This is a genomic window from Mesorhizobium sp. M0621 (assembly GCF_040320745.1).
Taxonomy (GTDB): domain Bacteria; phylum Pseudomonadota; class Alphaproteobacteria; order Rhizobiales; family Rhizobiaceae; genus Mesorhizobium.
Genome location: NZ_JAMYQF010000046.1, coordinates 1 through 56,093 on the forward strand (window position 1 = coordinate 1; position 56,093 = coordinate 56,093).

The following is a 56,093-nucleotide window of genomic DNA, read 5'->3' on the forward strand; positions in this document are numbered from 1 at the left end:
TTCTTTTTTTTGCGGTTGGTGCTTTTCTTTTTTTTTTTATATCCCCCCACCCCTCCCCCCCCCCTCCGGGGGGGGCGCTCGGGGGGGGGGGGGGGCCTGCCGCGCCCCCCCCCCCCCCCCCCCCCGGCGCTGACCGAGGAGCTTTTCGACGCGCTGCTGGAACTGCGACTGAAGCGCTTTCGCGAGCTTGGGCGTTTCGACCTCCTGACGCAGGCCCCGGTCGTCGACTTCTATCGCGACGCGGCACTGCAAGGCCTGTCCGATGGATCGGTGCGGCTGTTCGGGCTGCGCGTCGGTGAAGCCTGGCTCGCCTCCATCTACGTGCTGGCCAGAAAAGGCACACTTCACACCCTCCTGCTCGGCATCGACCAGAATGCGGTCGCCAATGTCTCACCCGGCCTGACGATGATGGGCAAGCTGATGATGTGGGCGCGCGGAAATGGTTTCGACTATTTCGACCTGTCGGTCGGCAGCCAGGGCTACAAGGAACATATCGGCGCCTCGAGTTCGGTTCTGGCTGAGATCTGCGAACCGATAACGGTGCGGGGCAGGGCTGCGAACGCAGCCATTTTGCTGCGCAGCCGGGCCGAAGGTATGGTGCGCTCCAATCCGCGGCTGCTAAAGGCCGTTCGGAACCTGGTGAGCCGCTTGCGGCGATTGAGGGACTGAAGGCATCCGACCTCGCCTGGCTTGACAAAGCCTTGGTCAGGGCCCCACGCGCGGCCAGCCATTTGGGCTTTGGGGATTTCAATGAAAAAGACTTACGAAAAGCCGACGCTCAACAAGCGCCAGCAGCTCTCGCGCGTCACAGCGGTGTTCGCCGGGTCGGCACCACCATCCTGACAGGCTAACAGTCGTTCGACTGTCGCGACCATCAAACCCGCCGCCGCAAGGTGGCGGATTTCTTGTCCTCCGATCCCGGTACAGAGCGTATGAAACCGCCTCGGGAACACCACATATCGATCCGTTCCAGCATCCACCGGCACGTTGCTCAATCGCCTGTGATCGTGGACGGCGACAAGCACAAGCTCCTGTTGGAGGCGTTCAAGCGCTTGTGGCCTTGCCCAGCAATCAACGCTTCACATCGCTTCCGACTCGAAAAGCAGCATCATGGCATCGTCGTCTTCAGGCGCGTATTTGCGCCGGTCGACGGCGCAGGCCTTGCCGATCTCACTGGCAAACGCCGCGCGAATGGCGTCCAGACTGTCGAAATAGAGGGTCGCGACGATGTAGGGTATCTCGCCCGGCGACAGGTTCACGATCGGCTGCTTGCTGACATCATAGCGACGCAGGCCGGGAAGCTGCTTTGCGAGCGGCAGATGGATGTCGAAATAGTGCCGGTCGAAGGCGGCCGGATCGGCCGGTGTTTTGTAGATGACAAGCATTTTGGCCATGGCGTGCTCCCTTTGTCTCGCATGATCGGCGCTGCGATGTTCGTTGGCGCCGCACCAGTGTCGTTCGCGAGGAGCGGATTTCGACAAAGGGGGCGGATTTTTCGCAAGACCGACAGCATGACGCCGTCCCCTCGTGATATTTCGCGCACCGTCATGCCTTTCGATAATCGGCAAGTTGATGCGCGCGCGGGCAACCGCGTCTGAGCGGCTGAGCAAGGACGTCTCGCAGAGCTATTTCAGCGCTGGCTTGACAAAGTCATGGCGCGGGCCCCACTTGCCACAGCCGTTTGGGACTTTGGGGATACCGATGAAAAAAACTTACGAAAAGCCGACCCAGCTCTCCCGCGTCACGGCGATATCGATCCCGTCAGTAACCTGACAGGCAAATCGCCGTTCGACGATCGCGACCATCAAACCCGCTGCCGCAAGGCGGCGTTTTTTTTGACCTCATCCTGCATGGCCCACTTGCAGCGGAAGGCACCGCGCCACAGCGCACGATATCAGCCGTTTGCACCGAAATTGACAGGACACCTCGTCTCCGTCATCCTTGAGGCCAGTCGCCAGGCTGCGGACAGCGGCCGCGTTGCATGTCAGGGCGACCGAGGGCAGCGTCATGTTCAGTCCCGTCATCGGCCAGAATTCCAAGCGCGCCGCGGTGCGCAAGGCGCTCGACCGCCACAAGGTCTACATCACCGCGCAGAGTTTTTCGGCCGGCACCTACCAGGCCCGCGTTCTGGTCGACGGCGAGGCCTATTGGGTCGATGAATTCCGGCTTGCGCAGTTGCAGCAGGGGCTGTCGCCGGCCGAGCTAGAATTGACGCCGGCCACCGACGATTGAGAGTGTGACTTCCATCCGTTCGTACCGCGCCGGGAAATCCGAAATGCTGGCGGGAAAGCCGTAGTTGCCGCCACCGACACCTGACCCATGCCGTCCCCCAAGCTCAAAACCTATCGCGCCAAGCGCGAATTCTCGAAGACGCCGGAACCGGCCGGCGGGCTCGTTGCCGGCGAAGGCAACCGCTTCGTCGTCCACAAGCATCACGCCACGTCAGATCACTATGATCTGCGGCTGCAGGTCGGCGACGTCTTGAAGAGCTGGGCGGTGCCGCGCGGGCCTTCGCTCAATCCGGCCGACAAGCGCCTGGCGGTCGAGACCGAGGATCATCCGCTCGAATATATCGACTTCGAGGGCGTCATCCCCGAGGGCGAGTATGGCGGCGGGCCGATGATCGTCTGGGACACCGGCACCTGGGCGCCGATGGACGATGTCGAAAAGAGTTTCAAGACCGGCGCCTTCAAGTTTCGCCTTGCCGGCGACAAGCTCAATGGCGGCTGGATGCTGACCCGGCTGAAACCAAAGCTTGGCGAGGACGAGACCAGGAAGAACTGGCTGCTGTTCAAGGAGCGCGACCTTGCCGCCGACACCGTGCTCGATATCTTGGAAGCGCGGCCCGAAAGCGTCAAATCCGGATTGCGCATAGAGGAACTCGTGGCGCCGGCGAAACCGGCCGCCAGATCCGCGCCGAAGCCAGGTTCGTTGAAGCCCGGCACGCTGCCGGGGGCGTTCAAGGCGCCGATGCTTGCCCGCATCGAGCCGCAGCTGGCCACGCAGGTGCCAAACCCGCCGTCTGGCGAGGACACCGGGGAGACATGGCTGCACGAGATCAAATTCGACGGCTACCGCACCATGGCGCAGCTCAGCGACGGTGTGGTCAAGCTCATCACCCGTGGCGGGATCGACTGGACGAGGCGCTATGGCGACCTGCCCGACGCCTTTGCGAAACTGCCGTGCCGCGACGCCATCATCGATGGCGAGATCGTCGTGCTCGACGCCAGGGGCATCAGCCGCTTCGCGCTGCTGCAGGACGCGCTGGCAGAAGGCGCCGGCAGCAAGCTGCACTTCTACGCCTTCGACCTTCTCTATCTTGATGGCTGGGACCTGACCAAGGCGCCGCTTGTCCGGCGCAAGGCATTGCTGGCGCAGATGCTGTCGGGCCTCGGCGCCAATTCCGCCATCCAGTTCTCCGACCATGTCGAGGGCTCGGGGCAGGGGCTCTACGATCAGGCTTCGGAACTCGGGCTGGAGGGCGTCGTCTCCAAGCGCGCCACCGCAACCTATCAGAGCGGCCGCACCAAGAGCTGGACCAAGACCAAGGCGTTGCAAAGCGGCAATTTCGTCATTGCCGGCTACACCACGTCGGATGCGGCCGAGGGCCTGGCAGCCCTCGGGCTTGCCGAATTCGAGGACGGTGAATTGCACTATCGCGGCAAGGTCGGCACCGGCTTCGATGCCGGGACCGCCGCTGAATTGCTCGCCAGGCTGGAGCCGCTCACAGCAGGGGCGACGGCGCCGGAGGGGGCGCCGCGCGAAATCATGCGCGAGATGAACTGGGTGAAGCCGTTGCTCTCGGCCCGCATCCACTACGCCAACCGCACATCGGACAATGCGCTGCGCCACGCGGTGTTCAGAGGCTTGCGCGATGTCGGCCTGTCGACGCCGGTGTCGGCGAAACGCAAGCGGCTGATCGCCGAGGCTGATCTCGCCACCATCTGGGTGACCAACCCAACGCGGCGGCTGTTCGGCAAGACTGGCCCGACCAAGCTCGACATTGCCGTCTACTACGCGCTGGTCGGCGACTTCATGCTGCCGCACATTCTTGGCCGCCCTGTGTCGCTGGTGCGCTGCCCGACCGGCCTGCCGAAGGACTGTTTCTTCCAGCGCCATGCCTTCACCGGCATGCCGCCCTCGGTGGTGACGTTCGAGGCGACCAATTCCGAAGGCGAGACCAAATCTTATCTCTCGGTGGAAGGCGCAAAAGGTTATCTGGCGCTGGCGCAGTTCGGCGTCGTCGAGTTCCACACCTGGGGCACCCACCGCACCAGCCTCGACAGGCCCGACCAGATCGTCTTCGACCTCGACCCGGGTGAGGGGATTTCCTGGCGCGAGGTGGTCGAAGCCGCGGTGCACATCAAGGGCGAGCTGGAAGGGCTGGGGCTGGTGCCGTTCGCCAAGACGTCCGGCGGCAGCGGCATCCACATCACCGTGCCGGTGACGGGCAAGCAGAACTGGAAGAAACTGCACCAGGCGACCAGCGCCATTGCCACGCATCTGACGGCCACCGCGCCCGATACCTTCACCACCACCATGGGCAAGGACAATCGCAAAAAGCGCATCTTCATCGACTACCACCGCAATGCGCGCGGCCACACCTCGGCGGCGCCCTATTCGCTGCGCGCCCGCACCAACTTGCCGGCCTCGACGCCGGTGAGCTGGTCGGATCTCGAATCCATCGATGCGCCGCAGGACCTGAACTATTCCTCGCTGCCGGGGCTGCTCGCGACGTCAGGGGATCCATGGGCGGATATCGACGAGTTCGCGCGGGATTTGCCTGCCTTGAAGAACTAGGGTTCCTCGCCCCCATGAAATGGGGGAGAAGTGTCCGCGAAGCGGACGGAGAGGGGGCCAGCGCCAGCGGTTGAAGATGGCTTCTCTGGTCCAGCTTGGGATAGGTTTGCGCCATTCCCCCTCTCCGTCTCGGCTTCGCCGAGCCACCTCTCCCCCGCTCCGCGGGGGCGAGGAACCCAGGTTCTGCGACGCAGATACCGGACTCCATCGACGCTTCCGACAATTTGAATTATTCTCCACTCACGACCTCAAGGACGTAACGGAAGATTTCGTCAGGAATTTCCCTGTATCGTGCGGGGTCGGTGTAGGATTTGCGCAGCCTCGTTCGTCCTTCGGACGAAAAGCGCTGCAGAGAGTATGATCCCGAAAAGTGGGAACCGGTTTTCGGATAAGATCATGCTCAAGCTAAAATGTCAGTGCATGGCCGCGTAGGAGTGTTTCATGGCGCCCAGGGCAAGTTGGAAAGGTTATCTCAAACTCAGTCTGGTCAGCTGTCCGGTGCGGCTATACCCCGCCACCAGCGCCAGCGAGCGTATCAGCTTCAACCAGCTGCACAAGAAGACCCACAACCGCATCAACATGAAGCCGGTCGACCCGGAACTCGGGCTGGTCGAGCGTTCGGATCTGGTCAAGGGTTACGAATACGAGGACAAGCAGTACATCATCATCGATGATGCCGACCTCGATGCGGTGCGCATCGAATCCAACCACACGATGAACATCGAGGCTTTCGTCGACGAGGACGAGGTCGACGTCATCTATCAGGACGCGCCGTACTATCTGGCGCCCGATGGCGCGATGGCGGAAGAAACTTTCGCCGTGCTGCGCGAAGCGATGCGTAAATCCGGCAAGCTGGCGATTGCCCGCCTTGTGCTGTCCAGCCGGGAACGCGTGGTGACGATCGGCGCGCGCGAGAACGGCATGTTCGTGTGCACGTTGAGGAACCCGAACGAAGTGCGCGGCACGGCTGAGTATTTCGGCAATATCCCTGCCGGCAAGCCCGATGCGGAAATGCTGCAGCTGGCCGAAGCGCTGATCAAGCAGAAGGAAACCACCTTCGATCCCAAGAACTATGAGGACCGCTACGAGGCGGCACTCATGACGATGATCCGCGAGAAGCTGAAGGGCCACAAGCCGATCATCGCGGCGGCACCCGAGCGCGGCAATGTCATCAATTTGATGGATGCGCTGAAGGCCAGCCTGTCGCAGTCGAAGCCGCCTGCCAAGTCGAAGAGCAAGGCCGACGAGGTCGCCAAGCCCGCCGCCAAGAAGGTGGCAGCGGGCGGCGCTGCTGAAAATCCGCTGAAGGCCAATCTGCTGAAGGCGGTCGGCAAGAGCAAGAAATGACGGCACAAGCCGTCCTGGGCGCCGTCTTCGGCACCATCGGCGCGCTGGCGGCGTTCCCGATCAGGCTGGCAGCACGCGAAGTCGAGCGCCAGCACGGCCAGTTGCGGCGCGGTGTTGTCAGGCGCACCACGCATGTCGTGTTCGGGCGGACACTGTTGGCCAAGGCCGGGCTCTCCAGGAACGGTGACGCCGAAATCGAGCGCCGCGTCTCCGCCGAGCGCGCGGCTGGACGCGTACTTCTCAGTGAAAACGGCTTCCTGCGACTGCTCGGGCTGATGAAAGCGCCGGAAGCATCTTCGCTGTCGCGGCAATCGCTGATCGAGCAATCGCGGCTATCGGGCGCCGACCTCGACCTGCTCAGCCTGTTCGATGCGTTCGAGCATGACGCAGAACCCTATTCCTTCCGCGACCTGATCCTGGCGCGCAAATATGCCGGGCTTATAGCCGGCGGTGCGACATGGGGCGCGATCGCGCGCTCCGTCCATCGTTCGGGCCCGGTCGCTTCGCTGACCGCCAAGTCGCTCAATGTCGGCTCACAGCATGGGCGCGCTGACGCGATCTATCTCGACGGTGGCCAGAGCGAACTCGATGGGCAATTGCTGTTCGATTTGGGCAACGCCGGTTCAACTGGCGACGACACGCTGGAAGAATTGTTTGCCGAGGCGGAAGCGGCGGAGGAGGGCGGTGACCATGATGGAGCTGCCGCGCTCTACCAGCGCTGTCTGGCCATCGACCCGAGCGACGCGATTGCGGCCTTCAACCGCGCCAACTGCCTGCGCGCCGGCGGCCACGCGACGGACGCCGCGCACGATTATGCCCGGGCGATAAAACTCGATCCGGCCTTCGTCGAGGCCTGGTTCAACCTTGCCGGGCTGATGAGCGAGCAAGGCCGCGAAGCCTCGGCGCGAAGGCACCTGCAGAAGGCGATCGCGCTCGACAAGACCTATGCCGATCCGGTGTTCAACCTCGCCCGACTGGAATTCGACGCCGGCAATCTGCTGGAGGCGCGGCGGCTGTGGGCGCGGTATCTCGAGCTCGACGCGGAGTCGGAATGGGCTGGGGTGGCGGCCAAGGGGGTGCAGTTCGTGGATATGCAGCTGGCGCGGACGGCGGGGGTGAGGATTGATGGTCGCGCTTGAACACCCCCCTCTGTCCTGCCGGACATCTCCCCCGCAAGGGGGGAGATCGGATGGCACCACTGCTTTCGCTAACCATCAACTGTGCTGTGCAAGCGGGGCGGTGAAGCTGCCAATCTCCCCCCTTGCGGGGGAGATGTCCGGCAGGACAGAGGGGGGTGCGAAGGAACGCGACCTTTCCGGGAAGGCCGCCCCATGACCACCTTCCTCTTCGACGGCCACGACACCGCCCCCGTCACCATTCTGCTCGCCCATGGCGCCGGTGCGTCGATGGATTCGCCCTCGATGACCGCCACCGCCAAGGCGCTGGCCGCGGCCGGCTTCCAGGTCGCGCGCTTCGAGTTCCACTATATGGCCGCGCGCCGCTACGGCCATCGCAAGCCACCGCCGCGGGCCGAGACGGTGAACCCGGAATATATCAAGGCGATAGCCGACCTCAGGGCTAAGGGCGTGACCGGCCCGCTCATCATCGGCGGCAAGTCGATGGGCGGGCGGGTCGCTTCGATGGTCGCCGACGAGATGTTTGCCAAGGGCGAGATTTCAGGGCTGGTCTGCCTCGGCTACCCCTTCCACCCGCCGGCCAAGCCCGAGCAATTGCGCACCAAACACCTTGCCGACCTCAAGACGCCAACGCTGATCTTCCAGGGCACACGCGACGAGTTCGGCACACAGGACGAGGTTGCGACTTACGACCTTTCCGACCGCATCGAGGTCCACTGGTTGGAGGATGGCGACCACGACCTGAAGCCGCGCAAGAGCGTCTCGGGTTTCTCCGCCGCCGATCATCTGAAGACGCTGGCCGAGGCGGTGAAGGCGTGGTCGGGCCGGATCGTTTCCTGAAGCGATGAAGGTTGCCTCGTTCAACATCAACAACATCAACAGCCGGCTGGACAATTTGCTGGCGTGGCTGGCGGCGGCAAAGCCCGATGTCGTCTGCCTGCAGGAGTTGAAGGCGCGCGACACGCAGTTTCCGCGCTCTGCTCTAGCCGCGGCCGGCTATGGCGCGGTGTGGAAGGGCGAGCCGACCTGGAACGGCGTCGCCATTCTCGCGCGGGGCTCGGAACCGGTGCTGACCCGCGATGGCTTGCCCGGCGATGATGCCGACAGCCAGAGCCGCTACATCGAGGCGGCGGTGAACGGCATTGTCATCGCTTGCCTCTATGCGCCGAACGGCAATCCGCGGCCCGGCCCGAAATTCGCCTACAAGCTGGCATGGCACGCGCGACTGGAGGCGCATGCCGAACAGTTGCTCGACACCGGCCTGCCAGTGGTGCTGGCCGGCGATTACAACATCGTGCCCGAGCCGCGTGACATCTATGCCACCCACTCCTATGACGACAACGCGCTGGTGCAGCCGGAAAGCCGGGCTTCCTTCGCTGCCTTGATCGAGCAGGGCTGGACGGACGGCCTGCGCAAGAAGCATCCGAAGGAAACGCTCTACACATTCTGGGATTATCGCCGCAACCGTTGGCCACGCGACGCCGGGCTTCGGCTTGACCACATCTTGCTGTCGAAGAAACTGGCACGGCGCCTGACCGCCGCCGGCATCGACCGCGACGTGCGCGGTGAGGACGGCGCCAGCGACCATGCGCCGGTGTGGGTGGAGCTGAAATAGGCGATTGGTCCAAGCCATTTGCGGCGGGCGCGTTGGAGGCGACGGATCAAAGATCCTCTCGGTGATGAGGAACGGACACGGGCGCCCACAGCAGGCTCTTGGCGACACGCGCTTGCCGCTGATAGTCTCGACCCTGATGACCGCATTGCACATGCCTTGATCGTCTCCCCTGCCGTGCTATGTAAAAACCATGTCAGCACCCAGCCTCGCGGCCAACGCGCCGCTCATTGTCATCGATCTCCAGACCGGCATGTTCGACGGTGTGCACGAGCCGCCGATCCATGATGCGCCAGGCATTGTCGAGCGTGCCCGAGCGGTGATCGACTGGGCGCGGCGCAACGGGCGCAAGGTTGCTTTTGTCAGGCACGATGGACCCGTGGGCGATCCGCTGGCGCCGGGTGAATCGGGATGGCCGGTGTGGCCGGCACTTGGTCAGGCCGAGAACGAGCCGACCTTTGCCAAATCCGTGGGCGATGCCTTCAGCAATCCCGCCTTCGGCGACTGGGTTGCCGGGCAGGGCGCTGGCGCGGTCATACTGGTGGGCGCGCAGACCGATTTTTGCGTAGCGGCGACGGTCAAGGGCGCGATGGCCAGAGGGCTTGGCGTGACCGTGATTTCCGATGCCCACAGCACGCTGGACAATGCTAGCGAGAGTGCCGAGCAGGTCATCGCCCGGCACAATGGCGAATTCGCCGAGGCCGGCGTCAATCTGGTGACGACAAAGGCGCTGGTCGGCGGCTGAATCTCTCACGAATTTGGCGGCGGGCTGTCTCTTCGCGCGGTGGATGACAGCGCCGGGCGCCTGCCGTGGTCGACGCGGACGGGGGGGCGCATGTTGGGATGGCTCGGGCGCCCGCGTCAACCAGGGCGGCTCGTACCGCCGCATTAGCAGCATTGCACATTGCACGCCGGCCGAAACTTCCGCGATAGCGGAATAGGCCCGGGCTAAAGTGCGGATTCGGTGCCCGAATCTCGGCGCGCCAAGAAACAGTTTCTCTTTCCCGCGGCATTGATCGCCGGCGGGCGAGCGGCGACGACTGGCGCTGCTGTATGTTCCCACCGGTGCATCCAGGCTCGATCAGTTTGCCGCTTTGCCATCCGCCGCCTGAATCGATCGGGCGGGCGGCGAAGACAGCGCGCGTTGATCCGATGGCGGCTCGCTGAAATAGAGAGAACTGCCCAGGACGAGGAACACGATGCCCACCGCCATCAACCCGACCATCAACACCGCAATCGCCGTACCCGGGCCGTGGCCTGTCTTGACGATGGTGGATCGATGGGGCATCGCGCTGTTCCTTTGAATTGGATGCCGGCTGTTGTCCTGCAAGGTCTTTGCGGACAAACGACAAGCGGCGCCCGATGTTCCCTTGTGCGGGCTTCAATCGGTCACGTCGGGCTTTTGCGTTTTCCTGTGGGACCAAGGTCTTGGCGGCCGGACGCAAAGGTCCAAGGGACCCTGTTCGGTTCCGGCAATGTCCATTGGACGTTCCATTATTTTAGTCAAAACTGATATAATGCTCGGGCTAAAAACTTAGCCGGCCAAGCGTCTTTCGCCAATAATTCGGGCATGGAAAATGTGGTTTTGGCAAGATGCCTCTCACTCCGAGGCATCGAGATCCGCTTCTGGAGCCCGACCAGTTCGCGTTCATCGGGGATAAGCGACGCCGCCCACCCAAGTGATCCGGCTTACGTCTCGTCGAACCGCCCCTCGCGGGTCGGATGGCGCTTGATCGCGGCTTCTTCCTCGTCGTCGGGCAGCGCTTCATCGCTGTTCTGGTAGGCGTTGTCGTCGTCTTCTTCGGGCTGTTCGCCATCCTTCTCGGTGTCATAGCGGACGTCGCCGTTTTCGGAGCCAGGCAGGATCTGGCCGCCCTTGACCGCGTCCCAATCCTGTTGCTCGATGGTCGGGCCATCGGCCCGCGTTGCATCATCTTCGATATCGGTGCGTGGTTTGCTGCGCGGTGCCATGCTTGCCTCCAATCCTTGAAAAGACTGGGGGCGAAACTCAGGGTGCCGGAGGTTTGTTCCCGCGCCCGACGTGCAAAGACTGGGCGTGGTTCCGGATTGCCGCCGGCTTGCACGTCAGCCTAGCCACCACCACCGGGATTGTCGACGGTGGCCGTATAGTTGGCGAACACGCGGTTCCAGTCGTGCTGGCTGCCCGGTGGACTGTTGGCCACCTTGCGCCAGAAATCGAGATGGCCCTTGTTGGCCTTGTTCATGATCACTTCCTGCATGTGGTAGGAAGGCAGGCCGAGCCTGTTCAGCGCGGCAAAGGTCGACCACGTACCGGTGCGGCCGAAACCGGCTCCGATCAGCTTGAGTGTCATTTCCCCATCCCAAAAGGACTGACATTCTCCGATATTCCAGTCCCTGAGGATTACGTTGCGCCTGGATGGGAAACAACGCAATAAAATTCTCATGACTGGTTGGTCGACCAGCGGATTGCGATGTGTCCGTCGTGGCCATCTTGTCTTGCTCGTGAGCAAGGTAAGTCCGGTGAACGGCGCCGCCGATCACGACAAACATCAAGGTGAAGAGCATTAATATCTGCCCCGGATAGGCAACTTACCCGTGAAGCCTGAGAGATATTCCGCGCCAATTTTCGAGCATCGTTACAACAACCATTGAATACCTGGCCAAGCTCGTGATGCCTTCAATTCTGGAATTTGGAATGGAACCCCGGACCGGCGGTGGAGTTTCCATGCAGGGCGGGGTTTCAGTTACCATAGGAGAATGGTCATGAAACTTTATCTTTCGAGCGCAGCGGCCGCGATCGTCCTGATGGGCGGTATCGGTGCGGCACTGGCGGAAAATGTCGTCGTCGTCCAGCCGGAGCAGGAGACGGTCGTTCGCGAATACATCAAGAGGGAGCCGCTTGCGTCGGTGAACCTTCTGGGCGTCGAACTCAAGCTCGGCTCGTCGGTGCCGGATACGGTCGAACTGCGTGAGGTACCTGACGTCAGATATCGCGTCGCCGTTATCAATCACAAGACGGTCCTGGTCGATCCAGACACCCGTCAGATCGTCGAGGTGCTGCGCTGAATGATGGCATCGACACAAAGGTTTCCCGCGTCGAACCTGCCTTGGGAAAAAGCCCGTCACGACCTGGCAGCCGTGGCGGGCTCTATTTTTGAGGCCAGCCATGGGTCGGGCGGGAGCATCGATCGCCTCGGCCTGCGCGATCGGCCGCATGCATTGGACTGGCAAAGTCGTCCGCCAGGGTGCAGGGTTGCAGTCGTGCGAAACGTTCGTAAGCTGGCATGTTGATGCCTCGCATGCGCGCCGGCCGGCCGAGATTTGAAAGCCCTTCGATGACCATCTCGCCCATCGAGACTATTGGCGATGACGCTCCGCGCATCCTGCTTCTGCTTGGCAGTGCGCCCGACGCGGTGCGTTGCGAGCCCTGGCCGAAGCAGGCGTTCAGCCGGATCGTCGCCATCAACAATGCCTGGCGGGTGCGCCCCGACTGGGATTTCCTCGTCCATGCCGGCGATTTCCCGTCGGAGCGGCTGCCCCACGACGCGACCTTGCGACAGGCTCAGATATTCAGCGCCACGCAATATGTTCCGGCGCAAAACACCTTCGGCGGCTTCGTCTATGCCGGCGCCACGATGGCGCTGACCGCTGCCTATTGGACCATTCACAGCCAGAAGCCCGATGTGCTGGCATTCCTGGGCTGCGACATGATCTACGACCGGCCGGACAAGACGCATTTCTATGGTATCGGCCGTCCCGATCCGTTGCGCGATGACGTCACTTTGCGCAACCTCGAGGCCAAGTCGGCACGCTTGCTCGTTCAGGCGCTGAAACACGGCTGCCTGTGCATCAATCTGTCCGACCTGCCGCGCAGCCGGCTGGTCTTTCCCAGGCTCGCCTTCGACGAACTTGGCGGCCTTTCGCACGCGCGGATTGCCGACATGAAGGCGGACATTCTTGGCAACATCCGGCTCGACAAGGCCGAAAGGGCCGAGGAGATCGAGAGGGACCTCGGCTATTTCTACGAAGACGGTATGTACTGGAACCATCTCGACGAGATCGACGAGACGTTTCTTGCCGACATCGACAGGCTGTGGATGTCGGCCGTCGAGTAGAGGCGGGCGGGTTGAAGCTGCCGACCTCCCAATGGGGAGGGAGATCGGCCCCGTTGTCCGCTAAGCTTACTCCGCCGCCAGCCTGTCCTGCGTCTTTGTCTCGAAATCGCTGGCGTCGTGGCGCTCGTGCAGTTGCATGGCAGGCTCGCCGAAGGCACGGTTGACCATGCGGCCGCGCTTGACCGCCGGGCGTGCGTCGATCGCCTGGGCCCAGCGCTGCACATTCTTGTACTCCTGCACGGACAGGAACTCGGCGGAATCATTGTACATGCGGCCGAGCGCCAGCCCGCCATACCAGGGCCACACCGCCATGTCGGCAATGCTGTAGTCCTTGCCGCCGAGATATTCCGTCTCGGCCAGCCGGCGGTCGAGCACGTCCATCTGGCGCTTCACCTCCATCGAGAAGCGGTCGATGGCATATTCGAACTTTTCCGGCGCATAGGCGTAGAAATGGCCGAAGCCGCCGCCCAGATACGGCGCCGAGCCCATCTGCCAGAACAGCCACGACAGCACTTCGGCGCGGGCCGGCTGTTCGCTGGGAAGGAATTCGCCGAATTTTTCGGCGAGATAGACCAGGATCGAGCCGGATTCGAAGACGCGCACCGGCGTCTTGCCGCTGCGGTCCATCAGAGCGGGAATCTTGGAGTTGGGATTGACCTCGACGAAGCCGCTGCCGAACTGGTCGCCATCGTTGATGCGGATCAGCCAGGCATCGTATTCGGCGCCCTTGTGGCCGCGTGCCAAAAGCTCCTCCAGCATGACGGTCACCTTGACGCCGTTCGGCGTCGCCAGCGAATAGAGCTGCAGTGGGTGCTTGCCGACGGGCAGTTCCTTGTCATGCGTCGGGCCGGCGATCGGCCGGTTGATGCTGGCAAAGGCGCCGCCACTGGGCTTGTTCCATGTCCATACTTTCGGCGGGGTGTAGTCGGTCATCTCGGGGCCTCGTGTTCGGGGGGCTTGTGGAAAGGATGGGCAGATCCATCTACAACTAGGGCTGCGGATCGGGAAGTTCAACTTGCGTTGAACTATTGGTTTATGCCGGCGCCGCGGCGAGCTTCTCCTCCGCAAGGGGGAGCAGGTCAGCACTACACCCCTTGCACCATCTCCCATGCGGCATAGGTATAAGAGACATCGCCTCGCCAGAGCATTGCACGCAGGACAAAAGCATGACCATCAATCCCAATCCGCGCTCCGTCGTTGCCGTGCGGGCCACCGTTCCCGAAGATGCCTTTACGGCCGGGGCGCTCGGCACGCTCAGGGAAGGCAGCGGCGTCGTCATTCGCAATGACGGTTTGGTGCTGACCATCGGCTATCTCATCACCGAGGCGGACGAAGTCTGGCTGACCAGCCATGACGGCCGCGTCGTTCCCGCGCATGCGCTGGCCTATGACCAGGAATCGGGCTTCGGCCTGGTGCAGGCGCTGGCGCCGCTCGGCCTGCCGGCCGTGGCGCTGGGCGATGCCGGCAAGGCCAGGATCGGCGACGCGGTCGTGCTGGCCGACGGCATCGGCCAGTCGGTGCAAGCCAAGATCGTCACCAAGCAGGAATTCGCCGGTTATTGGGAGTATCTGCTCGACGAGGCGATCTTCATTGCGCCGGCGCACCCGTCCTGGGGTGGTGCCGGGCTGTTCGGCGCTGACGGCTCGCTGCTCGGCATCGGGTCGCTGCGCCTGCAGATGAGCCGCAACGGCGAAGTCGCCGACATCAACATGGTGGTGCCGATCGATCTTTTGCCGCCCATTCTCGACGATCTGCTGACGCGCGGCCAGGTGGCCAAGCCGCCGCGCCCGTGGCTCGGCGCCTTGTCGGCCGAAAGCGACGGCAGAGTGGTGGTGATGAGCGTCACCGAAGGCGGCCCGGCAGCCAAGGCCGGCCTGCGCGAGGGCGACATCATCTCCGACATTCGCGATGGCGCGGTCGACGGGCTGGCCGATTTCTACCGCAAACTGTGGGAGAGCGGCTCGGCCGGTGCCGAGATCCCGATGCGGGTGCTGCGCGATGGCCGCGAAACCTGGCTGCGCGTCAAGTCGGCCGATCGCGGCAGTTTTCTGAAAAAGCCGCAGTTGCAGTAGGCGCGTCAGCCACGCGATGCATCCAAGACTGCTCAAGACCTTCCTGGCGGTGGCACGAAGCCGCAACATCACACGCGCAGCCGAGGCGATCCATCTCGCACAATCGAGCGTCAGCGACCAGATCCAGGCGCTCGAAACGGAGCTTGGCGCCGTCTTGTTCACGCGTGCGAAGTCAGGCCTCGAGCTGACGCCGGCAGGGCTGGCGCTGAAGCCTGTCGCCGAGGATTTGTTGCGGCTCGATGGCGAGGCGCGCGCGGCCGTGCAGGCGGCGGCCGGGCAGACAAGCGGGCAGGTGACCATCGGCGCGCTGGAAACGATCGCCTCGGTCCGGCTGGCGCCCTGGCTGGCTGGGTTCCAGGCCGTCCATCCCGACATCACAGTGCGGATGAAGGTGGCGGGCAGCGGCACGCTGCTGCGCCTTCTGGAAGACGGCGAGATCGATGTCGCATTCTGCTTCGATCGTCGTGATGGGAGCAAGAACGTCTCCGATGAACGCTTCGTCAGGCGCACGATGGCGGCCGAACCGCTGGTGCTAGTCGCGGCTCCGGGGCAGGACAGCGCGGAGCATGACCTGGCCGCGCTTGCCGCACTCTCCTTCGTGGCCACGGAGCCCGGATGCGTCTACCGGCATATGTTCGACACGGCCTTTGCCGAGGCGGGCGTTGCCGCCCCAAAACTCGCCGTTGAAGTCGGCAGCATCGGCGCAATCGCGCGGCTGGTGGCAGCGGGCGCGGGGCTTGGCCTCGTGCCACGCCTTGGCGTCACGGATGCGCTCGCGCGTGGCGACATCGTTGAAATGCCGTGGCCCGGCGGGCTGCAGACTGCGGCGCTGGCAATGATCTGGCGACGTCGGCGCGTCCAGCCGCCGGCACTCAGGCAATTGCTCACTGCTGCGCGCAACACGCTGGTGCCGGTCCTGCCGTCCGCCAAGGCTGGTTCAGGACTTGAATCGGCGAACCGCCCCAAGGCCTTGTTTGCAAATAACTCCTGACGGAAGCAGCGGCGGCTCAGACGAGCCGATGGCCGCCCTCGACATGCAGCGTCGTTCCCGTCGTAAAACCGTTGCCGATCAGGAAGGTGATGGCGTCGGCTATGTCATCGGGCTGGCCGATCCGCCCGACCGGCAACCGCTCGGCCATCGCGGCCAGCGTCTCGTCCTTGCGATCGCCGGCCACCTGCGCCCAGATCATTGTGTCGACCCAGCCGGGTGAGACGGCATTGACGCGAATTGGCGCGAGCTCCACCGCCAGCGCCCGCACCAGCCCTTCGAGCGCCGCATTGACTGCGGCAACGACGGAGCCGCGCGCGGCCGGCCGGTAGGCCGCGATGCCGGAGACGAAGGTCATCGAGCCGGTCGCTGCCAGCCGTGGCGCGCCGTGCTTGGCGAGCAGGAGGGGGCCGTAGAGCTTGCTCTCGACCACCCTTTGCGCCGCCTTCAGGTCAAGCTCCGGCAACAGCTGGTAGGCGCCTTGGATGTCGGCCGCGGTGCTGACGATGTGATCGAGCCCGCCGATCCGTGTGAACAGTGCCGCGACCTGGTCCTCCCGGGTGATATCGGCGACAGCTACCTGCAGGCCGGAGGGATTGCCCAGCGCCTCGCGCGCCTGTTGCAGCCGGTCCTCGCCGCGCCCGGCGATGATCACCTCGGCACCGGCCTCGGCGCAATGCCTTGCCAGCGCCAGACCCATGCCGGAGCCGCCGCCGACGATCAGGATTTTCTGATTTGAGATGCTCATTTCGCTTTGCCTTTGTTTGGATGGACAGGGGCACGCAATTGGCAGTTCGGCATGGGCCAAGGGAAACGGAAGAAGCCGATAGCATCATCGGCAATGCCGATGGCGCTATCGGCGCGAGCATCGTCTCGCTCAGCGCACCAGCGGACTTTCCCAGACGACGAACAGCAGCGCTTTCAACTGGGCAAAGCGGTCTGGCCCGAGTTCGGTGCGCCACTCCTCCTCGATGTCGCGCAGGATATCGACCATCTTCCAGAAGGCGGCGTGGCCACGTTCGGTGGACCGCACCACGCGCGCGCTGCCGTCGCCGGGAATGTCTGAGCGGATGAGATAGCCGTAACCTTCGAGACTGCTGAGCAGCTGGTTGACGGCCTGCTTGCTCATGCCGGCACGCTCGGCGATGGTGCCAGGCCGCGCGCCGTCCGGGCCGGGAAACTGCAGCACCGCCATGTGCGGCAAGCGCAATTCGTCGAAACCGGCGGCGTTGAGTTCCTTGATCAGCCGCCGCTGGATCGCTTGTGCCGGCACGCGCAGCAGGGCGCCGATCAGCAGGTTTTCGGTCTTGGTCTGCAGAACTTCCGTCGAGGTGGCCATTGACGATCCGGTAAATTGAGTTTACTGATAGCTAGTAAATGTAATTTACCGGAGGGGTTTGCGCAATGTCAGTCATGAATCTTCAGGTCAATCCAGCCAATGAGACCATCGGCGACAAAGGGCTGTCGATTCGTTTCCTGGTGACGGGCGACAGTTCGAACGGCAGCATCGCCGCCTTCGAGTTGAAGGTGGCTAGCGGAATGCGGCTGCTGGCGCCGGCGCACAGCCATGATCACTACGAAGAGACGATCTATGGCATTGACGGGGTGCTGACCTGGACCGTCGACGGCAAGGCGATCGAGGTCGGCCCGGGCGAGGCGCTGTGCATTCCACGCGGCGCCGTCCACCGGTTCGACAACATGGGCATCAAGGACGCGACGGCGCTTTGCGTCGTCACGCCGGCGGCGATCGGCCCCGACTATTTCCGCGAGATCTTCGCCATGTTCTACGCCGCCGCCGGCGGTCCGCCGGACAAGGCCAGGATGATGGACATCATGCGCCGCCACGGGCTGACGCCGGCAGCACCGCCGCCGGCATAAAGCGCGACCTCGCCCTCTTGCCGTCGGCGGAATTGCCAATCTCCCTTGTGGGGGAGATATCCGGCAGGACGGAGGGGGTGCGAAGGAACGCTGTACGCCCCCGACAGCTTGCTGACGGAAACTGACAGCAATTCATGCCACGATGCTGGCCGATGACGATAGGCGCGATGCTGGAGGCGGGACGATGAAAGCGATGGCGCGGACGGCACCGAACGGGACGGTCGGCTGATGGCCCCGGTCAAGGTCGATCCCGACAAGGTCCGGGAGTTTCCGGATCCGGAAAGCTTCTATGCCTGGCTCGGCAAGCACCACGCCACGGAAACAGAAGTGTGGATCAAGATCCACAAGGTGGGGTCGGGATTGAAGTCGATCACGCCCAAGGAAGCCATCGACGTCGTTTTGTGCTTCGGCTGGATCGACGCGGTGCGCAAGGGGCTGGATGAGAAGAGCTTCCTGCAGCGCTACACGCCGCGCGGCAGGAAGAGCATCTGGAGCAAGATCAACATCGACAATGTCGCGCGGCTGGTCGCGGAGGGCCGCATGACCGAACATGGGCTCAAACAGGTCGAGGCGGCCAAGGCCGACGGACGCTGGGCGCGTGCCTATGGCAGCGGCAAGGAGATGAAAATCCCCGACGACCTGCAAGCGGCGATCGACGCTGAGCCGGCAGCGAAGGCGATGCTTGAAAAACTCAGCGCGCAGAACCGTTTCTCGCTCGCCTTCCGCACCCACAACATGAAGACCGAGGCTGGCCGCAAGAAGAAGATCGCGACCTTCGTCGACATGCTGAAGCGCGGCGAGACGATCTATCCGCAGGGTAAGAAGTGAGCCCCTCAGGCGCCCGGTCAGAGATCGCATGGCGCGCCGCCAGCCGATACCCCGCGTTTATCGAGATATTCGTCAAATGCTGACGTATGACGCGAGAGGATTTAATCCACAGGGCAAGAAGTGAGGTTTGGGACGGGGTGGTTGGGATACGTTGGCGCTTGAACACCCCCTCTGTCCTGTTGGACATCTTTCTCCTGAAGTGATCGATATCCGGGAGCATCCGCATATGAATACGCGCTCCAACAAGGTCGTCCTCGTCACCAGTGACGAGCGCAAATTTTCACGGCAGGCCGGCTTTCATCGATGTCGGGCGTTGCGTGAACCGCTTCAGTATCTGAATCGTGAGATTGCTCTAACTGCTTGCTTTCGCGTGACCCGTTGGCCGGCGTGTCGCGCATCGGGCGAGAGAACGACATCGCCGGTGGACGAAGGATAGCACGGCGGCTACCTTTTCGAGAGCCGCGACGATCGAGCGGCAGGACTGGTCGCTGGGAGTCGTTGCCGTTGAGAACAGTTGCTTCGTGGACGACGGCGCTGGTTCTCATTGTCGTCGTCGCGTGTGTCGGGGCCGGCGCCGCGCTTGCCCAGACTTCTCCCGACCTGGCTTCACCTCCCAGCCCGTCATCGAAAGAGATATCGGTCGGGATAAAGGAGGCGCCGCCTTTCGCGTTCAAGCTGCAGGACGGCAGTTGGTCCGGATTGAGCATCGACCTCTGGCAGAAAATAGCCGCGCGGCTCAACCTTCGCTTCCGCTATATCGAGGTGCCTGCTGTACAGGACCAGATCGATGGCGTCGTCGGTGGTAAGTTCGATGCGGCGATGGCCGCGATCACGGTCACGGCCGACCGCGAAAGGGTCGTCGACTTCACGCAACCCTTTTTCTCGACCGGGCTCGGCATCGCGACACCGCTCAACAATCAACCGTCATGGCGGCCGGTGCTGCATGCGCTGACCTCGTTCGGCTTCCTGCAAGCGGTGCTGGCGCTGATCGTCATATCGGTCGTGGTCGGCGTTCTGATCTGGATGTTCGAACGCCGACACAATGATGATTTCGGCGGCGGCGTCGCCAAGGGCCTGTTTTCCAGCATGTGGTGGTCGACCATCGCCGCGACACAGGCCAGCACCGGCGACTTCGGTCCGCGAACCGTGCCGGGACGCGTGCTGGCCGCGCTCTGGATGATCGGATCGATCATTGCGATCGCAGTGTTCACCGCGGGCGTCACATCGGTGCTGACGGTAACGCAGATGGAAGGATTGGTGCAGGGCGAGAGCGACCTTGCCGCGGTCAGGGTCGGCGCGGTGCAGAGTTCGTCGACGGCGTCCTATCTGGATTCGACCCAGATACGCCATCAGGATTTTGCCTCTGTCAAGGAAGGCCTCGATGCGCTGCGTGCCGGCAAGATCGATGCGCTGGTCCACGACAAGCCGCTGCTTGGCTGGCTGGTGGGGCAGAACTACGCAACGAGCCTGCAGGTTCTCGACGCGACCTTCGACCAGCAGCAATATGCCATTGCGCTGCCGCTCGGCAGCCCGTTGCGCAAGTCTCTCGATGTCGCCTTGCTGCAGACTATCGAAAGCGACTGGTGGAAGCAGGCCGTTTTCCAGTATCTGGGCGAGAAATAGCCAGGCGGGAAGCTGGGAGAGGCGCACAAAAAAAGACCGCCCTCGCTTTCTGCGAGTGGCGGCCTTGGGAGGAAGTCCGAGCAATTCCAGGAAAAGTGTGAAGCGGTTTTCCGTCCGGAATTGCGTCAAAACAAAAGCTCGATCAAGCCGCCTTGGCGTGCTTGACGGCAGATATCACTGGTTCAGGTCGACCGGCGTCACTCCAAGCAGCTTCAGGGCGTTGGCGAAGGTCCGGATGCCCTGTGCCTGCTTGCGCTCGGCACAAAACCGGTTCGCCTTGTCCTGGAGCGCGGTTGCCTCGGCGATCTCCCTGGCATTGGCACCAGGATCGGCTTTCGTTTGAATGGCCCCGTCGAGTTGAAGACCGAGCCGGCTGCAATATTCGCTCCGGGTAACCGCGGCTTCCGCACCCGACTGTGCGACCGCAAGCACGGCGAGCGAAATGCCTGTCAGGGCACCCATCCATCCGGTCGAACGTCGTTGCATGTTTCGGGACCATCCTTGCGTTGTGCCGCAGCCAGCTTCGGCCGCCGCGGGGACGGTTATGACAGGCGATGTTTTCGCGAGTTTTTCCGCAGTGTTGAATCTTGTTTCTGGAGTGTGTCTGGGGGTGAAGCTGCCAATCTCCCCCCTCGTGGGGGAGATGCCCGGCAGGGCAGAGGGGGGCGCGAAGGATCACCAGGTTCGTTAGTATCGCGATAGGTATAAACTCTTCGGCGTAGATCGATGGATTGAGACGCCGGCGGGACAACGCCCCCCTCTGGCCTGCCGGCCATCTCCCCCACGAGGGGGGAGATCGGCTGTATGCGGCGCTTGCGCCTCTTCCTTTGCGGCCATCCTTCGCGTAAGGCGCCGGGCAAATCCTTTTGTCGCAGGCATTCTCCCGGAAACCGCATGATCAGACTTGAAAGCATCAGCAAGCAGAACGGCCGTCAGCTTGTCTTCGTCGAGGCGTCGGCGGCCCTGCAGAAGGGCGAGAAGGTCGGCCTTGTCGGACCCAATGGCGCCGGCAAGACGACGCTGTTTCGCATGATCACCGGCCAGGAGCAGCCCGACGAGGGTCAGGTGCAGGTCGATCGCGGCGTCACCATCGGCTATTTCAGCCAGGATGTCGGCGACATGGAAGGCCACAGCGCGGTGGCCGAAGTGATGAACGGGGCAGGGCCGGTGAGCGAAGTCGCTGCCGAAATGGCAGCGCTCGAGGCAGCCATGGCCGATCCCGACCAGGCCGACCAGATGGACGAGATCATCGAAAAATATGGCGAGGCGCAGCACCGCTTCGAGGAGCTCGACGGCTATGCACTGGACGGCCGCGCCCGCGAAGTGCTCGATGGTCTCGGCTTCTCCCAGGAGATGATGGACGGCGATGTCGGCAAGCTGTCGGGCGGCTGGAAGATGCGCGTGGCGCTGGCCCGCATTCTTCTGATGCGGCCCGATGCGATGCTGCTCGACGAGCCGAGCAACCATCTCGACCTGGAAAGCCTGATCTGGCTCGAATCCTTCCTGAAGAACTACGACGGCGGCCTCTTGATGACCTCGCACGATCGCGAATTCATGAACCGCATCGTCAACAAGGTGGTCGAGATTGATGGCGGTTCGCTGACGGCCTATTCGGGAAACTACGAATTCTACCAGCAGCAGCGGGCGATCGCCGACAAGCAGCAGCTGGCGCAGTTCGAGCGCCAGCAGGCGATGCTGGCCAAGGAGATCGCCTTCATCGAGCGCTTCAAGGCGCGCGCCTCGCATGCCGCGCAGGTACAGAGCCGGGTGAAGAAGCTGGACAAGATCGACCGCGTCGAGCCGCCCAAGCGCCGCCAGACCGTATCCTTCGATTTTCAGCCGGCGCCGCGCTGCGGCGAGGACGTGGTCACGTTGAAGAACGTCCACAAGGGCTATGGCAGCCGCTCCATCTATGAGGGGCTCGACTTCCAGGTCCGCCGCCGCGAGCGCTGGTGCATCATGGGCGTCAACGGCGCCGGCAAGTCGACGCTCTTGAAGCTGGTCGCCGGTGCTTCCGAGCCCGACAACGGGACGGTCGCGCGGGGGCCTAGTGTGAAAATGGGCTATTTTGCCCAGCACGCCATGGAAGTACTGGAAGGCGAGCGCACCGTGTTCCAGACGCTGGAGGACGCGTTCCCGCAAGCCGGCCAGGCGCCGCTCAGAGCGCTCGCCGGCTGCTTCGGCTTTTCCGGCGACGAGATCGAAAAGAAATGCCGCGTCCTGTCAGGCGGCGAGAAGGCGCGGCTGGTGATGGCGCTGATGCTGTTCGACCCGCCGAACCTTCTGGTGCTGGACGAGCCGACCAACCACCTCGACATCGCCACCAAGGAGATGCTGATCACCGCACTGTCGCAGTATGAAGGCACCATGCTGTTCGTTTCGCACGACCGGCATTTTCTGGCAGCCCTTTCCAACCGCGTGCTGGAGCTGACGCCCGAAGGCATCCACACCTATGGCGGCGGCTATACGGAATATGTCGAGAGGACGGGGCAGGAGGCTCCTGGGTTGCGAAGCTAGGGAGACGGCGGCTATGTGTGAGGAAGAGGTCCACGTACTCTCCACAATGCGTGGGAAAGGCTCCGGCATGAGAATTGCAATGTCGGTCGCATTGGCCGCGACCCTGGCGGGATGCGCGACCTCTCCGGTCGACTATGGGACGTCGCTTTCGCAGCAAGACCAGAAATGGGCATCGCCCGAATGCCAGCAAGCCCGCGTGGCGGCCTCGGACTACGAGGTTCGCGAGAAAGAGCATCCCGGATGGGGTTTCGGCGTCTTGCTTGGCCCGTACTCAATGGGGCTCGTTGCAGCCATCAAGGAGCATGAGCAGAAGGAACGAAAGCTGTTTGCCCGCGAGGTGCACCTGCAATGCTCGAGCCTCCCCCTGCCGAAGGAGTTGCAGGGTGATCTAAACCCCGCGAGTGCTCAGACGAAATATCCGTAGCCACGACCGACAGGCCAGGTCCTGGTCGTCGATGACAGCGAGGCGGTTGTCCGATTATCCCCCAGCCAGCCGCGGCAGCAAGAAAATCTCCGCCCCCTCCGGCAGCTTCTTCGACCAAGTGTCGCGATAGATCGTCCCGTCGATGGCGACGGCGATGCCTTTGTCGATCAAGGGCTCAAGGCCGGGATACTGTTCAGCCAGCTTCCTGAACAGCTCCCTTATGTCCTTGGCCTCGATCTCGACCTTGTTCTTGCCTCCGGCGACAGCACCTAGCGATCCCCAGAGCGTCACTTCGACCATCAGCCTGCCCGTTCCTCCAGCGCCGCCAGAATGCGCGGCGGCGACATCGGGATATGCGTCATCCGCACGCCGACCGCATTCGATACCGCATTGGCGATCGCAGCCAGCGGCGGCACGATCGAGGTCTCGCCGACACCGCGCACCCCGTATGGGTGGTTGGGGTTGGGGATTTCGAGGATCTGCGTGTCGATCATCGGCAGGTCAGAGCAGACCGGGATGCGATAGTCGAGGAAGCCGGGATTCTGGAGCCGCCCGTCCTTGCCGTAGATATACTCCTCGTTGAGCGCCCAGCCGATGCCTTGCGCGGCACCGCCCTGGTACTGTCCCTCGACATAGGTCGGGTGCACCGCCTTGCCGGCATCTTGCACGACCGTGTAGCGCAGCACCCTCGTGGCGCCGGTCTCGGGATCGACCTCGATATCGCAGATATGGGTGGCGAAGGAGACGCCCGCGCCGTCGGCGACGAGTTCGCTGTGGCCGGCGATCGGTCCGCCAGTCTTGCCCGACTCCACCGCGATCTCCTTCAGCGACAGCTTGCCGAGATTGCCATGCTTCTCGCCCTTGGCGATCGCGTGGCCCTTTTCCCAGACCACGTCGTCGACGGAAATATCCCACATCTGCGCGGCGCGTTCCCGCAGGATCTTGATCGCGTTGCGGGCGGCCGAGATCGTCGCCATGGAGGACGAGAAGGTGCCGCGGCTGCCGTCCGTCATGTCGTTGTAGCCGAGGCTGGAGGTATCGGCGACGATCGCCTTGACCTGGCTATAGTCGATGCCGAGTTCTTCCGCCGCCACCAGCGACAGCGACGCGCGGGAACCACCCACATCGACCGTTCCGACGGCAAGCGAGACGGAGCCGTCCATGCCGATGTTGAGGTCGGTGCAGGTCTGGCCGCCGAAGTTGAACCAGAAGCCGCAAGCCATGCCGCGGCCCTGGTTCTTGCCCAGCGGCGCCTTCATGTGCGGATGGCTCTTCACCGCCTCGAGCGTCGGCCCGATGCCGATCGGGCCGTAGACGGGGCCGTAGGAGGATCTGGTGCCTTCCTGGGCGGCGTTCCTGATCCGGAACGCGACTGGGTCCATACCGACCTCCTTGGCCAGCTCGTCGATCGCGCTTTCCACCGCGAACGCCGCCATCGGCGCCGACGGCGCGCGATAGGCGGCGGTCTTCGGCCGATTGACCAGCACTTCGTAGCCAACTGTCTTGACGTTCTCGAGCTTGTAGCAGGCAAACGCGGTCATGGCGCCGATCTCGGCCCACATGCCGGCATAGGGGCCGCAGGAATAGCGCAGCGTCGCCTCGGCGGCGGTGATCGTGCCGTCCTTGCGGGCGCCGATCCTGACATCAATCGATGTGGCGCTTGTCGGCCCGGAAGCGCGGAACACCTCGTCGCGCGTCATCACCAGCTTGACCGGGCGGCCGGCCTTGCGCGACAGCGCCAGTGCGACCGGCTCGGCCCAGACATGGGTCTTGCCGCCGAAACCGCCGCCGATCTCCGAGGAGGTGACGCGCAGCTTGGAAGCTTCCATGCCGAGCAACTGCGCACAGTGCTGGCGATAGACGAAATGGCCCTGCGTGCAGACCCAAAGGTCGGCGGTACCATCCGAGCTGACATTGGCCACGCAGGCATGCGGCTCGATATAGCCCTGGTGCGTCTGCCCGGTCTTGAACGAACGCTCGACGACGAAATCAGCCTCCCCGAAACCCGCCCCGACATCGCCGTGGCCGAACTGGCTGCGCTTGGAGATATTGGACGGCTTGACGGGCTTTTCCTCCAGGCCCTCGGTGAAGATCGTGTCGTTGATCAGCGGTGCCGTGTGCTTCGCCGCCTCGTCGACATCGGTGACATGCGGCAGAATCTCGTAGTCGACCTCAATCAGCTTCAGCGCCTGCCTCGCCGTGCGGGCGTCCACGGCTGCGACCGCGGCCACAGCATGGCCGTCATAGAGCGCCTTCTTGCGCGCCATGCAGTTGTCGAGGATGTCGTACATGGCGGAATCGCCATTTGTGAGGTCGGGCAGGTCGGCCGCGGTGATCACCGCCTTCACGCCGGGAAGCTTCTCTGCCTTCGACGTGTCGATCTTGCGGATCGTCGCATGGGCGTGCGGGCTTCTGAGGACGCGTCCGACCAGCTGGCCGGCCATGTTGAAGTCCGCACCGTAGCGGGCGCGGCCCGTCACCTTGTCGACGCCGTCGGGGCGGATCGGACGTGTGCCGACCGATGTGAAGTTGCGGGCCGAATAACGCGGATCGAAATTCATGGTCAGGCTCCTTTCATCACGGTGGCGGCGTCCTGGACGGCGCGCACGATCTTGTCGTAGCCGGTGCAGCGGCACAGGTTGCCGGCGAGGCCGAAGCGGATTTCCTCCTCGGTCGGGTCGGGGTTCTTGGCCAGAAGGTCCTTCGCCGCAATCAGGAAGCCGGGCGTGCAGATGCCGCATTGGAGTGCTGCGTGCTCGAGGAACTTCTGCTGCAGCGGATGCAATTTGTCGCCATGCGCCATGCCCTCGATGGTCTCGACGCGCCGGCCTTCAGCCTCCGCGCCGAGCACGAGGCATGAGCACACCAGCCTGTTGTCGAGGATGATGCTGCAGGCGCCGCAGTCACCGGTGCCGCAGCCTTCCTTGGCGCCCGTCAGCCCCAGGCGATCGCGCAGGACGTCGAGCAGCGTCTCGTCCGGTTGGCAAAGATACTCGACATTGTCGCCGTTGATTGTCGTTGAGACTGCAACACCAGCCATCATTTGCCTCCTGCACGTGCGTAGGCGGTCGTGGCGGCCCGCTTGGCCAGCACGCCCGCAACCTTTCTTCTGAATTCGATGGTGCCGCGCTTGTCGTCGATCGGACGGCAGGCGCCCGAGCAGACCTTGGCGAGCCGCTCCAGCGTCGCTTCGTCCAGCTTGGAGCCGACGAGAACCTCCGCCGCCTCTTCGACCAGAAGCACCGTCGCCGCCACGGCGCCCAGCGCCACGCGGGCCGATTTCACGACACCGTGCTCATCGAGCGTCAAATTCACGCCGGCGCTGACCACCGCGATATCCATCTCGGTGCGTGGAATGAAACGCAGATAGGCATCGCCCGAACGCGGCGCGCGCTTGTCGAGCAGGATCGCCTCGATGATCTCGCCTTTGGCCAAGGACGTCTTGCCCGGCGCGGTCGGTACGCTCTGCACGGGAATCGTGCGCCTGCCCGCCGGCCCGACGACCGATGCCCTGGCGCCGGCCGCCACCAGCGCCGGCACACTGTCGGCAGCCGGCGAGGCGTTGCAGAGGTTGCCGGTGATCGTGCAGCGTCCCTGTACCTGTTTCGAGCCGATCAGCTTGGCCGCTTCGACGACGCCAGGCCATGCCTTCTTCAGGGCAGCGCTCTCTCCCAGGACGGCGCAGGGGACCGCCGCACCGATGCTGAAGCCTTCAGGCGTTTCCCGGATCTCGCTCAGGCCGTCGATCGCCTTGATGTCGACGATCAGGTCGGGTTCGACAAAACCGCCCTTCATCCTGACCAGGAGGTCGCTGCCTCCCGCGAGGATGGCGGCCGTGCCAGCCGCACCGGCCAATTGGCCAACGGCATCTTCGATTGAAAGCGGACGTATGTAGCGCATCGTCTCCCCTTGGTTATCGCAATCTCAGCGACCGTTATAAACAGTCTCCTCATAATGGCTATCCGGTTCCTCATCTGCGGCGATTGGGCCAGAGGGCGCAAATAGACCGAACTGGCGTGCGTGCTGGGTGGCCGGAACCGGCTTCGAGGTGATTTTCGGGAAACTTCGGCTATGGATCAAGTACGCTCATTCGCCTATGTCCGTCTTTGGACCCGGAACGGCCTGTATCAGCGGTCGATGCGGCAGTGTTAACCGCCAATTGCGCGTCAAAGGCACGTTTGTAGGCGGGCCGCGCCTCGCCGCGGGCGACATAGGCTGAGAGGTTCGGATAGTCGTCCAGCATACCCGACGCTTTCAACCTGAGCAGCACCGACACCATCATCAGGTCGCCGGCGCTGAACGCGCCATCGAGCCAGTCGTCATCGCCGAGGCGACGGGAAAATTGGCCCAGCCGGTTACGGACGCGATCCTGGACGAGAGGCATGCGTTGCGCGGACCAGGACTTGTCGCTCTCAAAGAGCCAGGCGGTTCCGAATTCAAGGATCGGCGGCTCCATCGTGCTGAGCGCGGCGAACATCCACGTGATCGCGCGCGCCCGGGCATTCGCATCGTCCGGCAACAGGCCCGCATGGCGCTCCGCAATATGGAACACGATGGCCCCCGTCTCGAACAAGCCGAGGTCGCCCTCTTCGTAGGTCGGAATCTGCCCGAAAGGATGAAGCGCCAGATGTGCGGGCTCCTTCATCGCGCTGAACGAAACGAGACGAACCTCGTAGGGTTGGCCCACTTCTTCCAGCGCCCAGCGAACGCGCGTATCACGCGCCAGTCCCTTGCCGCCATCGGGCGACCGTTCGAAGGCTGTGATGGTGGCGGTCATTGGAAGGCTCCGGGTGAAGGGTTGGATATCCAGTTTCTGCTTTGCATCCAAAGGACGAACGACCGTCGTGGCTCCCGACATCCTACCTCGTTTTCTTTGGCCACGGGATTTTGCGCTCCGGACCTATTCCGGTTTGCCGAACCATCGCGAAGCGGCCTGAGCAGCTTCCTCGGGGCTTGGGTCAGCGTCAGCAGCCCAGGCGACGAAGCCATCGGGGCGTATGAGCACAGCACTCAAGCCCAACCGCTCCTTGTCACCCGCGACATAGGCGATCCGCCCCCTCCAGCGGCTTGCAAGCGCTTGAAGCGGAGACCTGATATCGAAGTCCAGAAGCAGGCCTCGCCCCTCCCTGAGGCGTTCGCCGAGCCTTGTCCCGTCTACCAGCTCGAAGTCGGGCGCGCCGCGGCCGACCAGTGGATGGGCACCGCTAAGATCGTAGCGGAGAGAAACACCCCACACGCGCTCGGCGAAGTATGTCGCGCCGTCGCTTGTGTCGATGAGATCACGGACGATGGCTTCGATCGCGCGCGAACTCCGGCTTGGCCGCATGAGGGCGACCTGGGCGCGCGACCAGTCGAGGACCTGCGCTCCCACCGGCTGCCGTTCGCTTCCGTAGCTGTCGAGCAGACCGGCCGGCGCATCGCCGCGGATCGTGGAAGCCAGCTTCCAGCCAAGGTTCATCGCATCGCCAAGCCCGAGATTGAGCCCCTGGCCGCCCAAGGGGGAATGGATGTGCGCGGCATCGCCGGCGAGCAGCACCCGACCTTTGCGGTAAGCCGTCGCCTGGTAGGCGCGATCCGTCCAGGTGGTGGCAAGCCGAAGCGCCGTCACTGTGACGTCGGTGCCGGAGATATGCCGCAACACCGCCTGCACCTGATCGAGCGTGATCGGCTGGGTTCGGTGGAATGTGCCGCCGTCGAAATCGACCATCGCGATCACTCCGGGCGGCGAGTAGGTATACATGCCTGTCGGCGTGTAGTGGCCGCCCACGCGGAGCTTGTCGGGATCGGCCATTTCGACTTCAACGGAATAGCCGGTGAACTCGGGATCGGTGCCGACGAACTCGAAGCCGCCAGCCTTGCGAACCGTACTGCGGCCGCCATCACAAGCAACGAGCCAGCGTCCGCGAAAAGTCCCGCCGCCGGCGCGAATGGTCACGTCTTCGCCCGATTGGTCGAAGTCTTCGACGCCGACGCCGCGCCTGATCTCGACCCCCATCGCGCTTGCACGAGCGGCCAGGACGGTTTCGAGGGACTCCATCTCGCCCGCCATGCTGGTGCCGGCCGGACCTGGCAGGCGATATGGCCACTTCGAGGTGTCGATGGTGTCGTGGTGGAACTGGATGCCGGCAAAATGGCCCCCGGGGCGGCGCGGCTGTTGCATCCAATGCGCGGCAGCCGATGCGCTGCTACCCAGGTTATCATTCGTGGGCGCCGCGATGTCGTTCAACAAGCCGCGACGGTGGAAGGCTTCAACGGTGGGCACTGTTATATAGCCCGTGTCGGAAAAGGCAGACTTACTCACCGCGTAGAGCCGGTCGGCATTTCAGCTCGCTGGCTGAACCAGTGCTTATGGTGGTGCGCGCCTACATGTCCCTGGCCGGATTTTCGAGGTCGGATTGATCGCGAAAGCCGCTCGCGGCACTCAGCCCGATCTGGCCGGCTGCCAGCTGCAAAAGTTGCACGCGCGAGGCGACCTCCAATTTACGATAGATGTTGTTCATATGGATTTTCAGCGTGCCTTTCGAGATGCCGATATCGAACGCGATGCGTTCGTACGGTGTGTCGGCGGCAACCAGTCGGGTGATCTCCATCTCTCGCCTGGTCAGCAGCGACGATAGTTTTTGCCATTTGACCCGCCGGGACGCCTCGTTGTGCATGGCCTTGCCGACAATCTCGGCCGGCAGCCAGCGGCCACCCGCGGCAACCTCGTGGAGGCATCTGAGCAGTGCCTCGACGGCGGTCTCCTTGAACACGATTCCGGCAACGCCAACCGCGACCGCGTCGTAGAGCTGGGCTTGCGAGGCACCGACCGTCAAAATCACGCAAAGCGTTGCAATGCCCTGCCTGCCGATTTCAGCAGCGATGTCGAGACCGCTCAGTCCCGGCATGCTGATGTCGAGCACGGCGACATCAGGCACGTCGCGCCGGATCATTGCCATGGCGACGGTGCCGTCCTGCGCCGAACCGACCACCCGGAAACCGGGATCGCGGGCAATCAGGTCGGTCAGGCCGTGGAGCAGCAGCGGATGGTCGTCAGCAACGAAAACCGTAGTGACCATCGTCAGCTCACCAGCAGCCGGCCTTTGGTGCCATGGCTCCATGCCGGAAAATTGTTATCGATGGGTGGCGACCAGCGCCCGTGCTCGGTCATGGCGTCTTCTCCCTTTGCGTGTCTCCACGACGCGCCAGTGACTGCTTCTCGCCGGAAGCGGGCATCGAAACCCGGTCCGCATCCCCCGAAGCGCGAGGCCATGCTGACAGAAGCAGCGCGGCTGCGCAAAACATTAGCAGTTGCTTAGTTAATCCTGAAGCGGCGCCTCTAGCAAGGCGCGCAACGTCGGATTGAAAGAAGACGTCGCTCAAGAGCGGTGATGCTTGTCTTCATCTTGAAAAAACTGCCGCCGCCGTCAGGAAAAGTTCGCAACTCGGCTCGTGAAATTCACTTACTGAAAATAATTGAGCCGGTATCGCGATATTATTCTTTAAGGGAAGAAGCAATTTTTCGAAATTAACGCTGCCTTGCTGTCTATAACCCGGGGTATATGGACGGGTGCATTGCAACCTGCGAAATATGGTTTGGGAAATATTAACGTCTGGGCGATCGTTGGGGATCGTGTAGGGGTTGGGGCTCTGGGTGTGGGTGTAGCAGTCAGTCTGACGACGGGCCAGTTCCGTCATCCGGGAACAACTGTGTCCGGCGAATGGGAGGCAGTCTTTCCGCCGGTCCTTTTCCTGTTCAAAGCTTTAGTCACGAAACGATTGCTCGCCGGCCTGGCCGCGTTTTGCGGACAGCCGAATGCCCTGCGCCGGCATCGCAATCAGGTTGGGGTAGACGGTGGCGGCTTGACTGCCGACCGTACATCAAAGTGGAGGAAGTAACATGGCGATCGATATCGGCGGTGACGCACTTCTCGAGGCAACAACCATAGGATCGGGAACCGGCAACTACGATTCCTTCCTGCGGCTGCAGGCGACAAATGTCGAGGAGGGCTTCAATACCGACGAGAACGGCAATGTTCTCGACAACAAAGCCTCCTTCACGCACAGCCTGCAATATGGCGATCTGGTTCCGATTATCGTCGATGGCGTCGAATACATCGAATTCCGGCTGGACCTCAACGAAAGCAACAACGCTACGAGCGGCGAGATCACGCTGACCGACCTGAAGGTCTATCTTTCCGGCTCCGGGGCCACCCTTGCCGACTACACTGCGGGGTTTGCCGGTTTCGACTCGGTCTACTCACTCGACACCTCGCATCTGCTGATCGATGCCAACCACGGATCGGGAACGGACGATTACCGTGTGCTGATCCCCGTCAGTTCCTTCACGGACGCCGGCGTCACCGCCGATTCCTATGTGACGCTGTTTTCGGGCTTCTCGGGATCAAACGGCGGTTTTGAGGAGTGGCGCACCACGACGACGCCCGGCACTGGCACCGATACCCCGGGAATCGGCATCGACAAGATCACGATCGACGACGCGGCATCGGGCGACGGCCTGACGGTGCTCGCCGGCGATGCGATCAGCTGGCAATACACTGTGAGCAACACTGGCAACGTCGCTTTGTCGAACATCGTCGTAACCGACGACCAGGGCGTGGTTGTGACGCCGGTGCTTGGCGACGCCACTCACAACGTCGGCGATACCAACCTTGACGGCAAACTCGACACCAACGAGACATGGACTTTCATAGGCAGCGGCACGGCCATCGCCGGCAACTATGCCAATATCGGCTCCGTGTCCGGCACGGCAGGGGCGGTCACGGTCTCCGACAACGACGACTCCAGCTATTTCGGTGCCAACCCGCTGATCAGCGTCGACAAGGTGACGGTCGACGGAGCGACATCCGGCGACGGCCTGACCATTTTGGCGGGCGAGGCGATCTCCTGGAAATACACGGTCACCAATGGCGGCAACGTCGCGCTTTCGGGCATCGACGTGACCGACGACCAGGGCGTGGTCGTCACGGCGGATCTCAGCGGCGGCTTCAATGTCGGCGACACCAACCAGGACAACAAGCTCGACACCGACGAGGCGTGGAGCTTCACCGGCACCGGCGTGGCGGGCATCGGCGCTTACAGCAATATCGGCACGGCCTCAGGCTCGTTCACCGATGACGCCGGCCATACTGCCACCCCCGAGGATACCGACGGCTCCAACTACTTCGGCGCCAATCCGCATATCACGCTCGACAAGAAGACCAACGGCGTCGACCACGGCCTCAACATCTTCCAGGGGCAGGCAGTGACTTGGACCTATGATGTCAAGAACGACGGCAACGTCGCGCTCGCCAACGTCGTCGTCAAGGACGACAATGGCACGCTTGACACCGGCGACGACTTCAATGCCGCAGCGATAACCAGCGGCGGCTTCAATACTGGCGACATCAACCACAACAATCTGCTCGATACGGACGAGACCTGGCATTTCAAAGCTACGGGGGTCGCGCAGCTCGGCAGCTATGTCAACAATGCAACGGCCACCACCAATGCCTATGTCGACACGGCCGGACATTCACTCACGCCGACTGGTCTCGACAGCAGCGACTATGAGGGCTTCTCGAACAAGGCGCTGACGCAAGGGTTCTGGGGCAGCCACACGGACGCCTGGGACAATATTGCCAACAATGAGGGCAATCCGACCAAGAGCGCGGTCGCCAGCGGCGTCCTGTCCAGCCTGGACATCAATCCGCGCACCGACGGCTATTTGCTGCTCGGCGACAGCAACGGCGACGGCATTGCCAACGACGCGCACGACCTGCTGATTTCGATCTCTCTGGCCAAGGCCATCGAATCGAGCTCGACCGGTGGCGACGCGCGCGTCATCATGCTGCAGCAGGCGATCGCCGCCCAGCTCAACATCGACAACCACGTTGCGCAGCCCAACGACCTGATCGACGAGGCGGTGATGTGGCTGAAGGGGCAGGGCGCCTGGTCAGGGCTCGGCATCAATGTCGACGCCGACAACAATGGCATTGTCGATCAGAACAACGCCGGCACGGCGCTGGCGGGCAATGCGGTCAAGACAAACACGATTGCCTGGACGAAATATGTCGACGTCACCGACGCGAGTTCCGGCATCGCCGACTGGAACAGCGGCAAGGAGGCCGACGGCGAGGGCCTGAAGAATGCCCTGATGTGGTTCAACCAGGATCAACTGGTGACATCCGGGCCGGACGGTCACGTTGCCTGGTTCAACGGAACCAACATCATCGACGAGCATCCCAACACGCTCGATCAATTCTGGCTCGCGCTGCATGAAGTGGGGGGCCTGACGGGCATAGCCTGAGGCCGGCGTCCGGCCTCTCGGCCGTGTGCCTTGCCGCAGCGCCGCCCGCGTGAATTGGCATGGGAAGGGGCTCCACTATCTTCAACTCGGCGCAGGCCAGGATCAGGTCCTTGGGTCTGATCTTGATCGCCTGCGCCCTTTTTCTTGGGCTCGGTGGCGTGCTGCCGGTATCGTCGGGCCTCGGGTTGCTCTGCCTGGCGCTGGCGGGGCTCGGCGCTCTTCTGCTGTTGCGTACACGCAGTCCCGACACGGCCAAAATTGGCGTGGATGCCGCCCCCGGCGTCGCGGCGGCGTCGCGAGGCGCTGCCAGACCCGATACCAAACCCGGTGCACGGCAGCAGCTTTCCGAACTCGCGGTGGCGATCAAGTCCTGCCGTTCAGCCTTAGCCTCGGTCGCGCTGTTCAGCGGCGTGCTCAACGTGCTTATGCTCGCTGGCTCGCTCTACATGCTCGAGGTCTACGATCGCGTGCTGCCGAGCCGCAGCGTGCCGACACTCATCGGCCTCAGTGTGCTCGTCGCCATCCTTTATGCCGGCCAGGGCGTGCTCGATTTCATCCGCGGGCGCATCCTGGTGCGCATCGGCGGCGCTCTCGACGAGGCGCTCGGCGCCCGCGTCTATTCCAGTGTCCTCAAGCTGCCGCTCAAGGTCGGGCGCAACGGCGACAGCATGCAGCCGGTGCGCGACCTCGACAGCGTGCGGACCTTCCTGTCTGGCACCGGCCCGACCGCGCTGTTCGACCTGCCATGGCTGCCGCTCTATCTGGCCATCATCTTCATGTTCCATGTGCTTCTCGGCCTGACCGCCCTGGTCGGGGCGATCGTGCTGGTGCTGTTGACCGTCTTTGCCGAGCGGCTGACGCGCAAGCCCGTCACCTCCGGCACCCAGACCGGCATCATCCGCAACGGCCTGACCACGGCCGGCAACCGCAACGCGGAAATCATCGCGGCACTCGGCATGGGCGGACGGATGGCCAAGCGATGGGAAGAGGCCAATCGCGACTATCTTGCCGAGCAGCGCAGCGTCAGCGATATCGCCGGCGGCTTCGGCGCCGTGTCCAAGGTGCTGCGCATGCTGCTGCAATCGGCAATGCTCGGCGTCGGCGCCTGGCTGGTGATCGAGCAGCAGGCGACGGCGGGCATTATCATCACCGCATCGATCCTCAGCGGCCGGGCGCTGGCCCCCGTCGATCTGGTTATCGCCAACTGGAAGGGTTTCCTCACGGCTCGGCAAGGCTGGCAGCGGCTGACCAGGATTCTCGCCGCCGTGCCGGCCGACGCCGAGCCGATGGCCATGCCGAAGCCGCACCGCCACGTCTTCATGCAGGGCGTCAGCGTCGCGGCGCCCGGAACGCAGCGCCTGCTGGTGCAGGACGCCAGTTTTGCGATGGAAGCGGGACACGCCGTCGGCATCATCGGCCAGAGCGGCTCGGGCAAGTCGACACTGGTCAGGGCGCTTGTCGGCGCCTGGCCGCCCGCCGCCGGCAGGGTCCGGCTCGACGGCGCCGATCTCGATCAGTGGTCGCCGGAGGATCGCGGCCACTTCATCGGCTATCTGCCACAGGACGTCGAACTGTTTGCCGGCTCGATCGCCGGGAACATCGCGCGTTTCGAGCCCGATGCCGATCCCGCCTTGATTATTGCTGCCGCCAAGACGGCTGGCGCGCATGATCTCATCGTCGGTTTCCGCGATGGCTACGAGACGCAGATCGGCGAGCTCGGCGAGGCTGTCTCGGCCGGCCAGCGCCAGCGTATCGCGCTGGCCCGCGCGCTTTATCGCGATCCGTTCCTGGTGGTGCTCGACGAACCGAACTCCAACCTCGACGCCGAAGGCGAGCAGGCGTTGTTCCAGGCGATTGTCTCTGTGCGGCAACGCGGCGGCATCGTCGCGCTCGTGGCGCACCGGCCAAGCGCACTCGGCACGGTCGATTTCATCCTCGCCATGAATCAGGGCCGCGTCCAAGCGTTCGGCCTCAAGGAAGACGTCCTCAACAAGCTGTTTCCGCGGCCGCAGCCGTCAGTGGCCGTCGTGCCGCACCTCAGGCTTGCCACCGAGGAGCCGGCGCCACGGCCTGGCGTGGCCGCGGCTGGTGAATGAGGGGGAGGAACGATGCCGAGCTCCTCCCACCAAGCCATTCGACGCTACATGCGTTTCGGCCTCATTGCGGTCGCGCTGCTGGTCGGCGGCGTCGGCGGCTGGGCCTCGCTGACGCGGATTTCGGGAGCGGTCATCGCGTCGGGGGTTCTCGTCGTTGATTCCCACGTCAAAGACGTGCAGCATTCGACCGGCGGCATCGTCGGCGAGATTGCTGCGCGGGACGGCGACCGCGTCAAGCATGGTGCGCTGCTTGTACGCCTCGACCCGACCATGCCGGCGGCCAACCTGGCCGTCGTCACCAAGGCCCTCGACCAGCTGTCGGCGCGTGAGGCGCGACTCGAGGCCGAACGCCAGGGCGCCGACGCCATCGCCTTTCCGCAGGACCTTCTCGACCGCCGCGGCGATCCGGCGATCGCCGAGGTCATTGCCGGTGAGGAACAGGTTTTCGGGACGCGGCGGGCGGCTCGTTCCGGTCAAAAGAGCCAGTTGCAGGAGCGCATCCTCCAGCTGCAGAAAGAGATCGGCGGCGACACCGCCCAGGCCGATGCCAAGACGCAGGAAATCGCGCTTGTCGAGGAGGAATTGGCCAGCATACGCGCGCTATGGAAAAAGCGGCTGATCTCCATCGACCGCCTGACCGCCATGGAGCGCGAGTCGGCGCGGCTCGACGGCGAGCGCGGCCAGTTGACGGCCGCCCTGGCGCAGGCCCAAGGCAAGATCGCCGAGATCAATTTGCAGATCATCCAGATCGACCTCGAGCTCAGCACCGACGTCAACAAGGATTTGCGCGAGATCGACGGCAAGGTCGGCGAACTGACGGAGCGCAAGATCGCCGCCGAGGACCAGCTTAGGCGTATCGACATTCGTGCGCCGCAGGACGGCGTCGTGCAGCAGTCCATCGCCCATACGATCGGCGGCGTCATCACACCTGGCCAAACGATCATGCAGATCGTGCCCGACAGCGACAGCCTGACTGTCGAGGCCAAGATCGCGCCGAGCGACATCGACCAGCTCTGGATCGGCCAGCCGGCGGCGCTGCGCTTCTCGGCCTTTAACCAGCGCACCACGCCGCAAATCAACGGCACGGTCGAACGGACCTCGCCGGATACGACCACCGACCAGCGCACCGGCATCAGCTACTACACTGTCCGCATCGCGACCACGAGCTCCGAGGTGGCGCGCCTCGGCGAGGTCAAGCTGGTTCCGGGCATGCCGGTCGAATCCTTCATCAAAACCGATGACCGGACCGTGATCTCCTACCTCGTCAAGCCGCTGCAGGACCAGATCAGCCGCGCCTTCAGGGAATGAGAAGACGCTCGACAACGCCAACCCTTTGATCTTACCCCTACAGATCCGCCTCGGCGAAGATGCGCGAGGCCCAGTCGAGGAAGACGCGAAGGCGTGGCGAGAGTTGCCTGTTCTGCGGGTAAAGCGCCGACAGCGGCGTCGGCGAAGGCGGGTAGTCGGCCAGCACCTCGACGAGCGTTCCGTCCGTGAGATCCTTCTCGAAGCGATAGCGCGGCGCCTGGATGAGGCCGAGGCCAAGCCGCGCCAGATCGGCGGCGGTGTCCGAATTGTTGGCCGCCACGCGGCCCGGCAGCCGAACCTCAAGGGTCTTGCCGCCGACGGTGAATTCGAACGGAAGGGTCTCTCCGGTGCGCGACGAGACGAAGCCCACCGCCTGGTGACCGTCGAGCGCATCGGGGGAGGCGGGCGTGCCGTGGCGTTCGAGATAGGCGGGACTGGCGCAGGTGATCTCGCGTATGACAGCCAGGCGCCGTATGATCATGCCGCTGTCGGGCGGCTCGCCGACGCGGATCACGCAATCCACCCCCTCGCGCACGAGATCGACCAGCCGGTCGCTCTGGCCGATCTGCAGGTCGATCCTGACATAGCGGGCAAGGAACTCCGGCAGGCGCGGCAACAGGAATGTGCGGGTGAGCAGTGTGCTGGCGTCGATGCGCAGCAGCCCGTAGGGCTCGGCATTGCGGAAGGCGGCCTCGGCATCCTCGATCTCGGCCAGGATCGACAGGCAGCGCCGATAGTAGGCCTCGCCATCCTGCGTGGCGTTCACCTGCCGCGTCGTTCGTTCCAGAAGGCGCGCGCCGAGATGCTCTTCCAGCCGCCGGACCGCTTCCGTCACGGTTGAACGCGGCAGGCCGAGATCGGCCGCGGCAGCGGTGAAGCTGCGCCGCTCCAGAACGCGAATGAAGAGCCGCATCGTGTCCAGCCGATCCATGGCTTTTGTTCGCAGTTTCCGAATAGTGATGTCAATAGGCGGCTGATTATCCGGAAGTTGGCTTGGCCTATATCCGTGTCACCAACAACGCGGAGACACTTCCATGACATCTGATCAACCCAGAACGGCGATCGTGACGGGCGCCTCCAAAGGCATCGGTGCCGCGATCGCGCAGCGGCTCGCCCGCGACGGCATCGCCGTCGTCATCAACTATTCACGGGGCCGCGCGGAGGCTGAAGAGCTTGTCCGCACCATCAAGGCCGGCGGCGGCAAGGCGATCGCCGTACAGGCCGATATCGCCGATCCGAACGGCATCGCAGCGCTGTTCGACGCCGGCGAGAAGGCGTTCGGCGGCATCGACATCCTCGTCAACAATGCCGGCATCATGAAGACGTCGCCGATCGCGCAGACCGACGATGCTTCGTTCGACACGCAGATCGCGATCAATCTCGGCGGCGTGTTTCGCGGCATGCGGGAAGGCGCGCGCCGGCTTCGCGACGGCGGCCGTATCGTCAATTTCTCAAGCAGCGTCGTCGGCCTCTACCAGCCGGGCTACGGCGTCTACGCCGCCACCAAGGCGGGCGTCGAGGCAATGACCCACATCCTGGCCAAGGAACTCGGCGCGCGTCGTGTCACGGTCAACGCGGTGGCGCCCGGACCGATCGAAACCGCGCTGTTCACGGACGGCAAGAGCGAGGCGCAGATAGAGGCCATCGGCAAGATGATCCCGCTCGGCCGGCTTGGCCAGCCCGACGACATTGCCGGGCTGGTCTCGTTCCTGGCCGGGCCGGACAGCGGCTGGGTCAACGGGCAAATCATCCGCGCCAATGGCGGCGTGGTCTGAGGCGGCAATCAGCCGGCTTGGCTCTATCCAACAGCTTGAATCCACCCTCGAAAGACCAAGGAAAACGATCATGCCATTCGCCAACTTCAAGATGCCGCAAGCGGCCCTTTCCAAGGCGCAGAAGGAAGACCTCATCCATCGAACCACCCAGATGTTCGTCGACATTTTCGGCGAGGGCGTTCGCCCCTACACAATGGTGCTGGTGGAGGACGTCGCCGACGGCGGCTATGGCCGGGCCGACGAAGTGTTTACCGTGCCCGAAGCCTACCGCGCCAAGGAGTAGCGCGAGGGCAAGCGACGGCTTCAATTCTCGCAATACAGGGACGAGGAACCAGGTTCTTCAAGATCTGCGCCAGCACCCGGACCTTCGGTCCGACCTCCCCACAAGGGACCCACAAGGGACCGACAAGGGAGGTGGGGAGCCCAGCTTTTCCGCATCGTCGTAGGGCGCTGACCCACCGGCGTATACGCGCTTCCTCACCCTCCTCCTTGTGGGGAGGGTCGCTGCGAAGCAGCGGGGTGGGGGTCGGCGCGGCGCTGCTTGGGTCTCGCAGGCGCAAGCCTTCTGCCTCAATCGCTCTTGGTCATCCCAATCCAGTCGGCCGCCACTTCGGCGAACAGCCAATCGCGAAACGCTCTGATCTTCTTCTGGCGCAGCGCGCCGTCGCGGTAGACGACGTAGTAGCGCGAGGCGGATTTCAGCGCGAGGTCGAAGGGTCGAACCAGCCGCCCCGCGGCAAGGTCGGCCGAGACCAGCGCGCTTCGGCCGAGCAGCACGCCTTCGCCGTGCACCGCGGCCTCGACGGCGAAGGTGGCGGAATCGAAGCGCACGCCACGCTTGGGGTCGACATCGCCGACGCCTGCGTGTTCGAGCCATGTCGCCCAGTCGATGCGAAAAGCGTCATGAATCAATTTGTGATGCCTGAGATCCCCGGGCAGGCGCAGCGGATGTTCACCTTGCAGCAGTTCCGGGCTGCAGACCGGAAAGACCTCTTCGTCGGCGAGAAATTCCGCGGTCACTCCGGTATAGCCGCCCTTGCCATAGCGGATGGCGATGTCGATGCCGTCGCTGACGAAATCGGAAAGCACGCCAGACGTGGAGAGCCGCACGTCGATGTCGGCATTGGCGCGGTGGAAGCGATGCAGCCTCGGCACCAGCCAGCGGCCGGCAAAACCGTCCGATGTGCTGACATTCAGGATGCCCGTGGTGCGGTCGGGCGTGGCGGCGATGGTGGCGGCAGCGATCTGGTCCAGCGCTTTCCTGACTTCCAATGCGTAGGCCGCGCCGACAGGGGTCAGGCGCACGGACCGCGTCCCCCGATCGAAAAGCTGGATGCCCAGCCGGTCCTCGATGTTGCGAATGGCGCGGCTGACCGCGCCATGGGTCACGTTGAGCTCGCCCGCCGCCTTCGAGAAACTCAGATGCCTCGCGGCGGCCTCGAAGGCTGGCAAGGCGGTGAGGGGCGGCAGTCTGCGCGGCATGATCCACCTGTGAGCGTTGCTCACAAATCCTGCACAAAGAGTCGTTTGTCGTCCAGCCCGGAAATGTCCAATCTATAGGCGTAGCAGCGCATCCAGATCGGGCTTTCCATCTCGCCGCTGCGCTGAACGACCAGAAACAATGTGAGCGATCGTCATGCTCGTCCCTCGCGGACGGCGCCGGCACGCTTGCGCCCAGGCAAACACAGGAGACGGACAATGAACCCGACCTTCAACTCCATCAGCGCCGCGATGAGCGGTCTTGCCATCAGAATCTCGGCGGCCGTCGAGCGCCGCGGTTCGCTGCGCCAGGTGGCGCGCTTCTCGGACCATCGCCTGCACGATATCGGCTTCGAGCGCGACTGGGACGGTTCCATCCTGCGCAATGGGAGGGCGATATGACCAGCACCCTTATCATCGGCGCGACGGGGCTGCTCGGCAGCGAGATGGCGCAGGCCAGCGCCCGCAATGGCGATCGCCTGCACGTTCTGGTTCGTCCGGCAACAGCCGGCAATGAAGAGCGGATGCGCCCGTTCAAGGCATTGGGCGCCACGGTCCATGTTGGCGATCTCGACGACTATGACAGCCTTGTCCGCGCCGTCGGCAAGGTGGATCGCGTCATCTCCTCGGTGCATGTGGATTCGGCCAGCGAGATGACGCTGGTGCGCGCGCTCAGGGATGCCGGCGTGTCCCGCTATGTGCCTTCCGCCGGCTTCGGCCTCGACTTTGCCGCCGCCGCCCCGGATTCGATCCCGCCACTCGACCTCAAGCGCGACGTCTTCTCGGCGATCAAGGAGGCCGATCTGCCCTATACGGTGATCTACACCAACGGCTTCTTTTCGACCTGGGTGGCAACGCTGGGCGACTTGATGCGCTTCGGCTCGTCGCCTTTGCCTCCCGAAGAGGTGACGCTTTATGGCAACGGCAATGTGCCGGCGACATTCGTCAGCGAGAAGGACATCGCCGCCGTCACCTTGCGCGCGTTGAACGACCCCAAGGCCATCCGCAGCGAGATCCGGATCGCCCAGAACAAGATCACCCAGAACGAAATGATCGATCTGTGGCGCCGGGTGAGCGGCCGCTCGCCGCGCATCGTGCCCCAGAGCGCCGACGAACTGGAGGCGATGATCGCGGTAGCTCCCGGCCTCGGCTTGCTGCGGGCGTTCTGGATACGCGGCGAGACAGCGCTTGAAACGGCCACGCCGGAAGCCGGGGCGCTCTATCCGGAGCTGACTTTCGAGACGATCGAGCGCGCGTATGTGGCGATGGCGGGCACAAAGGGCCAACAGCGGCAGGGCTGAGGAGGCTCGGCGCCGACGCGCCGGGAAGTAGCCTACTTGCCGGCCATGTGATCGGCAAGCTCCTGGGCCTGGGCGAGAAGTGCCGGGAAGACCGGCTCGCTCGGCAGGTGCTCGCCCATGCAGGCGCGATAGTCGGCGTCCCCTTTTTCCCAGGCGACATTGGCGGCATCATACGCCGTTTCGTCCTTAAGGTCCGAGGCCTGGTAAGCCTCCTGGAATTTCTGGGCGGCGGCGTCCGCCGACGTCCACACGGCGTCGCAGGCCGCGATCTTGGGTATAGGCGCTGCCGCGGGCGCCGAGGCGATCATGACGCTGTTGCCCTTGACGAGCGTGACGATGACCTGCTGGTCGGGGTTCGGTCCTATGTCCTGCGCCCAGCCACCGAGCCGCGCGAAGGCGATGTCTGCGCCTTTTGGCTTCTTCAGCGAAAAGTCGAGAGTCCCCGTGAACGCTGCGTCGCTGTTGATCGCCTGGGTGTAGAAAGCATCGAGCTTCAGCGCCGCATCAATGCCGGCTGGCAGTCTGAAGTTTTCGTCCAGCTCGGCCGCCCTGGACTGGAGCCAGCGCTCGAGCAGCCCCCGCGTCGTTGCCACGAGGCTCGGGCCGTCATCGCTTTTGGCGTATCGCAAACCGTCGAGCATGCCGAATCCGATATCGGCATCGCTCAGGCTTCCGAGATTGATCGTGCCGTTTGCCGGGAAATCGGCAACCGCCAAGGGGCCGAGGATGGCGGACAGACGCCCTTCGAGATCGGCCAACGCCTTCGTTCCGGCGGCATCGAGCGTTTCCACGGGTTCGTTCGCGCTTGCCAGTGCAGCCATGGCGGAAATCGCCTTGTCGCGTGCGGCGATATAATCGTCCTCCGGCGAGGCCGCGAAAACCGTGCCGGTTACGAGCGCGAAGATGATGGTCCAAACCAGCCGCATGATATACCCCCCGCGATCCACAGGCCGGGAGCCATCGAGCAGCTTTGCGGCAATTGCGCGGCAGCGACCGTCGAAGCCAAACATCCTGGTCCATCGGGGAGGCAATCGGCCCATTAACCATCGATTAACTATCCGGTCGCCTTTGAATCAAATTTGGCGGATACTGTTTTTGGGCCGAACGAGGCTGCTCGAGGGACCTGGAAAGACAGCAATCATCAGCGTGGCGTGCCGCTTTCGGCCGCGCGGGGTACTCAAAAAAGAAGCGACGGACCACCGTCGCCTTGCGGGGAGGCGTCAGCATCATTTTTGATGAGGAGCGCCAGAATGAAGATCGAAGACGCAGTGATGGCGGTGACAGCCGAGGCCAACACGCTGCTATCTTGCCTCGGCCAGCCCGTCGTCGCCTACCACGTCACGGCAATCATGCGAGAGGCAGACCTGGAACACGCCAGGCAGATGCAGCTTGTCTTGATGCGACGAAGCATCGAGGCGCTCGTCGATGACGGCCTCGAGACTATGGCGGCCGAACATTTTGTTTCACAGTTCCATGGTCGCGTTGGTTTGACCTGGAGGCTGCTCCACGCTTCGGATGGCGTGGCGCATTGAAGGGATGGAGCCACCCGTGCCCCTGCGCAGCCCCGCTTACCCCTTCCGCTTCTCCACCTCGGTCTTCCGCAGCAGGAACCGCTGGATCTTGCCGCTCGGCGTCTTCGGCAACTCGCTGACGAACTCGACCTCGCGCGGATAGGCGTGAGCCGAGAGGCGCTTGCGGACATGCTGCGCCAGTTCTTCCGCCAGCGCCGGGCTACCTTGAAAGGTGGGCGCCAGGATGACGAAGGCCTTGACGATCTCCGTGCGCTGCGGATCGGGAACGCCGATCACCGCCGCCTCGTTGACCGCCGGATGCTCGATCAGCGCGCTTTCGACGTCGAACGGGCCGATGCGGTAGCCGGCCGAGGTGATGACGTCATCGGCGCGGCCGATGAAGGAGATCGAACCGTCGGGCTCGAACTCGACGGTGTCGCCGGTGCGGTAATAGCCGCCTGCTATGGCCGGCGTTTCGGCTTGGTGATAACCGCCGAACCAGCGCAACGGCGACTTCGCGATGTCGACGGCGAGAATGCCGGGCTGGTTGGGGCCAAGTTCGTGGCCGGCCTCATCCAGCACGACGATGCGGTAGCCCGGCATGGCAAAGCCGGCCGAGCCGTGGCGCACCGGGTGCGACAGGCCGTGATGGTTGTTGACCATCATGCCGTTCTCGGTCTGGCCGTAATGGTCATGGATGGGGGCTGCGAGATGGGCATCGAACCAGCGGATAACTTCCGGGTTGAGCGGTTCGCCGGCGCTGCTCACCACGCGCAGGCGGCCCTTGACGCGGGCGGCGGACGCCGGTCCCTCCGCCAGCAGCAGGCGGAAGGCGGTGGGCGAACCGGCAAGGCTGGTGACGCCGAGGCGCTCGATGATGTCGTAGGTGCTTTTGGCGGTGAAGGCGCCCTCGTTGAAGGTCGTGGCGATGCCGAGCAGCAAGGGTCCTGTGATGGCGTAATAGAGGCCATAGGCCCAGCCGGGATCGGCTATGTTCCAGAAGACGTCGTCGGGCCTCAGCCCGATCGCATCGCGCATATAGGCGCCGAAGGCCATCAGCGCGCTGAGCGGCACCGGCACGCCCTTCGGGAAACCTGTCGTGCCCGAGGTCGACATCATCATGAACAGATCGTCGCCCTTGCGCATCACCGGCTCGCATTCGGGCGCGGCGGCGGCAAAGGCGGCGCGGAAATCGATGTCGCCGGCCGGCAAGGGTTCGCCGGGGGCAAGGATGGTCGCAACCCGCGGGCAGTCCTCCACCTCGTCGAGCTTGCCGCGATTGGCGATGTTGGTGACGACGAGCTTGGCGCCGCTGGTCTTCAGCCGGTGGTCGATGGCCTTGGGGCCAAAAGCGGTGAACAGCGGCTGGTAGACCGCGCCGATGCGCCAGGTGCCGAGGATGAGCGCCACCAGATCGGGAATGCGTGGCAGCATGCCGGCGACGACGTCGCCGGGGCCGACGCCGGCGGCTTTCAGGACGTTGCCTACCCGCGCGGACATGTCCTTGAGTTCGTCGAAGCTGAACCCCCGCAGGTCGCCACCGGCGGAGATGGCGCGCAACGCCAGCCGGTTTCGGCCGGTGTGACGGTCGCAGCATTCGATGCAGGCATTGATGCCGGTGGCCGGATCGCCGTGAAGTTTTGCGATCTCATCCGAGAGGCGAAAGCGCGCGACGGCATCGCTATAGCGCGGCAGCGCCGGAGTTGTGTGGCTCATGGCAGTCCTCCTCCCGAGGCGCCGCATCTCCCCTTGCGGCGCTGTCGCCTGTGAGCTTGCCTGAAATTGCGGGCGTGGTCGATGCGGCGAAAGTTGGTGGCGGGAAGGCTGGCGCTCTGTGGCGCCCCCCTCTGTCCTGCCGGACATCTCCCCCACGAGGGGGGAGATTGGCAGTTCGGGCGCCGGCTCTCCTCTTGCGACATTGGAGATTGGCGAAAGCCGAAGCGACATCCAATCTCCCCACCTGTGGGGGAGATGTCCGGCAGGACAGAGGGGGCGCGAAGGATCGCGGCTCTGACAAGGCAAAGCACGTGGTTGACCCGACTGCCCATCTGGCCGATAGCACGGCTAGAATGCCCCGAGAAACCGATGACCTCAGACACCAACCTCCAAGATGCGCCCGCCGCCGACACCTCCTGGCAGGCGGACGTCCGCGCCGGTGTTCGCCACGTCCGCGATCTCGCCTCCCTGCCGCTGTCGCCAGCCGAGCGTGCGGCGGCGCAAGCCGCGGCGGCAAACCACAAGGTACGCGTTCCCAAAGCCTATCTCGACCTGATCGACTGGAACGATCCCGCTGACCCGATCCGGGCGCAAGTCATCCCGTCGCCCGACGAATTGATGGAGCAGGACGGCGAGCTCGACGATCCGATCGCCGACCATGAATTCAGCCCGGTGCCGCGGCTGACGCATCGCCATGCCGATCGGGTGCTGTTGTTCCCGACCTATCAATGCGCGGTCTATTGCCGGTTCTGCTTCCGCAAGGAATCGCTGACCGCGATCGGCAGGGGTTATACGCGCGAGGCGCTGGAGCCGGCGCTGGCCTATATCGCCGACCACCCCGAAATCCGCGAGGTGATCCTGACCGGCGGCGATCCGCTATCCCTGCCTGACAAGGCGCTGGCCGAAATCTTCGCGCGCATCGAGGCGATCCCGCATGTGCGGCTGTTGCGCATCCACACGCGCGTGCCGGTGGCACTGCCATCGCGCATTACGCCAGGGCTGGTTGCCGCCCTGCAGGGCCGGCTGATGGTCACAATCGTCACCCATTTCAACCACGCGCGTGAGATCACGCCCGCGACCGAGACAGCCTGCCGGACGATGCGCCACGCGGGTTTCGTGCTGCTCAACCAGAGCGTTCTGCTCAAGGGCGTCAACGACAGTGTCGAGGTGCTGGAGGAACTCTGCCGCGAGCTGATGTACCGCCTCGGCGTCAAACCCTATTACCTGCACCACGGCGACCTCGCGCGCGGCATGGCGCACCGGCGCACCACGATTGCGCAGGGCCAGGCGCTGGCCGCGGCATTGCGCGCCCGGCTGTCGGGCATCTGCAACCCCGTCTATGTGCTCGACCTGCCGGAAGGCGGGGGGAAAGTGCCGATCGGGCCTTGTTATGTCGAGGGGCGGGACGGGGAGAACTGGCGGTTGCGTGGGCTCGATGGCGAGGTGAGGGGGTACACGGAGGTGGTTGGCGAGTAGGGCGCTAACGCGTCTCGACAAACGCCAGCACCACCACACGCGGGGCAACACAGTATGCGAGGCTGACCTTGCGGCCCGTCTTCGTCGTCGCATGGCCTGCGTTCAGGTCGACGGCGATGTCCTCATAGCCCAGCACCTCGCGATCGAGCGGATAGACGGCCTTGTAGACGGCTTCCTTGGCGGCGAAGAGGATGCGACCGGCAAGGTGCCGGTCGGCTGTGCCCGTCCGGTCCGCTGGGGTTGCAACGAGCGCGAAGATGTCGTGCGGGAGTGGCTGCGCGGGCTCGACGTCGATGCCCAGCGAGACGATATGGCCAATGGGCGCAACCGCCGCCACGGCCATATCGTAGTCATGGGCGAGCGAACCGATTATCCCGTCGGGCCAGGCGGGTGCGCCGGAGGGCGTGCGCAGGAGGGCGAAATCGTTGAAGCCGATATCCGCCAGCAGCCCATGCGCGATCCAGCGCGCCGCGCCGCTGGCCCGCCGCGTGGCCGGCTGACGCGCAGGAATCGAACGCGCTTCCTCAGGCAGCAGATGGGCTTCATCGCCTTCGCGGATCATCCGGCATCCGATCCGGACATTCGCGGGCGCTATGGCGATCATCGCCTGCTGTAGGAATGTCTGCGCCAGCGCGATTTCGGGAGAGGGCGTCACGGATCGTGCGTCCGTGCGGCGAGGACCAGATCGGCGATCATCTCTCCGTCCTCGTCGAGCCCTTCTTCGACGAAACCGGCGCTGCGATAGAGGTTTCGCGCCGCGTCATTCTCCGGTTCGTAGCAGATCGAAACGCGGCTGACGTGGCCGAGTCCCTGGATTTCGTCCAGCACTTCGCGCAGCGCGGCCTTGCCGTAGTCTCTACCTTGAGAGGCGCGGTCGATCATGAAGCGGTAGATGCGCGCCTCGTCGTCATCCCGTGGCGCTTCGTACATCAGGAAACCGACGATACGATCCCCGGCCATTATGACGCGCGGCCGTGCGTCTTCGTCAGTTTCGGCTTCTTCCAGGGAGTCCGCATTGCTGGCGACGAAATCCATCTGCTCCGGAGCGAGTTCCAGGGCCGCGACCAGGGCCCGGTTGGCCTCGGTCACGGCAACGAGACGGATGTCTGCGGTCTTCAAGCCGAATACCTTCTTCAAGCCGATACCTTGGAGCCATCGTCGGTGATCGGCTCGACGAAGCGATGCAGCTTGGCCGGGTTGCCGCGCCAAATGGAATTGGGCTCCAGCTCCTCGCCCTTTATCACGAAGGAGTCGACATCGACCACCGAGCCTTCACCCATGACAACGCCGTAATGGACAAAGGCGGAGGGTCCGAGCGTGCAGCCTTTGCCGATGCGGATGAAGTCGGACTTGAACGCGCCTTCCTCCAGCGAATGGGCCTGGATGACGCAGCCCTCGTTGAGCGTGACGTCGTCGCCGATCTCCACCAGGGAGCGTTCGGTCAGGTTGCTGCCGCCGTCATAGACACGGCTGCCGACCTTGACGCCCAGCAGGCGCAGGATCATCGGCCGGAACGGCGTGCCGGCGAATAGGCGCACGATCGGCGAATCCGCGAGCTTCCAGTGGCGTTCGTGGCGCCAGAATGCGACGTCGTAGATCGTCGTCATCTGTGGCTCCAGCCTGCCAAAACCAAGGCTTGCCCGCTCGACCAGGATGTAGAACGGAATGGTGATCGCCGAGGTCAAAAGCACGGCGACGAAGAGCGCAACCTCGGCCCATTCGGTATAGTAGTTCAGCGCCCGGTCCCAGATCGCCAGCGTGGCAAACAGCATGACCCACTGTGTTGCCACGAACAGAAGGATCGTCACCATGTTGTGGCGGTTCTTCAGCGGGATGCGCTGGCGCCGGTCCGCCTCGTCGATGCCGGCGATAAGCTCTTTGTCGCGGTTCACCATGCGCGGGATTTCAAAGGCGGGCGAACCCAAGAGCCCGACATTCTCGCGCAACGGCCCGTCGATGGGGATCATCACCTTGGTGCCGAGCAGCACATTGTCGCCCGTGCGTCCGTCCGGCGGATAGTAGATGTTGTTGCCGAGATAGTTGCGCTCGCCGATGCGCGTCGGCTCGAGCCTGAACGCCGAGGCGGACTTGTGCATGTTGATCATGAACAGCCCGTCCGACACCATGGTCTCGGTGCCGATCTCGCACAGAAGCGGGTTTTCGTGCTGCTGGTTGCTGCCAAAATTGGAACCGGTCTGCACCACCTTGTTGAGGTTCCAGCCGATGGCGCTGATATAGTGCACGATTGCCGAGCTGTCGCCGAACAGGAGGCCGAGCACGCGGGAGTTGCTGGTGAATTCGGCGACGGTCTGCAGCCAGTAGCGGAAGCCGTAGAGCGTGTAGGTGCGGCCTGGCTTCAGGATCAGGTTTGTCAGGCGCGGCACCAGCGTCGCCGCCAGAAAAGCCACGGCGATGTAGCCGAAGAGTGTGACCGTGGTACCGATCGCGACAATGCCGATCGTCTCCTGATAGTCGTCGCCGACATTTTCCCAATAGCTGTGGAACAGCAGCGGCAAAGGGGTGACGATGGCAAACAGGCCGATCAGCTGAACCGCTTCGAAGAGGAAGCGCCGGATGTTGGAAGGATCGACATTGCGCACCTTGCAATAGTCCGCCGTGGTCGGCACGGCCGGCGATCCATGCCAGCGCTCGCCGTCCGGTATGCTTTGCCCGCGGTGCAGCGAGGATGAGTGGCCGAGCTGGGCGCCGTCGCCGATCCTGGTGTCGATGTCGAGCGTGGAGCCGACGCCCACGAAAGCATCGCGGCCGATGGTCAGCGGCCCGGTGTGGATGTAGCCGGACTGGGCCCTGAAGCCGAGGATCATCGATTCCTTGCGCAGGATGGTGTTGGCGCCGATGGAAATGAGATCGGTGCAGACGGGTACGGATTTCGATTCGATGACGGCGTTCTTGCCGAGTTTGGTGCCGAGAAGCTGCAGATAGAAGCTGTAGAGCGGGCTGCCGCGGAACAGCACGACGGGTGCGGTGCGGATCAATGTCTTGACGACCCAAAAGCGGAAGTAGCGCACGCCCCAGATGGGAAACGCCTCCGCCTTCCAGCGGCCGATGAGCACCCATTTGGCGATGACGGCAAAGCCCGACATGCCGAAGAACACGGCGGCCGAAAGCGCCACGCAGCGCAGGTACAGCTGCAGCGGGTCGTCGAGCGCGTCATACATCCAGTTGAGGCCGTCATTGACCGCCCACAGGGCGACATAGCTGTAGAGTCCGTAGAACATGAGCTGTGCCGCACCGCAGGTCCAGTAGGCAAAGTTCGATGCCCGGCGGGTGAGGACAAGTTCATTGGTGGCCGTGGTCATCTCCTCCGCCACGCCCAGATGGAGCGCCAGGCGCGCCACGGTTGGATGGAGATAGATGTCGCGCATCGACGCCGTGGCCCATTCCTTCCTGGTGCGCACGCGCGCGCAGAAATGCGCCATCAGCAGCGAGTTGGCGCCGAGATCGTCGAAGAAATTGTCCTCGACGGACACCTCGTCGAATTTCAGCACGGTCGCCAGTGCTTCGGCCAGGAAACGCTCGTCGTCATTGCCGGGCGCCACCATCGCGCGATCGGCCGAAAGCCGCACACTTGTCGGCTTCGGCAACTGGCGCAGGTCCACCTTGTTGGAGACCGTCATCGGGATGACAGGCAGTTCCTCCAGGTAGGAGGGCACCATGTAATCCGGCAGGCGCCGCTTCATCGTCTGGGCGAGATCCGCGCGGGAAATCGCCGGCTGGCCGGCCTTGGGCGCGTAATAGGCAACGAGTTCGACGCGGCCGGGCTCGATCTCCCAGGTGGTGACGGCAGCCTGCGCGATCTCGGGCTGGTCGAGCAGCACCGCCTCGATCTCGCCGAGCTCGATACGGTAGCCGCGGATCTTCACCTGGGTGTCGATGCGCCCGGCATACTCGATCTCGCCAGTGTCGTTGATCCGGCCAAGGTCGCCCGTCCGGTAGATGCGCTTCGACGGGTTGTTCGGCAGGCCGACGAAATCGGCGATGAATTTCTGTTCGGTAAGGTCCGGCCTGTTGAGATAGCCGACCGCGAGCCCGATGCCCGCGATGCCGATCTCGCCCAGTTCGCCGGGCTCCGCAAGTTGCGGCAGCGAAGCGTCGAGAATGACGATGGAGTAGGTCGGCAGCGGCGCGCCTATGGTGACGGGGCCGTCCGGCGTCAGCACACCCATGGTGGCGGTGACGGTCGCCTCGGTCGGGCCATAGGTGTTGAGGATCTGCCGCCCCGGCTTCGACCAGCGCACCACCAGATTGTGCGGGCAGGCCTCGCCGCCGACCAGCAGCGTGCGCAGGCTGGGCACATCCGATGTCATCGACGACAGAAGCGTCGGGCTGCAGGCCATGCAGGTGATGTGATGGTGGCGCAGGAAATCAGCCAGTTCCTCGCCCACCAGGGGCATCTGGCCCGGCGCCGGCACCACCGTCGCGCCGGCGACGAACGGCACCCAGATCTCTTCGGAGGAAAAGTCGAAGGCGATGGTCATGCCCTGATAGACACGATCGCCCGGCCGGTAGCCGTAGGAGGCGGCGGCGACCCGGATGAAGTTGACGAAGCTCTGGTGCTTGATGACGACGCCCTTGGGCTTACCTGTCGTGCCCGAGGTGTAGAGGATGTAGCAGGTGTCGTCCGAGGTCCTGGCATGCGGCTTCAGCGGCGAGCTGGACTGTTTGGAGATATCGGCGGCGGCGCTGTCGATCAGCAAATGCGGAACCGGCAGTTGATCGGCGCGCGACGCGTAGGCGGCGATGGTGACGATCAGGCTCACGCCGGCGTCTTCGATGATGAGCGTCATCCGCTCCTGCGGAAACGCGGTGGCCAGCGGCACGAAGGCAGCACCCGCCTTCATCACCGCCAGAACCGCAACATAGGTCTCCGCCGAGCGATCGAGGATGAGCCCGACGCGGTCGCCCGGCCGCACGCCGCGCTTGACCAGCAGGCGGGCAAACTGGTTGGCACGGCTGTCCAGCTCCTGATAGGTCCAGACACGCCCGTCGGAGATCACCGCCGGCAAGGCGGCGAATGTCTGCGCGAGCTGTTCGAACACCCTGTCGAGCCGCTCACCGGGCAGGCCTTGCCGGGCAAAGTCGGCGCCCGTCAGGATTTGCCCGCGCGCGACCGTTGCGGGGGTCGTTTTTACCGGTGTATCGACACCCGCCAGGCCGCTTTCCAGCCCCGATCGTTCCGCGTCCAGTTCGGCGATATCGACACCGTGATCCATTTCCATACTTTCTCGTCCAGGCCGGGCATCGCCCGGCACGGCCATTTTTCCAGCTGTTTGCGGGAGGCTTATGCCATCCGATCTTTTCGCCAGTTTTTCCGAACTGTTGAATATTGTTTCTGGAGTGTGTCTGGGCGCTCTTTTGAGCCTCCCTTGGCGGCTCTTGCGGCGCGCGTTGGGCGGGAGTGCTGGCGCGTGCGCCCGAGCGTTTTTCTGGAACCAGCCTTGGGACTCCGCATTCTATTAGCAGGGACTCAAGGAGCGTGACGTGAGAGCGGTGTTGGGACTGGTCTGCGGCTTCGTGCTGACCCTTGCCGTCTTCGGCAGCGGGCTGGGATTCGCCGCCTGGCTGCTTGCCGCAAAGTCACCGCGCCCGGCATCTGCCACCGTCAGCGTGGCGGAACTGTGGACCAAAAAAGCGCGGCCGGTGAACAAGGCGGACCAGAGCCTCGAGCGTCTGCCGGCCGAACAGTCCGCACCGCTCGACATCCCCGCCAAGCCGCAGCCGCAGGAAGCCAAACCCGATCCCACCATGACTGGCGCCGTCGCGCCCGACGCGGCCGAACTGCCGCCTCCGCATCTCGCCTGGTGCGCCAGCCGCTACCGTTCCTACCGGGCCGACGACAACAGCTACATGTCCTATAGCGGGCAGCAACGCCCCTGCATCTCACCCTATCTCGACGTCGCCGACCGCGCCGTCCAGCCAGGCGAGGACTATGGCGGCGAAAACGGCCCCGGATTGGGTGTCTACGCAGCCGACGGCGCCGAGCTTTCCGCCGACCATGTCGACTATTGCTTCAGCCGCTACCGCTCCTACCGCCCGGAAGACAACAGCTACCAGCCATACTCCGGCGGACCGAGACGGCAATGCCAGTAGGGGTGGCCAGTAGGCGCGGCCAGCAGGGTGGCGAGCCTGCGCGCCGAAGGGCTGGCTCCCATCACGCAGATTTTTTGGATCGTTCGGATTGGCACTACGTTTATCCCTGACCCAAGGAGGACCTGACATGGACCACGACCGGAACGACAGGATTCGTGAGCGCGCATACCAGATCTGGGAACGAGAAGGCAGGATGCAGGGCGATCCCGAGCGGCACTGGCACCAGGCCGAGGCCGAGATCGACAGCGAGGCAGCGCTGCCGCTGACGGCAGGCGATGCGCAAACCGGCGAGATCGCCAGTTCCGACGTGCTGGAAGTCGAGGCGCTGGCGGTGCGCACCGGCATATCGGGCGACGAAGCACAGGAACTGATCGACAGGCTGGGCCACGACCGCGCGGCGGTGGAACAAGCCGCGCGCAGCCTGAGCGCCAAAAGGCGGCGAAGCCCTGAGGAGGGACAAGCGAAATGATCCGGAAACTCAAGGACGGAAAATACCGGCTCTATTCACGCAAGAAGGACGAAAAGACCGGGAAAAGGCGGAACCTGGGCACGTTTGACACGCGCGAGGCGGCGGAGAAGCATGAGAAGGAGGTGCAATATTTCAAGCGGCATTGAGGGCGCCGCTGTTCGCAGGACAGGCAAGCCGCAGGCCTGGTGGCAACCCTCTACTGCAGCGTCCGTGCACTCTGCCAAAGCCAGATTGCGAGCGAGCCGGATCGCCCACGGATCTGTGTTTCCACAGGTCCTTTCAAGGTACCGGATAGGAACAACGCGCAGGCGCGGCCGGCGACATCAAGCATTTTGTCACTCACAGCGACTTCGGCATTCTGGTCGGCTGCGATCTCCATCAAGCGACTGGCAACGTTGACTGTGTCACCTATGGCCGCGATGTGCTGACGGCCTTCGCTGCCGAGTCGGGAGGCTACGATTGTTCCGTGGTGGGCTCCAATCTTGAAGCCGAGCCGGGATGCGGTCGATGCAGGCAATGTGGCGAGCCAATCGTTGGTGCGGCTGGAGAGCGCCACACAACAGCGGGCGGCATTGAAAGCATCATTCGGCGCTGGTTCCGGCAAACCGAACAGGATCATGGCTCCGTCACCCATGAAACTCGTGACGACGCCACCGCAGCTCGTCACTTCTTCGCCGACCAACGCATGAAAGCCGTTCAGGAGTTCGCGTGTGGCGACCGGTCCCAAGGATTCACTCAGTCCCGTGAAGCCGGACAGATCGATGAACAGGATGGCGGCATCTCCCCGGACGGGCTCCGAGAGGAAGTCGCCATGCTTGGCCAGCCACTCCCCCATGCCTGGGGCTTCAACGCGTTGAAGCAATTGGCTCTGCGTTGCGAAAAATTGGGCCCGGCGCCTGCCCAGCCAAAGCTGCGCGGCCCCGAACAGGATGACCGGCGGAACGGCGGCGGTTATCGGCAACGCGGCGCTCAGCCAGATGTGGTGCGAGAAAGCGGCCATGTTGACCACCAACCAGAGCAAGACCACGCCGGCGATCGCCGTGAGGCCGGCGACGTTTCGCCGCCAAGCCAACAGTCCGACAAGAATCATTGGCAGCACCACTGCAAAGCCGGCATCCGCAAGCCGAACATGCTGGTCTCGCACTGTTCCGTCGCCGGCCATCAGATGAGCAATCGCCGTCGATATGACTTCGACGCCCGGGAGTATGGGATCGAACGGTGTCGGGAAAACATCGCCGGTGCCGGTTGCCGTTGCTCCGATCACAACAATTCGATCCCGGATCGTGCCGGGATCGAATTGGCCGTCCAGCACGGTCGCCGCGCTGATCGTTCGGATCGTGCCGCGGGGACCATAGAATGTCAGGGGCAGGATGTGACCAATGTCCGTCCGAATAGACCGTCCGCTTAGGGATAGATGATCGGCTGCGATTTCTGGATCCTCTCCTGCTGCCATGGCGGCAACACGCAAGGGGAAAGACGCTTCCAGCCGATCTCCGGCCCGAAACAGCAACGGCACGAAGCGGGGCGTTCCCGTCTTGTCGGTGGCCACGTTGACGACGCCGACAGCAGCGACATCCGAGAACGCTTTCAGGGGCCACAGGAACCGCTCGGCATTCGGCACGCCGGCGATGGGTCCTTCGCCCACCGTCCATTGTTTGCCTCCGGGGTAGACCGCCGCGGCTGCGATTACGCTTGCACCCCCGCTCAGCGAGCGCGCGAGCGCGTCATCATTGTCTTTCGCCCCGGGATCGACCAGCAGCAGGTCGAGCGCAATGGCTTTCGGTCCAAGCCGCGCTATCGTATCGATAAGCCGGGCAAGCGTGGCGCGGTTGAGGGGATATGTGCCCTCGTGCCGCACCGCGTCGTCGTCTATCGCGACAATGGTGATCAGCTCCGGTGGCTTTGCCGTTCCTCGAACAAGCGTTCGAAGATCGGTCATCGTTGCTTCGACGCGATCGAGAAACCACAGATGACCGCGCCAGTGCGCGAAGCCCAGGCCGGCGCCCCAAACACCCGCCAGGACGAGCGCGATCAGCGTCGGAAGCGCTCGCCTGCTCACAGCAACTCACTGGCCGAAACGGGCCAGCAATGCGGAAACACGCTTGGCGGGCCAGCGCTTGACGGTCAGGGGTCCTGTTCCGGCCTCGACGTCGACGCCTTCGCCCGGCGACAGCACCACGCCGGCACTGGACGCCGGCCGGTTTACGGCGACGCGACCCCTGAGGACGAAAACAGACGTCTTGCCCTGGCCGACATCGACTGCCCATTTGGTACCTCGCGTCGCGGCGATCGCCTGCGGCGTGACAACCGCGAAGCCGCCCGGGACAGAGCCGGCTGGAGCATCGAGCAGCAGCGCCTTGCGCCGCAACCTGACCGCATCTGCATTGCCGTTTCGATCGCGGTCCACCAGCGTAAAACGAGCGCCACCTTCCACAATGATGGCAATGCCTTGCCGACATTTCAGAATCTGTCGGGATGTGCCGGCCACAGGCTTGAACGTACACCCTGCGTCCTGCGCCAGGGCGGCATCCACGCAGAAGACACCGGCAAACAGGCCAGCCACCAGGCTACGGAAAAATCGGTCCCTTGTGCTCATCACCGCCCCCTTGCTCTCGCGAAAATTTGCGGCCAAGAAAATCTGCTGCCGTCAGCCTGTGCTTGCCAACCGGCACTTGCAGCCGCTTTGCGCAGAGGCGGCAGGGTGCCGACCGGCGATCTTAGCACGACTACCTGCTCCAACACCAAACAAGGCCGCGGCCGCAATGCGAATGTCGACGAAATTCAGGCGGCGACCTTTACTGCCAATGATACGGTCGAGGTGCTGGGGGACCGGCAATGACCGACCACACCTCAGCTCAAAAACCCTGGACCATGGCGACCTCGTGCGGCATGCCGCACCCTGCCGAAGGCCAACGCCGCCGCCTTCCGATAGGAATTTATTCTTGACACCGTGAGGGCAGCTATGCTACATATTCGTCTATGGTATCGATCTGCGCCCGCTCGCAAATACCGCACCCCGCACCCCGCACCCCGCACCCTCCCGACAAGGAACCGATCGGCGGGGGAGAGGAAAGGCGCGAGATTTGCCAATCTTGGCGCCTTCCTCTCCCCTCCGGTGGCGCCGCGAAGCGGCGACGGGGGGGGGGGATGCGGTTGGGCAACGCGCCGGCGCCAGACAGGCACAACCCGGGGAGGAGGGAATGGCAGGGGAGCGGCGGTGAGGGGGAATACTTGGGTCGAT

Annotated in this window: 54 protein-coding genes; 30 read left to right on the top strand and 24 right to left on the bottom strand. The window is 63.8% G+C overall.

All coding sequences use genetic code 11. The features are described from left to right. The coding region (locus NKI38_RS25110; RefSeq protein ID WP_352662082.1) for a GNAT family N-acetyltransferase at positions 1–669 on the top strand (669 nt) is incomplete at its 5' end. 81 nt (positions 670–750) lie between these two features. Then, positions 751–843, top strand: coding sequence for a putative RiPP precursor (locus tag NKI38_RS33560; protein WP_502899386.1), 93 nt, complete (start codon positions 751–753; stop codon positions 841–843). Positions 844–1,079: 236 nt separating this feature from the next. On the opposite strand, the gene NKI38_RS25115 is transcribed toward NKI38_RS33560, so the two are convergent. Beyond that, entirely contained in the window at positions 1,080–1,394 is a 315-nt protein-coding gene (locus NKI38_RS25115) for an EthD family reductase (protein WP_352662085.1), read from the bottom strand. 613 nt (positions 1,395–2,007) lie between these two features. On the opposite strand from NKI38_RS25115, the gene NKI38_RS25120 reads away from it, so the two are divergent. The 7 genes from NKI38_RS25120 to NKI38_RS25150 all read left to right on the top strand — a co-directional run bounded on the left by NKI38_RS25120 (position 2,008) and on the right by NKI38_RS25150 (position 9,640). Next, positions 2,008–2,232 carry a hypothetical protein gene (locus NKI38_RS25120; RefSeq protein WP_352628746.1) on the top strand — a complete coding sequence of 75 codons (225 nt, stop codon included), beginning with the start codon at positions 2,008–2,010 and terminating at the stop codon, positions 2,230–2,232. Between the two features lie 87 nt (positions 2,233–2,319). Next, positions 2,320–4,800 (top strand): DNA ligase D, encoded by a 2,481-nt coding sequence (gene ligD, locus NKI38_RS25125; RefSeq protein ID WP_352662088.1) that lies wholly within the window; start codon positions 2,320–2,322, stop codon positions 4,798–4,800. 441 nt (positions 4,801–5,241) lie between these two features. After that, complete coding sequence (ku, locus tag NKI38_RS25130) at positions 5,242–6,147, top strand: non-homologous end joining protein Ku (protein WP_352662091.1); 906 nt, start codon at positions 5,242–5,244, stop codon at positions 6,145–6,147. Beyond that, positions 6,144–7,286 carry a tetratricopeptide repeat protein gene (locus tag NKI38_RS25135; protein WP_352662094.1) on the top strand — a complete coding sequence of 381 codons (1,143 nt, stop codon included), beginning with the start codon at positions 6,144–6,146 and terminating at the stop codon, positions 7,284–7,286. Before ku ends, NKI38_RS25135 begins: the two co-directional genes overlap by 4 nt. 192 nt (positions 7,287–7,478) lie before the next feature. After that, the gene (locus NKI38_RS25140; RefSeq protein ID WP_352662097.1) at positions 7,479–8,123 is read left to right on the top strand and encodes an alpha/beta hydrolase family protein; all 645 of its coding nucleotides are present in this window, start codon (positions 7,479–7,481) and stop codon (positions 8,121–8,123) included. Between the two features lie 4 nt (positions 8,124–8,127). After that, a complete protein-coding gene (locus NKI38_RS25145; protein WP_352662100.1) occupies positions 8,128–8,898 on the top strand; it encodes an exodeoxyribonuclease III in 771 nt (256 codons plus the stop codon). Positions 8,899–9,088: 190 nt separating this feature from the next. After that, positions 9,089–9,640: an isochorismatase family protein gene (locus NKI38_RS25150; protein WP_352662103.1), complete on the top strand. Its 552-nt coding sequence runs from the start codon at positions 9,089–9,091 to the stop codon at positions 9,638–9,640. Between the two features lie 336 nt (positions 9,641–9,976). Here NKI38_RS25150 and NKI38_RS25155 read toward each other — a convergent pair whose 3' ends face one another. The 3 genes from NKI38_RS25155 to NKI38_RS25165 form a co-directional block, all read right to left on the bottom strand. Beyond that, positions 9,977–10,225, bottom strand: coding sequence for a hypothetical protein (locus NKI38_RS25155; RefSeq protein WP_352662106.1), 249 nt, complete (start codon positions 10,223–10,225; stop codon positions 9,977–9,979). Between the two features lie 359 nt (positions 10,226–10,584). After that, positions 10,585–10,866 (bottom strand): hypothetical protein, encoded by a 282-nt coding sequence (locus NKI38_RS25160; protein WP_352662109.1) that lies wholly within the window; start codon positions 10,864–10,866, stop codon positions 10,585–10,587. 119 nt (positions 10,867–10,985) lie between these two features. After that, positions 10,986–11,228 carry a sulfotransferase gene (locus tag NKI38_RS25165; protein WP_352628728.1) on the bottom strand — a complete coding sequence of 81 codons (243 nt, stop codon included), beginning with the start codon at positions 11,226–11,228 and terminating at the stop codon, positions 10,986–10,988. A gap of 412 nt (positions 11,229–11,640) precedes the next feature. On the opposite strand from NKI38_RS25165, the gene NKI38_RS25170 reads away from it, so the two are divergent. Beyond that, positions 11,641–11,943, top strand: coding sequence for a DUF1236 domain-containing protein (locus tag NKI38_RS25170; protein WP_352662111.1), 303 nt, complete (start codon positions 11,641–11,643; stop codon positions 11,941–11,943). Between the two features lie 269 nt (positions 11,944–12,212). Next, positions 12,213–12,992, top strand: a complete 780-nt coding sequence (locus NKI38_RS25175; protein WP_352662114.1) for a hypothetical protein — start codon at positions 12,213–12,215, stop codon at positions 12,990–12,992. A gap of 66 nt (positions 12,993–13,058) precedes the next feature. Here the strand turns inward: NKI38_RS25175 and yghU are convergent, their stop codons facing one another. Then, positions 13,059–13,925 (bottom strand): glutathione-dependent disulfide-bond oxidoreductase, encoded by an 867-nt coding sequence (yghU, locus tag NKI38_RS25180; protein ID WP_352662117.1) that lies wholly within the window; start codon positions 13,923–13,925, stop codon positions 13,059–13,061. A gap of 233 nt (positions 13,926–14,158) precedes the next feature. On the opposite strand from yghU, the gene NKI38_RS25185 reads away from it, so the two are divergent. Together NKI38_RS25185 and NKI38_RS25190 are read left to right on the top strand one after the other, a co-directional pair. Beyond that, positions 14,159–15,064 carry a S1C family serine protease gene (locus tag NKI38_RS25185; RefSeq protein ID WP_352628721.1) on the top strand — a complete coding sequence of 302 codons (906 nt, stop codon included), beginning with the start codon at positions 14,159–14,161 and terminating at the stop codon, positions 15,062–15,064. A gap of 16 nt (positions 15,065–15,080) precedes the next feature. Beyond that, the gene (locus NKI38_RS25190; protein WP_352662120.1) at positions 15,081–16,055 is read left to right on the top strand and encodes a LysR family transcriptional regulator; all 975 of its coding nucleotides are present in this window, start codon (positions 15,081–15,083) and stop codon (positions 16,053–16,055) included. 16 nt (positions 16,056–16,071) lie between these two features. Here the strand turns inward: NKI38_RS25190 and NKI38_RS25195 are convergent, their stop codons facing one another. Continuing rightward, a complete protein-coding gene (locus tag NKI38_RS25195; protein ID WP_352662123.1) occupies positions 16,072–16,800 on the bottom strand; it encodes an SDR family oxidoreductase in 729 nt (242 codons plus the stop codon). A 129-nt stretch (positions 16,801–16,929) separates the two neighbouring features. Further along, positions 16,930–17,391 (bottom strand): MarR family winged helix-turn-helix transcriptional regulator, encoded by a 462-nt coding sequence (locus tag NKI38_RS25200; RefSeq protein ID WP_352662126.1) that lies wholly within the window; start codon positions 17,389–17,391, stop codon positions 16,930–16,932. Between the two features lie 65 nt (positions 17,392–17,456). On the opposite strand from NKI38_RS25200, the gene NKI38_RS25205 reads away from it, so the two are divergent. From NKI38_RS25205 to NKI38_RS25215, 3 genes are all read left to right on the top strand, one after another. Beyond that, complete coding sequence (locus NKI38_RS25205; RefSeq protein WP_352662129.1) at positions 17,457–17,930, top strand: cupin domain-containing protein; 474 nt, start codon at positions 17,457–17,459, stop codon at positions 17,928–17,930. 228 nt (positions 17,931–18,158) lie between these two features. Further along, positions 18,159–18,758: a YdeI/OmpD-associated family protein gene (locus NKI38_RS25210; protein ID WP_352662132.1), complete on the top strand. Its 600-nt coding sequence runs from the start codon at positions 18,159–18,161 to the stop codon at positions 18,756–18,758. Positions 18,759–19,262: 504 nt separating this feature from the next. Next, on the top strand, positions 19,263–20,381 hold the full coding sequence (locus tag NKI38_RS25215) for a transporter substrate-binding domain-containing protein (protein ID WP_352662135.1): 1,119 nt from the start codon (positions 19,263–19,265) through the stop codon (positions 20,379–20,381). Positions 20,382–20,555: 174 nt separating this feature from the next. Here NKI38_RS25215 and NKI38_RS25220 read toward each other — a convergent pair whose 3' ends face one another. Continuing rightward, on the bottom strand, positions 20,556–20,867 hold the full coding sequence (locus NKI38_RS25220) for a hypothetical protein (RefSeq protein WP_352662138.1): 312 nt from the start codon (positions 20,865–20,867) through the stop codon (positions 20,556–20,558). A gap of 408 nt (positions 20,868–21,275) precedes the next feature. Here NKI38_RS25220 and NKI38_RS25225 point away from each other — a divergent pair, with 408 nt between their 5' ends. Then, complete coding sequence (locus NKI38_RS25225) at positions 21,276–22,898, top strand: ABC-F family ATP-binding cassette domain-containing protein (protein WP_352662141.1); 1,623 nt, start codon at positions 21,276–21,278, stop codon at positions 22,896–22,898. Between the two features lie 67 nt (positions 22,899–22,965). Continuing rightward, positions 22,966–23,322 (top strand): hypothetical protein, encoded by a 357-nt coding sequence (locus NKI38_RS25230; protein WP_352662216.1) that lies wholly within the window; start codon positions 22,966–22,968, stop codon positions 23,320–23,322. Positions 23,323–23,376: 54 nt separating this feature from the next. Here NKI38_RS25230 and NKI38_RS25235 read toward each other — a convergent pair whose 3' ends face one another. The 7 genes from NKI38_RS25235 to NKI38_RS25265 form a co-directional block, all read right to left on the bottom strand. Beyond that, positions 23,377–23,622 carry a MoaD/ThiS family protein gene (locus tag NKI38_RS25235; RefSeq protein WP_352662144.1) on the bottom strand — a complete coding sequence of 82 codons (246 nt, stop codon included), beginning with the start codon at positions 23,620–23,622 and terminating at the stop codon, positions 23,377–23,379. Further along, the gene (locus NKI38_RS25240) at positions 23,622–25,883 is read right to left on the bottom strand and encodes a xanthine dehydrogenase family protein molybdopterin-binding subunit (protein WP_352662147.1); all 2,262 of its coding nucleotides are present in this window, start codon (positions 25,881–25,883) and stop codon (positions 23,622–23,624) included. Before NKI38_RS25240 ends, NKI38_RS25235 begins: the two co-directional genes overlap by 1 nt. 2 nt (positions 25,884–25,885) lie before the next feature. Next, on the bottom strand, positions 25,886–26,362 hold the full coding sequence (locus tag NKI38_RS25245; protein ID WP_352662150.1) for a (2Fe-2S)-binding protein: 477 nt from the start codon (positions 26,360–26,362) through the stop codon (positions 25,886–25,888). Beyond that, positions 26,362–27,222, bottom strand: a complete 861-nt coding sequence (locus tag NKI38_RS25250; RefSeq protein WP_352662153.1) for an FAD binding domain-containing protein — start codon at positions 27,220–27,222, stop codon at positions 26,362–26,364. The genes NKI38_RS25245 and NKI38_RS25250 overlap by 1 nt, the downstream gene beginning before the upstream one ends. 169 nt (positions 27,223–27,391) lie before the next feature. Continuing rightward, positions 27,392–28,099, bottom strand: coding sequence for a glutathione S-transferase family protein (locus NKI38_RS25255; protein WP_352662155.1), 708 nt, complete (start codon positions 28,097–28,099; stop codon positions 27,392–27,394). Positions 28,100–28,222: 123 nt separating this feature from the next. Next, entirely contained in the window at positions 28,223–29,623 is a 1,401-nt protein-coding gene (locus tag NKI38_RS25260; RefSeq protein ID WP_352662157.1) for an FAD-dependent monooxygenase, read from the bottom strand. 61 nt (positions 29,624–29,684) lie between these two features. After that, complete coding sequence (locus NKI38_RS25265) at positions 29,685–30,380, bottom strand: response regulator (protein ID WP_352662160.1); 696 nt, start codon at positions 30,378–30,380, stop codon at positions 29,685–29,687. Positions 30,381–31,201: 821 nt separating this feature from the next. On the opposite strand from NKI38_RS25265, the gene NKI38_RS25270 reads away from it, so the two are divergent. From NKI38_RS25270 to NKI38_RS25280, 3 genes are all read left to right on the top strand, one after another. Continuing rightward, positions 31,202–33,610, top strand: a complete 2,409-nt coding sequence (locus NKI38_RS25270) for a beta strand repeat-containing protein (RefSeq protein WP_352662163.1) — start codon at positions 31,202–31,204, stop codon at positions 33,608–33,610. 356 nt (positions 33,611–33,966) lie between these two features. Further along, positions 33,967–35,706, top strand: coding sequence for a type I secretion system permease/ATPase (locus tag NKI38_RS25275; protein ID WP_352662219.1), 1,740 nt, complete (start codon positions 33,967–33,969; stop codon positions 35,704–35,706). A gap of 12 nt (positions 35,707–35,718) precedes the next feature. Continuing rightward, complete coding sequence (locus NKI38_RS25280) at positions 35,719–37,014, top strand: HlyD family type I secretion periplasmic adaptor subunit (protein WP_352662165.1); 1,296 nt, start codon at positions 35,719–35,721, stop codon at positions 37,012–37,014. Positions 37,015–37,051: 37 nt separating this feature from the next. Here the strand turns inward: NKI38_RS25280 and NKI38_RS25285 are convergent, their stop codons facing one another. After that, positions 37,052–37,945 (bottom strand): LysR family transcriptional regulator, encoded by an 894-nt coding sequence (locus NKI38_RS25285; protein WP_352662168.1) that lies wholly within the window; start codon positions 37,943–37,945, stop codon positions 37,052–37,054. 103 nt (positions 37,946–38,048) lie between these two features. Here NKI38_RS25285 and NKI38_RS25290 point away from each other — a divergent pair, with 103 nt between their 5' ends. Together NKI38_RS25290 and NKI38_RS25295 are read left to right on the top strand one after the other, a co-directional pair. Further along, complete coding sequence (locus NKI38_RS25290) at positions 38,049–38,789, top strand: SDR family oxidoreductase (RefSeq protein ID WP_352662171.1); 741 nt, start codon at positions 38,049–38,051, stop codon at positions 38,787–38,789. Between the two features lie 70 nt (positions 38,790–38,859). Next, positions 38,860–39,072, top strand: coding sequence for a tautomerase family protein (locus tag NKI38_RS25295; protein WP_352662174.1), 213 nt, complete (start codon positions 38,860–38,862; stop codon positions 39,070–39,072). 287 nt (positions 39,073–39,359) lie between these two features. Here NKI38_RS25295 and NKI38_RS25300 read toward each other — a convergent pair whose 3' ends face one another. Continuing rightward, complete coding sequence (locus NKI38_RS25300; protein WP_352662177.1) at positions 39,360–40,271, bottom strand: transcriptional regulator GcvA; 912 nt, start codon at positions 40,269–40,271, stop codon at positions 39,360–39,362. A gap of 216 nt (positions 40,272–40,487) precedes the next feature. Between NKI38_RS25300 and NKI38_RS25305 the strand changes: the two genes are divergently transcribed. Together NKI38_RS25305 and NKI38_RS25310 are read left to right on the top strand one after the other, a co-directional pair. Beyond that, a complete protein-coding gene (locus NKI38_RS25305) occupies positions 40,488–40,670 on the top strand; it encodes a YjiS-like domain-containing protein (protein WP_352662180.1) in 183 nt (60 codons plus the stop codon). Continuing rightward, the gene (locus NKI38_RS25310) at positions 40,667–41,569 is read left to right on the top strand and encodes an NmrA family NAD(P)-binding protein (protein ID WP_352662183.1); all 903 of its coding nucleotides are present in this window, start codon (positions 40,667–40,669) and stop codon (positions 41,567–41,569) included. Before NKI38_RS25305 ends, NKI38_RS25310 begins: the two co-directional genes overlap by 4 nt. A gap of 32 nt (positions 41,570–41,601) precedes the next feature. Here NKI38_RS25310 and NKI38_RS25315 read toward each other — a convergent pair whose 3' ends face one another. Further along, positions 41,602–42,495 carry a hypothetical protein gene (locus tag NKI38_RS25315; RefSeq protein WP_352662186.1) on the bottom strand — a complete coding sequence of 298 codons (894 nt, stop codon included), beginning with the start codon at positions 42,493–42,495 and terminating at the stop codon, positions 41,602–41,604. Between the two features lie 324 nt (positions 42,496–42,819). Here NKI38_RS25315 and NKI38_RS25320 point away from each other — a divergent pair, with 324 nt between their 5' ends. Continuing rightward, positions 42,820–43,101 carry a hypothetical protein gene (locus NKI38_RS25320; protein WP_352662188.1) on the top strand — a complete coding sequence of 94 codons (282 nt, stop codon included), beginning with the start codon at positions 42,820–42,822 and terminating at the stop codon, positions 43,099–43,101. 36 nt (positions 43,102–43,137) lie between these two features. Here the strand turns inward: NKI38_RS25320 and NKI38_RS25325 are convergent, their stop codons facing one another. Continuing rightward, positions 43,138–44,796: an acyl-CoA synthetase gene (locus NKI38_RS25325; protein ID WP_352662190.1), complete on the bottom strand. Its 1,659-nt coding sequence runs from the start codon at positions 44,794–44,796 to the stop codon at positions 43,138–43,140. Positions 44,797–45,165: 369 nt separating this feature from the next. On the opposite strand from NKI38_RS25325, the gene NKI38_RS25330 reads away from it, so the two are divergent. Continuing rightward, positions 45,166–46,272: a KamA family radical SAM protein gene (locus NKI38_RS25330; RefSeq protein ID WP_352662193.1), complete on the top strand. Its 1,107-nt coding sequence runs from the start codon at positions 45,166–45,168 to the stop codon at positions 46,270–46,272. Positions 46,273–46,276: 4 nt separating this feature from the next. Here the strand turns inward: NKI38_RS25330 and NKI38_RS25335 are convergent, their stop codons facing one another. From NKI38_RS25335 to NKI38_RS25345, 3 genes are read right to left on the bottom strand one after another with little or no spacing between them, the layout of a single operon-like run. Continuing rightward, entirely contained in the window at positions 46,277–46,927 is a 651-nt protein-coding gene (locus NKI38_RS25335; RefSeq protein WP_352662196.1) for a 4'-phosphopantetheinyl transferase family protein, read from the bottom strand. Beyond that, positions 46,924–47,391 (bottom strand): GNAT family N-acetyltransferase, encoded by a 468-nt coding sequence (locus tag NKI38_RS25340; protein WP_352662199.1) that lies wholly within the window; start codon positions 47,389–47,391, stop codon positions 46,924–46,926. Before NKI38_RS25340 ends, NKI38_RS25335 begins: the two co-directional genes overlap by 4 nt. A 14-nt stretch (positions 47,392–47,405) precedes the next feature. Beyond that, entirely contained in the window at positions 47,406–51,512 is a 4,107-nt protein-coding gene (locus tag NKI38_RS25345) for a Pls/PosA family non-ribosomal peptide synthetase (RefSeq protein WP_352662202.1), read from the bottom strand. 262 nt (positions 51,513–51,774) lie between these two features. Here NKI38_RS25345 and NKI38_RS25350 point away from each other — a divergent pair, with 262 nt between their 5' ends. The 3 genes from NKI38_RS25350 (at position 51,775) to NKI38_RS25360 (ending at position 52,998) form a co-directional block, all read left to right on the top strand. After that, the gene (locus NKI38_RS25350) at positions 51,775–52,383 is read left to right on the top strand and encodes a BA14K family protein (protein ID WP_352662204.1); all 609 of its coding nucleotides are present in this window, start codon (positions 51,775–51,777) and stop codon (positions 52,381–52,383) included. Positions 52,384–52,510: 127 nt separating this feature from the next. Next, entirely contained in the window at positions 52,511–52,852 is a 342-nt protein-coding gene (locus NKI38_RS25355; protein WP_352662207.1) for a DUF2934 domain-containing protein, read from the top strand. Continuing rightward, positions 52,849–52,998 carry a hypothetical protein gene (locus NKI38_RS25360; RefSeq protein ID WP_010910556.1) on the top strand — a complete coding sequence of 50 codons (150 nt, stop codon included), beginning with the start codon at positions 52,849–52,851 and terminating at the stop codon, positions 52,996–52,998. The genes NKI38_RS25355 and NKI38_RS25360 overlap by 4 nt, the downstream gene beginning before the upstream one ends. A gap of 50 nt (positions 52,999–53,048) precedes the next feature. Here NKI38_RS25360 and NKI38_RS25365 read toward each other — a convergent pair whose 3' ends face one another. Together NKI38_RS25365 and NKI38_RS25370 are read right to left on the bottom strand one after the other, a co-directional pair. Continuing rightward, positions 53,049–54,911 carry a CHASE2 domain-containing protein gene (locus NKI38_RS25365; RefSeq protein WP_352662210.1) on the bottom strand — a complete coding sequence of 621 codons (1,863 nt, stop codon included), beginning with the start codon at positions 54,909–54,911 and terminating at the stop codon, positions 53,049–53,051. Positions 54,912–54,917: 6 nt separating this feature from the next. Next, positions 54,918–55,448: a FecR domain-containing protein gene (locus tag NKI38_RS25370; RefSeq protein WP_352662213.1), complete on the bottom strand. Its 531-nt coding sequence runs from the start codon at positions 55,446–55,448 to the stop codon at positions 54,918–54,920. Between the last annotated feature and the right edge of the window lie 645 nt (positions 55,449–56,093).

Excerpts from the sequence above, each read along its gene's own strand:
- NKI38_RS25285 (WP_352662168.1), bottom strand. The coding sequence starts at position 37,945 with ATGGATCGGCTGGACACGATGCGGCTCTTCATTCGCGTTCTGGAGCGG.
- NKI38_RS25250 (WP_352662153.1), bottom strand. The coding sequence starts at position 27,222 with ATGCGCTACATACGTCCGCTTTCAATCGAAGATGCCGTTGGCCAATTG.
- NKI38_RS25255 (WP_352662155.1), bottom strand. The coding sequence starts at position 28,099 with ATGACCGCCACCATCACAGCCTTCGAACGGTCGCCCGATGGCGGCAAG.
- NKI38_RS25280 (WP_352662165.1), top strand. The coding sequence starts at position 35,719 with ATGCCGAGCTCCTCCCACCAAGCCATTCGACGCTACATGCGTTTCGGC.
- NKI38_RS25265 (WP_352662160.1), bottom strand. The coding sequence starts at position 30,380 with ATGGTCACTACGGTTTTCGTTGCTGACGACCATCCGCTGCTGCTCCAC.
- ku (WP_352662091.1), top strand. The coding sequence starts at position 5,242 with ATGGCGCCCAGGGCAAGTTGGAAAGGTTATCTCAAACTCAGTCTGGTC.
- NKI38_RS25355 (WP_352662207.1), top strand. The coding sequence starts at position 52,511 with ATGGACCACGACCGGAACGACAGGATTCGTGAGCGCGCATACCAGATC.
- NKI38_RS25195 (WP_352662123.1), bottom strand. The coding sequence starts at position 16,800 with ATGAGCATCTCAAATCAGAAAATCCTGATCGTCGGCGGCGGCTCCGGC.
- NKI38_RS25190 (WP_352662120.1), top strand. The coding sequence starts at position 15,081 with ATGCATCCAAGACTGCTCAAGACCTTCCTGGCGGTGGCACGAAGCCGC.
- NKI38_RS25270 (WP_352662163.1), top strand. The coding sequence starts at position 31,202 with ATGGCGATCGATATCGGCGGTGACGCACTTCTCGAGGCAACAACCATA.
- NKI38_RS25290 (WP_352662171.1), top strand. The coding sequence starts at position 38,049 with ATGACATCTGATCAACCCAGAACGGCGATCGTGACGGGCGCCTCCAAA.
- NKI38_RS25300 (WP_352662177.1), bottom strand. The coding sequence starts at position 40,271 with ATGCCGCGCAGACTGCCGCCCCTCACCGCCTTGCCAGCCTTCGAGGCC.
- NKI38_RS25295 (WP_352662174.1), top strand. The coding sequence starts at position 38,860 with ATGCCATTCGCCAACTTCAAGATGCCGCAAGCGGCCCTTTCCAAGGCG.
- NKI38_RS25225 (WP_352662141.1), top strand. The coding sequence starts at position 21,276 with ATGATCAGACTTGAAAGCATCAGCAAGCAGAACGGCCGTCAGCTTGTC.
- NKI38_RS25360 (WP_010910556.1), top strand. The coding sequence starts at position 52,849 with ATGATCCGGAAACTCAAGGACGGAAAATACCGGCTCTATTCACGCAAG.
- NKI38_RS25370 (WP_352662213.1), bottom strand. The coding sequence starts at position 55,448 with ATGAGCACAAGGGACCGATTTTTCCGTAGCCTGGTGGCTGGCCTGTTT.
- NKI38_RS25165 (WP_352628728.1), bottom strand. The coding sequence starts at position 11,228 with ATGACACTCAAGCTGATCGGAGCCGGTTTCGGCCGCACCGGTACGTGG.
- NKI38_RS25345 (WP_352662202.1), bottom strand. The coding sequence starts at position 51,512 with ATGGAAATGGATCACGGTGTCGATATCGCCGAACTGGACGCGGAACGA.
- NKI38_RS25230 (WP_352662216.1), top strand. The coding sequence starts at position 22,966 with ATGAGAATTGCAATGTCGGTCGCATTGGCCGCGACCCTGGCGGGATGC.
- NKI38_RS25150 (WP_352662103.1), top strand. The coding sequence starts at position 9,089 with ATGTCAGCACCCAGCCTCGCGGCCAACGCGCCGCTCATTGTCATCGAT.
- NKI38_RS25160 (WP_352662109.1), bottom strand. The coding sequence starts at position 10,866 with ATGGCACCGCGCAGCAAACCACGCACCGATATCGAAGATGATGCAACG.
- NKI38_RS25145 (WP_352662100.1), top strand. The coding sequence starts at position 8,128 with ATGAAGGTTGCCTCGTTCAACATCAACAACATCAACAGCCGGCTGGAC.
- NKI38_RS33560 (WP_502899386.1), top strand. The coding sequence starts at position 751 with ATGAAAAAGACTTACGAAAAGCCGACGCTCAACAAGCGCCAGCAGCTC.
- NKI38_RS25170 (WP_352662111.1), top strand. The coding sequence starts at position 11,641 with ATGAAACTTTATCTTTCGAGCGCAGCGGCCGCGATCGTCCTGATGGGC.
- NKI38_RS25315 (WP_352662186.1), bottom strand. The coding sequence starts at position 42,495 with ATGCGGCTGGTTTGGACCATCATCTTCGCGCTCGTAACCGGCACGGTT.
- NKI38_RS25240 (WP_352662147.1), bottom strand. The coding sequence starts at position 25,883 with ATGAATTTCGATCCGCGTTATTCGGCCCGCAACTTCACATCGGTCGGC.
- NKI38_RS25305 (WP_352662180.1), top strand. The coding sequence starts at position 40,488 with ATGAACCCGACCTTCAACTCCATCAGCGCCGCGATGAGCGGTCTTGCC.
- NKI38_RS25245 (WP_352662150.1), bottom strand. The coding sequence starts at position 26,362 with ATGGCTGGTGTTGCAGTCTCAACGACAATCAACGGCGACAATGTCGAG.
- NKI38_RS25235 (WP_352662144.1), bottom strand. The coding sequence starts at position 23,622 with ATGGTCGAAGTGACGCTCTGGGGATCGCTAGGTGCTGTCGCCGGAGGC.
- NKI38_RS25135 (WP_352662094.1), top strand. The coding sequence starts at position 6,144 with ATGACGGCACAAGCCGTCCTGGGCGCCGTCTTCGGCACCATCGGCGCG.
- NKI38_RS25325 (WP_352662190.1), bottom strand. The coding sequence starts at position 44,796 with ATGAGCCACACAACTCCGGCGCTGCCGCGCTATAGCGATGCCGTCGCG.
- NKI38_RS25320 (WP_352662188.1), top strand. The coding sequence starts at position 42,820 with ATGAAGATCGAAGACGCAGTGATGGCGGTGACAGCCGAGGCCAACACG.
- NKI38_RS25120 (WP_352628746.1), top strand. The coding sequence starts at position 2,008 with ATGTTCAGTCCCGTCATCGGCCAGAATTCCAAGCGCGCCGCGGTGCGC.
- ligD (WP_352662088.1), top strand. The coding sequence starts at position 2,320 with ATGCCGTCCCCCAAGCTCAAAACCTATCGCGCCAAGCGCGAATTCTCG.
- NKI38_RS25200 (WP_352662126.1), bottom strand. The coding sequence starts at position 17,391 with ATGGCCACCTCGACGGAAGTTCTGCAGACCAAGACCGAAAACCTGCTG.
- NKI38_RS25330 (WP_352662193.1), top strand. The coding sequence starts at position 45,166 with ATGACCTCAGACACCAACCTCCAAGATGCGCCCGCCGCCGACACCTCC.
- yghU (WP_352662117.1), bottom strand. The coding sequence starts at position 13,925 with ATGACCGACTACACCCCGCCGAAAGTATGGACATGGAACAAGCCCAGT.
- NKI38_RS25115 (WP_352662085.1), bottom strand. The coding sequence starts at position 1,394 with ATGGCCAAAATGCTTGTCATCTACAAAACACCGGCCGATCCGGCCGCC.
- NKI38_RS25310 (WP_352662183.1), top strand. The coding sequence starts at position 40,667 with ATGACCAGCACCCTTATCATCGGCGCGACGGGGCTGCTCGGCAGCGAG.
- NKI38_RS25210 (WP_352662132.1), top strand. The coding sequence starts at position 18,159 with ATGGCCCCGGTCAAGGTCGATCCCGACAAGGTCCGGGAGTTTCCGGAT.
- NKI38_RS25185 (WP_352628721.1), top strand. The coding sequence starts at position 14,159 with ATGACCATCAATCCCAATCCGCGCTCCGTCGTTGCCGTGCGGGCCACC.
- NKI38_RS25175 (WP_352662114.1), top strand. The coding sequence starts at position 12,213 with ATGACCATCTCGCCCATCGAGACTATTGGCGATGACGCTCCGCGCATC.
- NKI38_RS25205 (WP_352662129.1), top strand. The coding sequence starts at position 17,457 with ATGTCAGTCATGAATCTTCAGGTCAATCCAGCCAATGAGACCATCGGC.
- NKI38_RS25140 (WP_352662097.1), top strand. The coding sequence starts at position 7,479 with ATGACCACCTTCCTCTTCGACGGCCACGACACCGCCCCCGTCACCATT.
- NKI38_RS25220 (WP_352662138.1), bottom strand. The coding sequence starts at position 20,867 with ATGCAACGACGTTCGACCGGATGGATGGGTGCCCTGACAGGCATTTCG.